We start from the raw sequence: 57,671 nt of genomic DNA on the forward strand, positions 1-57,671 counted from the left end.
GCCCCTGCTCGGTACCCTGGAATACGGCCTTCCCAATGAGGGATTGCAGGAAGGGATTGCGGCGGCGCTGCGTTATCACAATGACGAAGACCCGCAAGCCGTCGAACTGCGGGCCGCCATTATCGCCGATGGCGTTGCCGCCACCCTGGCCAGGGTGGCGGGATTGGACCCGCAGAGCCCATTGATCTCCGCCATCACGGCCCGCTACCAGGCACTCTAACCGGACTCGCAGAGAGGGAATCCTCCCTCTCTGCTCATGACTAGCTGGACCCTATCGATTTATGACCACACACCAGGAAGATGAGGTACTGGAACGACTCAACGAGCAGGATGGCCCACGGGGCTTCTTTCTCGAGGTCGTCACCCTCCTGGAAGAAGCGGTGGACTCTCTGATGCGCCGAGCCTTCCGCCAGGAAGAGTATGCCGTCAAATACGCCATCGAACCCCTGCTCAACCAGAGTGGCCCCCTCGGCCAGATAGAGGTGCGCCTCAAGCTCATTTTTGCCCTCGGTCTGGTCTCCCTCGAACTTTATCAGGACATAGACGTCTACCTGAAGATCCGCGATTTTCTGGTACGCGACCCCAAGGATTACCGTTTTAGCGACAAACCCGTTCGCGATCTGCTCGATAGACTGCACGGCATCAACCGCGCAGGCCTCCACGCGTTGGAGCCGCCCGCCTCGGAAGAGGATTGGAGCTTCTATCAGATGCAACTCGCCCGTCAGGATCAGATGGTGCGATCTTCCCTGGTGCTGGCCGTCGCCCACTGCGTCGGCGAGCTCCACAAGGAGAGTCCGATCTAACCGCGTTGACAGCCACTCCCCATCCCCAGGACTCCCTCCTCTTATCACGGATCTAGTTGTCTCATTCGAGTTAGGGTGTCAGGCTGACATATAGTCATCTTGTTATTCCTTTCTACTCCCTTTTTATGAGGTAACCATGACCGCACTCTCGTTAGCGGGGATCGCGCTGATCTCCCTGCTTGCCCAGTGGCTGGCCTGGGCCCTGCGGGTCCCCGCCATACTGTTTCTGCTGCTGACCGGCCTGGTGCTTGGCCCTGTGAGCGGCGTGCTCAACCCGGACCTGCTGCTCGGCGAGCTGCTATTTCCCCTGGTCTCGCTCTCGGTGGCCATCATTCTGTTCGAGGGAGCCCTGACCCTGCATCTGGCCGAGCTCAAGGGCATAGGCAAGGTGGTGCGCAATCTCTGCTCCATCGGCATGCTGACCAGTTTCGCGGTGATAGGGGCGGCCAGCTACTTCCTGCTTGGTCTGGACTGGCGCGTCGCCATGGTGCTCGGTGCCGTGCTGGTGGTGACGGGACCGACCGTGGTCGCGCCCATGCTGAACGTGATCCGCCCGGTCAAGGAGGTGGACAAGATCTTGCGTTGGGAGGGGATCGTCATCGATCCCATCGGTGCCCTGTTTGCGGTATTGATCTTCGAGGCTGTACTGCTCGGCAGCCAGCAGGAGATGGTGACCCATACCCTCTGGGCCCTGGCCAAGACAGTCGGCATAGGTTCCTTCATCGGGGTGGCGGCAGGCTGGATCACCACTCTCATCATCCGCAAGGACTGGCTGCCGGTCACGCTGCACAAGTTCGGGGTGCTGGCGCTGGTACTCGCCACCTTCACCCTCTCCGACTGGCTCAGTCATGAGTCTGGCCTGCTGGCAGTGACGGTTTTTGGCATCTGGCTCGCCAACCAGGATGGTCTGGATCTGGAAGAGGTGCTGGCCTTCAAGGAGGATCTTGCCGTCATTCTGATCTCTACCCTGTTCATCCTGCTGGCCGCGCGCCTCGACCTGGGCCAGCTCTGGCAGCTCGGCCCCATGGTGCTGGTCTTGCTGTGCGTGGTGCAGTTCGTGGCCCGCCCGCTCTGTATCCTGGTCTCGACCCACGACTCAACCCTGCCCTGGCGAGCCCGCGCCCTGCTCAGCTGGATAGCGCCACGGGGCATAGTCGCCGCTGCGGTCAGCGCCTCTTTTGCCATCAGCCTCAGTGAAGCCGGGATCCCGGATGCGGGTAAGCTGGTACCTCTGGTATTCGCCGTCATCATCTCGACCGTGGTACTGCAGAGCCTCACCTCGGCGCCGCTGGCTGGCCTGCTCGGCATGCGCCAGCCCACTCCCAACACCTGGCTGCTGATCGGCGCCAACTCGGTGGCGCGCGCCATCGGCAAGGCCCTGGCGGATCAGGGGGTGCCCGTCTACCTGTCGGATCCGGCCTGGGAGAACTGCAAGCTGGCCCGCATGAGCAACCTGCCCTGCTACTTCGGGAATCCCCAGTCGGAGCATGCTGAACTGCATCTGCCACTCACCAGCATCAGCACAGTGCTGGCGCTCTCCCCCAGCCGCCACAACAATGCTCTGGGGGTGCTGCATTTTTCCCACCAGTTTGGCGAGGAGACTATCTATTCACTGCGATCGAGCGATCAACATGGCAAAGCCAACCGGGAGAGTGCCACCTTCCGAGCACGCCAGGTGCTGTTTGGCAGCGACGTCAACTTTGCCCGACTGAGCGGCATGTTGGCCCGGGGTGGACAGATCAAGGCGACCCGACTCTCGGAGACCTTCGATTGGAGCGCGTACCAGACGGCCAACCCAGGCGCAGTCCCCATGTTCATTCTGGATGCCAAACAGCATCCGCGAGTGGTCATTGGCAACATAGCGCCCGTACCGGGGGAGTTGGTCATCGCGCTGCAACCCCCCAAGGAAAATGGGGTGAAAAGCGAAGCCAATCCCGGCAGAGACTAGACTTGTCATGGTGGCGCGTCGCTCAGAAGGAGGTCGGTATGACAGTCAGTGAACTACGCCAGCTTTATCGACAACAGGGCATACAGGAGGCAGAAATCGTACACGATGCCATGCTGCCTGGTTGGATTGTCGAGTTTCGCGGGGAGGGGGGACGCCTGTTCGAGTTGACCGACAGCTTCGGCCTGCCGCTCAGTTTCGGCACAGTGGACGAAGCGCGGGATCACATCCACAAGGTCGCCGACTGCCCGATCCAGGTCGAACATCTCTATCACTTCTTTGAGCGCTGAACCAAGGCACTCAGCCCCTCATGACCCAGACCCCGCCACGGCGGGGTCTTTTCGTCAGCCTCAGGGAGAAGACGAGGTTGCAGATAATGGATAAGGGCGCTGCCCCTATTCCGGTTGGTCAGGCACTTGGGGATGAGGGGATGACTCCAGTCTGCGTACCGGTCTTTGCAGGAACAGATTGGCCGGATAGGTGACCAGATCACCCTGATCATCGCGCACCTGCACATAGAAGAGTCCTATCTCCAGGATGACCCCCGTAACGGAATCATCCTTGTCGAGAATGCGGATCCTGTCTCCGATCCGATATGGAAAGGCGAAGAAGATGGTGATGCTGGCGGTGATGTTGGAGAGGATCGACCACTGGGCCACCATGGCGACTCCGAGTACCGCGAAGAAGGAGGAAGCCAGTACCACCAACCGGGAAAAGTCGAGACCCCAGACCCCGGCCAGCACCAGCAGGGTGGCGCTGCCAAGCAGGAAGTGAAACACATGCTCAACGTAGCCGACCCGGCTCTCGCTCACCTGCTTGCTGCGCCCCAATACCAACAGACTGCGCCTGATGATGCGCCGGATCAGGCCATGAGCCAGCAATACCAGCAGGGTCAGCCCAAAAGATTGCCAAAGGGTCATGGTCACCACCAGCGTCGATGTTTGAGCCAGAGGGCGAGCACCACGGCCAGACTGGTCAGAGATGCGCAGAACACCCAGAAGGCGAGCGGACTCTCGGCACCCGGAATGCCCCCCAGGTTAATGCCGAACAGGCCCGTCAGGAAGCTGGCAGGGAGAAACAGCAGTGCCATGACCGACATCTGATAGGCGCGGCGATTTGTCGCCTCCGCCACCATGTTGTTGATCTCGTCTGCCAGCACACCGGTGCGGGCAACCCCTGCATCCAGATCGTCCAACCAGCGCCGCAAGCGGTCGGCAATATCGAGCAGACGGCGCCTGTCGTCCTCCTCGAACCAGCTGATCTTCTCGCTGGCGAGACGCGCGATGAGATCCCGTTGAGGGGAGAGGTAGCGGCGGATCATGATCAACTGTTTGCGAATGCGGGCCAGCTTCCCCGTGGTCGGCAGATCCCGCTCCAGCACCTGCTCCTCAAGCTCCAGGATCTGATCGTGCAGCTCTTCGACGAACTCGCCGGCGCGATCGGTCAGGGCATCGCAGATCTCCACCAACCAGTCAGCCGGGTTATCCGGTCCGCCACCCAGCTGCAACTGTTCGAACACATCCTTTTCAGACAAGAGAGGGCGACGACGGCTGCTGATGATGAGATCCGGGGTAATGAAAATACGCAGGGCTACCATCTCTTCGGGTTTGTGATGCTGGTTGTGGTTGATGCCGCGCAGGATCAGCAGCACCGTTTCCCCCATCCGCACCAGCTTGGGCCTATTGCTCTGGCCAAGCAGCGCCTCGCGGGCCGCATCCCCCAGCAAGGGAGTCTGCAGTAGCCAGCGGGCCGCCTCAGGGTTACCGTAATCCAGGTGCAACCAACTCGGTTGCTGGGCCGGTAACTCGGCGCCCGCCCCCAGCGGATGCTGGCCACCCTTACCGTCCAGGGCCAGACCATAGATAACATCATTGGGTACCAGATCCACGACACCTCCTCTCAATTGCGCCGAATGACATTGTTCGCCTCTGCCGCAGCATGGCGGCAGTCGCCCAGCTTACACCAAAGCGGGCCCCGACTCAGCTTTGCCCCAAGCCATGATAAGATGAGACATCTTCATATTCTGGATACCAAACCATGCCCATCTGGGTCGATGCCGATGCCTGCCCCACTCCGGTCAAGGAGATCCTCTACCGCGCCGCTCATCGCGCCAAGATGCTGACCACCCTGGTCGCCAATCAGGGACTGAGGGTCCCCCCCTCTCCCTACATCAAGACCCAGCAGGTAGAAAAGGGCTTTGATGTGGCGGATCACGTCATCGCCCAGCAAGTCGTGCCGGGGGATCTGGTGATCACCGGGGACATCCCCTTGGCTTCATGGGTAATCGACGCCGGTGGCGAGGCGCTCAATCCACGGGGCGAAATTTATACCAAGGAGACCATCAAGGCCCGGCTCGGCATGCGTAATCTGATGGAGGAGCTGCGATCTGCCGGGGTTCAGACCGGTGGCCCCGCACCTTTCAACCAAGCGGACAAGCAGAACTTCGCCAATGCCCTCGACCGTTGGTTGCAGAAGGGACGCCTCGGCTGACAGGGGCTTAAAGCCGGCAGCCATAAGAGTCATCGCCAGCCACGCTGGATTGATCACCCCATGACTGGCTAGATAGGAGGGCAGAAACCGGTCAGCGATGGTTCATGATTCGAGCACTCGATGATCCGAGCCGCACCTGGTTTCAAATAGTTGCCGACAAACACTGTTGAGCTGCTAATATGCGCCGCCTCTCACCTCGCACCCCGGTTACCATGACAGCCCAAGGGCACCTGATCTTCTCCGTCACCTGCGCCCTGCTCGCTCACAAGCTACCGCTCACCCCAGCCCTGGCCGATGCAAATCTGGCCCAGACGGTGCTTGCCGCACTGGTGAGTTCGCTGCTGCCTGATCTGGATCACCCCAACTCGGTTCTGGGTCAGCGCCTGCGCTGGATCTCTATCCCCCTCTCCCGCCTGACGGGGCATAGGGGCTTCACTCACAGTTTGCTGGCGGTGGCATTATGCATCTGGGGACTAGGCAGCGACCTGATGGCAGGCAAGGTGCCTGTCGCGGTTAAGGATGCGCTCATCATTGGCTATCTGAGCCACTTGCTTGGCGACTGGCTAACCCCTGCCGGTATCCCCCTGTTCTGGCCACTCAAACAGCGCTACCGCCTTCCCGGCTGGTCACTCCAGAGCGGTGGCGCCATTGAAACAAGCTTCTGTACCCTGAGCCTGCTGATCGCTGGTTATTGGGTCTACTGACTCTCATCTCCGTCGTGGCCCTCTGGTTGTTCTGATCGCTACCTCTGCCAGCAACGCTAGCCTTCCTCTGCAGCAAAACCGCACTCCCGTGCTCCCCGGGTAGCCTCACCATAATGCCTAAAAACCAGCACTGTCCCGAAGAGGGCCCTCACCACTGATATAACTAATAACTGCACATTTCTTAAAAAATCACTAGTTTTTATTCTATCAGTAATGCATGGCAATCTTTGAAGACCTCGCCTAAACATATAAAACGAGTTAATGTTTTTAATATCAATAGATGGATGACGAGCACCAAAACAGATTGTTTTATTAATTTACCCTTCGAGTTAAACCCTCCTGACAGATATGTTGGAACATGATGATAAATAACCATTCAAGGCATAAAAACCAATGAAAGCATCATCAAAAACCAAAAATTATCATTGTAAATCATCGCCATAACCATAAAGAGTCATGTGCGACATCACCAACCTTATTATACGGCTATTCACGTGTTACCAAACGCATATTAACCATTTAACCCATGCAAATGCAGGGTGTATAAGGGGAAATTCCATGAGCAGGATGCTTAATATTTTTCTTCCGCTACTGTTTACTCTGGCTTTATTCGCCTGTGGCGGAGGGGGTGGTGGCGGAGACGATAGTAACGCTCCCGATCCAGGCCCTGCCAAGAAATTAACCAGCCTCCAAATCACCACCAATCCCGTTGGCACCCAGGCTCGGGCCGAGATAGATCCCAAGATACCCCTAGGCATCGATACCCAGTATCAGGCGATAGGCGCCTACAGTGATGGCAGCACAGAGGATCTCACGACTAAGGTGAGCTGGAGCAGCTCTGACACCGCCATTGCCACCATAGATGAGAGTGGGCTGGCTAAAGCGATGGGCTTGGGGCAATCCACCATCACCGCCAGCTATCAAGGAGTAACCAGTAACAGCTCCATGTTTGAAGCTACCAGCGCCATCGTGACCAATATCCAGATCACGGCTCCCGCATCCAAGTTGGCCAAAGGGCTCAAACTGCAGCTAAAAGCCATGGCTACCTTCTCTGATGGCAGCAGCAAGGATATCTCTGCTCAAGCCAGCTGGATCAGCAATCAGCCGACCCTGTTGACAGTCGATGCCAAAGGGGAAGTCACTGGCAAGGCAAGCGGCACTGCCATTGTTACCGCCCACTTGCAAGAAGCGACGGGACAGATAAGCCTTTCCATCACCAATGCCACCGTGAGTCAGATCCAGATCACCCCCGCCAGTTTGACCCTGGCCAAAGGGATGGCGAAAAAGCTGACTGCCATTGCCACTCTCAGCGACCAGAGCACCCAAGACGTGTCCAGCCAGGTCGCCTGGTTGAGCAGCAATACCAGCATCGCCACCATCAGCACTCTGGGCCTTGTCAACGCCGTGGCAACTGGCAGTACCACTCTGTCTGCCAGCCTGCTCGGCGTTACAAAGAGCCTCAGTCTCACCGTCACCAACGCCACCCTCAATCAAGGCGGCCTGACCATTGCCACCCCACCTCTGACCCTGATCGCAGGCCTGACAGCTCAACTCGCCGCTACCGGCAGCTATAGCGATGGCACCACTGTGGATGTCACTGCCTCCGTCAGCTGGGTCAGCAGCGATCCCGCTGTCGCCACCGTCAGCCTGACCGGCCTGGTCACTGCCGTCGGCCCTGGCACTGCAACTATCACCGGGACGCTTGACGGGCAAACCGTCACCCTGGTGGTCACAGTCACTAACGCCACCCTCAACCCGAACGGTCTGTCGATCTCGACACCTCCCTTGACCCTGGCCGCCGGCCTGACAGCTCAGCTCGCAGCTAACGGCAGCTACGACGATGGTAGCAGCCTGGATGTGACGGCCAGTGTCAGTTGGACCAGCAGCGACCCGCTGGTTGCCACCGTCAGTCCCTCTGGTCTGGTCACCGCCGTTGCTCCTGGTACCGCCATCATCACGGGCACCCTGAGTGGCGAAACCGCAACCATTTTAGTCACAGTCACCAGCGCAGTCCTCAATCCAGGTGGACTCACCATCACAGTTCCGCCTTTGACGCTGGCCGCCGGTTTGACTGGCCAGCTAACAGCAACTGGCAGTTACAGTGATGGTTCCAGTGTGGATGTGACCGCCGATGTCAGTTGGACCAGCAGTAACCCTGCTGTTGCAACCGTGGGCCTCAACACCGGCCTGGTTACCGCCGTACTGCCGGGCTCTGCCACCATCACAAGTACCCTGGACGGACAGTCTGTTACCCTGCCGGTGACTGTCACCAACGCAGTCCTCAATCCCAATGGTTTGGTGATTACAACCTCCCCCTTGACCCTGGCTGCCGGCCTGACCGGTCAACTCACCGCCAGTGGTACTTATAGCGATGGCAGTGTTGTCGATGTTACAGCCGATGTCAGTTGGACCAGCAGTGACCCTGCTGTTGCAATCGTTGGCCTCAACACCGGCCTGGTTACAGCCGTACTGCCGGGCTCTGCCACCATCACAGGTACCCTGGACGGACAGACGGTTACCCTGCCGGTGACTGTCACCAACGCAGTCCTCAATCCCAATGGTTTGGTGATTACAATCCCCCCATTGACCCTGGCTGCCGGCCTGACCGGTCAACTCACCGCCAGTGGCACTTATAGCGATGGCAGTGTTGCCGATGTTACCGCCGATGTCAGTTGGACCAGCAGTGACCCTGCTGTTGCAACCGTTGGCCTCAACACCGGTCTGGTTACCGCTGTACTGCCGGGCTCTGCCACCATTACAGGTACCCTGGACGGACAGACGGTTACCCTGCCGGTGACTGTCACCAGCGCAGTCCTCAATCCCAATGGTTTGGTGATTACAACCTCCCCATTGACCCTGGCTGCCGGCCTGACCGGTCAACTCACCGCCAGTGGTACTTATAGCGATGGCAGTGTTGTCGATGTGACCGCCGATGTCAGTTGGACCAGCAGTGACCCTGCTGTTGCAACCGTTGGCCTCAACACCGGCCTCGTTAACGCTGTACTGCCTGGCTCTGCCACCATTACAGGTACCCTGGACGGACAGACTGTTACCCTGCCGGTGACTGTCACCAGCGCCGTACTCAACCCGGGTGGACTCGTCATCACAGTACCACCACTGACCCTGGCTGCCGGCCTGACCGGTCAACTCACCGCCAGTGGTACTTATAGCGATGGCAATGTTGTCGATGTGACCGCCGATGTCAATTGGACCAGCAGTGACCCTGCTGTTGCAACCGTTGGCCTCAACACCGGCCTCGTTACCGCTGTACTGCCGGGCACTGCCACCATTACAGGGACCCTGGGCGGACAGACTGTTACCCTGTCGGTGACTGTCACCAGCGCCGTACTCAACCCGGGTGGACTCACCATCACAGTTCCGCCTTTGACGCTGGCCGCCGGTTTGACTGGCCAGCTAGCAGTAACTGGCAGTTACAGCGATGGCTCCAGTGTGGATGTTACCGCCGATGTCAGTTGGACCAGCAGTGACCCTTCCGTTGCCACTGTCGGGCTGACCGGTCTGGTTACCGCTCTACTACCGGGCACTGCCACCATCACCGCAACTCTGGATGGTCAGAGCACGACTCTGCTAGTATCTGTGTCCAACGCAATGGTGATAAGTGTGAGTATTGATCCCGTTAACCCCTTGGCCGCGGGAACCACTGCCCAGCTCAAAGCCACGGCAACCCTCAGCAATCTGACGACGCTGGATGTCACCGCTCAAGCCAACTGGCAGAGCAGCGATCCGAGCGTATTCACAATCACCTCTACCGGGCTTGCCACCGGGGTGGTGCCAGGGAGTGCCACGGTCACTGTCAACGTGCAGGGCATCCCTGCCAGCCAACCGGTGACCGTCAGCAATGCGGTGCTGACCAGCCTAGTTGCCAGCTCAACCAGCAGCATTAACTTGCTGAACACGGTAAGGACTATCACCTTTACGGCGACAGGTCACTACTCGGATGGCAGTACTCAAGATGTCACCAGCAGTGCGGCTTGGCGCATGAATGGCGGTCTGTTGAGTCTGGGATTGGGTAACACTTATGTGTTGGTTATTCCTCTTGGCAGTACCAATTTCCAGGCCGAACTCAATGGAATATCCAGCAACATATTGAGTTTCCCAGGTCTGCTACCTTAACCACCCACAGCAACAAAAAGGGTCCTGCGGGACCCTTTTTCATGCCGAATAACAGCACGTTTTTTCGTTCAAAAATCCGCCACATTTAAGGCCCACTTCTGGTACAATGCGCGCCCTTAGCGCTACGCGCCCCCCATTTTTCCGAAATAGAGTCCTTTTGTGAACAACAGCGAATTTAGCAGCCTCAACCTCTCTCCTGCCCTGCTTGAGAACCTCGCCAGCCTGGGTTATCTGCAGATGACCCCGATCCAGGCGCAGAGCCTGCCCTTGGTGCTCGATGGTAAAGACCTGATCGCCAAGGCCAAAACCGGCAGCGGCAAGACTGCCGCCTTCGCCCTCGGCCTGCTCTCCCGGCTTAACCCAAACCGTCTCGACGTGCAGGGGCTGGTGCTCTGCCCGACCCGCGAGCTGGCGGATCAAGTGGCTCAGGAGATCCGTCGACTGGCCCGCACCCTGCCCAATATCAAGCTGGTAACCCTGTGCGGCGGCACCCCGACTGCACCGCAATCCGCCACCCTGGGTTTTGGTGCCCACATCGCCGTCGGCACCCCTGGTCGTATTCTCAAGCACCTGGAACAAGGCACCCTGGAGCTGTCCAGTCTGGAAACACTGGTGCTGGATGAGGCGGATCGCATGCTGGACATGGGCTTTGGTGAAGACATCAACAAAGTCATCAGCTATGCCCCCGAGCGCCGCCAGACCCTGCTCTTCTCCGCGACCTATCCGGAAGGAATTGCCCAGATGAGCCGTGGCGTGCAGCGCAATCCGGTCGAGGTGAGCGTCGAATCCCTCCACGAAGACAGCGCCATCGAACAGAAGCTCTATGAAGTGCCCGCCGGTCAGCGGCTCGAAGCCCTCAGCTGGCTGCTCAGTCACTATCAGCCGAGTTCCTGCGTGGTGTTCTGCAACACCAAGCGCGCCTGCAACGACGTGGCTGACCATCTGGCCGCCAAGGGGTTCTCGGCACTGGCGCTGAACGGCGATTTGGAGCAGCGCGAACGGGATCAGGTGCTGGTGCGTTTCGCCAGCGGCAGTACCTCCATTCTGGTTGCCACCGACGTGGCCGCCCGTGGCTTGGACATCAAGGAGCTGGGTGCCGTCATCAACTTTGAGCTGACCTATGACCCCGAGATCCACGTGCACCGCATCGGCCGTACTGGTCGCGCCGGTCAACAAGGCCTGGCCCTGAGCCTCTATCAGCCGAACGAAGCCCAGCGTGTCAACTTCATCGAAGAGTACCAGCAGGCCCCTATCCCCCATGGCGATCTGGCCAGCATTGGCCGCGAACTCAAGCCGATCGCCCCGTTGATGGTCACCCTCTCCATCGATGCGGGCCGCAAGAGCAAGGTGCGGGCCGGTGATATCCTGGGCGCCCTGACCGGTGAAGGCGGCATAGCCGGTAGCGACGTCGGCAAGATCCAGGTCTCCGAGCAATATTCCTATGTGGCGGTCAAACGTCAGGTAGCGAGCGTCGCCCTCAAGCGGCTGCAAGAAGGCAAGATTAAAGGCCGCACCTACCGCGCTCGCAAGCTGGGCTAAGGTTCAGGTTGTCGCCAGCTCCATAAACCACAGGCGCCCGTTGCAGGCGCCTGTGTCATCTTCCAACCAAGCCAGACCCCATGAGATGACCCATGTCACAACCCAATCCACCCGAAGTTAGCTGTCAGAACTGCGAGGCCTGCTGCTGTCGCCTCGAAGTGATGCTGTTTACCGACACCGGCGTGCCGGATCGCTATGTGGATGAGATAGAAGGACAGGTGCCCGTGATGCACCGGCTGGAAGATGGCTGGTGTGCGGCGCTGGACCGTAACACCATGATGTGCCGCATCTATGAAGTTCGCCCCCTCATCTGCCGCGAGTTCGAAATGGGCGAGCCCGACTGTATCGACGAACGGGACAAATGGTTTATCAAGCTGGAGTGAGCCCGCCCCGATCGCCGCTGGATCGCCCTCATCAATGAGGTGCCACAGCTACGAAGTACACCCCCCTCATCTGCCGCGAGTTCGAAATGGGGGAGCCCGACTGTGTCGACGAACGGGACAAATGGTTTATCAAGCTGGAGTGAGCCCGCCCCGATCGCCGCTGGATCGCCCTCATCAATGAGGTGCCACAGCTACGAAGTACACCCCCCTCATCTGCCGCGAGTTCGAAATGGGCGAGCCCGACTGCATCGACGAACGAGATAAATGGTTTATCAAGCTGGCCTGATCTGCCAAACCATTGCTCCGCCAGATACCTGTCCCCGAACTCCTTTGAATTTTTCCACTGTTGCCAGGCATCCCCAGCAAATCAGTCCCTCATTCAGAGCCTGAGGTAGAGCCTCGGCTCGCGGCCTGGACCCGGCGGTAATCTGTACAGTTGCGACTGACAAAATATTGCTGTTATCATGCGCGCGCCAAACCTTCCACTAGCAAGAAGGTTTCTATTTTTTTGCCGAGGAGTGTCATGTGAATAATAAGGACGTGAGTCATTACCAAAGGATCTGGCGCTGGCACTTCTACGCAGGTCTGTTTGTTGCCCCCTTTCTGATCCTGCTCTCCCTGACCGGGATCATTTATCTGTTCCAGCCCCAGCTGGATAGACTCATGTATTCCGAGCAACTCGTTGTCGTGCCGGGCGAACCCCGTATGGATGCAGACTTTCTGGTCAACAAGGCCCATGGCTCCTTGCCTGATAGCCAGATAGTGAAGTACATCCCGGCCCCGGCTCCGGATCGCAGCGACCAATTGGTGGTACGCCAACAGGATCGGGAACTGACTGTCTTCATCGATCCCATTCGTGGCACCCTGCTCGGCACCCAAGACAATCACTATAACTTGCAAGCCATTGCCCGTGCTCTCCATGCCGAGCTCATGCTGGGCACCATAGGCGATCGACTGATCGAGCTGGCGGCGGGCTGGGGGCTGGTACTGCTTGGCACAGGTCTCTACCTGTGGTGGCCACGCAAGGGACCCGGCATGCAGGGCTTGCTCTGGCCTAGGCGGGATCAGCAAGGCCGTCTCTGGTGGCGGGATATGCACGCAGTCGTCGGCTTCTGGGGGGCAGGTTTCCTCGTGTTGCTGCTCTTGACCGGCATGACCTGGACAGGTTTTTGGGGAGCTAAGTTCGCCGGGGCATGGAATAGCTTCCCGGCCCAGATGTGGGATCAGGTACCAAGCTCAACCCCGCTGGCTCGCAGCCTGAATCACGCTCACGAACAGACGGTTCCCTGGGCGGTGGAAACCCAGCCGATGCCGACATCGGTTGCTCACGACCAGGATGCAAACCAGGCACAGAACGCCGCCACGCAGGAGTCTCCCGCCCACGATCATAGCGCCATGAGCCATGCGAGCGGCCCGGCCGAGCCCGGTCGCATCAGCTGGCAGCAGGTGCTGGCAACTGCCGAGGGCCGCCAGGTGCAACCCGGCTATAGCATCACGCCGCCTTCAGGTTCCAAGGGTGTCTTCACTCTGGCGCTGTTTGCCGATGATCCCCGTCACGATGCCACCCTCCACCTGGATCAATACAGTGGCAAGGTGCTGGCAGATGTACGCTGGCAGGACTACAACCTGATCGCCAAGACGGTGGAAACTGGCGTCATGCTGCACATGGGCAAGATGTATGGCTGGCCCCACCAGTTGGCCATGCTGCTCATCTGCCTGATGGTCTTGCTGAGCGCGGTCAGCGGCCTCTGGATCTGGTGGCGTCGCCGCCCGGCTGGCCGACTCGGGGTACCTCCCCTGCCGACTCCCCTGCCCTCCCTGCGCGGAGCCCTCCTCTTGCTGGCCTTGCTCGGTCTCGCCTTCCCTCTGGTCGGCGCTTCCATGCTGGTCATCTGGCTACTCGACAGCCTGTTGCTGAGTCGCCTCGGGGCTCCCCTGGCCAAGTTGCGATAACCCCAGGTTGAAATTGGCCCCTTATGGGGCCTTTTTTATCCCTCCAACGCCAGAATTTGTCCGCTTTCACACTGCGCCCGCACGGGCATATGCCGGCAACCGCCCCTGCATCCCGAGGATGCGAACCCGTTCACTCCTCCCGGTCACTTTATCCCCAGCATGAACACTGGGCATGGGGGGGATTTTCCCCTATGGTGGCGAGCACGCAGGGATGTGTAACTGCAAGCCTGACCCGGAGGATGGGGTCGCATGAAAATGCGAATAAACCACTGTTTCGCCTCCTCGATTGCAACCTTTGCCCTTCTGCAGTGTCTTACCGACGACAATAAAATAATGCCTGAGGAAACAGGCATATATAGGCTCATATCAGGAACCCTTAATGAAACAGCTCAAACAGTGGCTAGGCCCTTTCTGGCCTTTTGCCTGCTTCTCTTTACTCGCTCTCGCCATGCTCAGCCTCTCTCGAATGGGACTGGCCCTCTGGCAGGAGGATCGCGTCAATGCCGTCGCTGGCTGGGGTCCCATGCTGCTGCAGGGGATCCGGGTCGACTTCGCCACCCTCTGCTGGCTGTGGGGCGTCCCCGCCATGTTCACCATGCTGCTGGCAGGTCCCCATGGGATAGGTCGCGCCTGGCTCGGGCTGATGCGTGTCTGGCTGACTCTGGGATTGTGGTTGATGGTCTTTCTCGAGATCTCGACGCCCTCCTTCATCACCGAATACGGTGTCAGACCCAACCGTCTCTACATCGAGTACCTCATCTATCCGAAAGAGGTGCTCTCCATGCTGTGGGCCGGTCGCAAGGCCGAGCTGCTGCTTTCTCTGCTGATCAGCCTGTTGACCCTCTGGGGAGGCTGGCGCCTGGCCGGGCATCTGCTCAAGGATCTGGCGCTGCCCCGCTGGTACCTGCGTCCTGCCTTCGCCTTGCTGATCCTGGCCATAGGTTTCCTTGGCGCTCGTTCCAGTCTGGGCCACCGCGCCCTCAATCCGGCCATGGTCGCCTTCGCTGACGACCCCCTGGTCAACGCCCTGACAGTCAACTCCTCCTACTCGCTGTTCTTCGCCATCAAGCAGTTAGGCAACGAGGAAGATGCGGCCAGCATGTATGGCAAGCTGCCGGATGAGCGGGTCATCGAGCTGGTCCGCGCCGAGAGTCGTCGCTCTGCTGCCGCCTTCGACTCGGCCAGTCTGCCGAGTCAGAGCTTCAACCCGGCCAGCCACCAGGGCAAACCGAAGAATCTGGTCATACTGCTGCAAGAGAGTCTGGGTGCCCAGTTCGTGGGTTCCCTCGGTGGTCTGCCGCTCACCCCCAATATCGATGCTCTAAGCAAAGAGGGTTGGGCCTTCAACCAGCTCTACGCCACCGGCACCCGCTCGGTACGCGGCATAGAGGCGGTGGTGACCGGCTTTACCCCTACCCCGGCTCAAGCCGTCGTCAAGCTGGGCAAGAGCCAGACCAACTTCTTCACCCTGGCGGATCTGCTCAAACAGCGTGGTTACAGCACCAGCTTCATCTATGGGGGTGAGAGTCATTTCGACAACATGCGCAGCTTCTTCCTCGGCAATGGCTTTAGTAAAATCGTCGAGCAGAAAGACTTCCTGAACCCCGTCTTTGAAGGTTCATGGGGCGCGTCGGATGAAGATCTGATGGCCAAGGCCAATGACACGTTCGAGGCCCTGCATAAGGAAGGAAAACCTTTCTTCAGCCTGGTATTCAGTTCCAGCAACCATGATCCCTTCGAGTTCCCGGACAACCGCATCGAGCTGTTTGAGCTGCCCAAGGCGACTCGCAACAACGCCGCCAAATATGCCGACTACGCCATCGGTGAGTTTTTCAAGCGAGCCAAGCAATCCGACTACTGGAAGGACACCCTGTTCCTCATCATCGCAGACCATGACAGCCGGGTCGGGGGCGCCAGCCTGGTTCCCATCCCTCGCTTCCATATTCCGGGCGTCATAGTGGGTGGCGGCCTGGCGCCCAAGCAAGATGCACGCATCGTCAGCCAGATAGACATGGCGCCGACCCTGCTCTCCCTGATGGGGGTCAGCGCCAGCTACCCCATGCTGGGGCAGGATCTGACCCGCACGCCAGACGACTGGCCCGGACGAGCCATCATGCAATACGACAAAAACTTCGCCCTGATGCGGGGCAAGGACGTGGTGATTCTGCAACCGGAGCAACCGGCCGAGGGGTTCGTCTATGACGCAACCAGGCAGACCCTGACCCCGACGCCCCAACCCGATGCCCTGAAAGAACAGGCTCTGGGACTGGCGCTGTGGGGCAGCATGGCCTATCAGAAAGGGCTCTATCGCACCGCACCTGAGGCTGAGACGACGCTCAAGGAGTAGCAGTCAGGAGGGCCATGGCCCCCATCAATAAAAAAACCCGCCAACTGGCGGGTTTTTTTATTGATCCGAGCTGGCTCAGGTTGTCAGAAAGCAGGGTAAAGAGCGGCTGAACCTGTGTTCGAATACCAGGGATGTCTCGAGGTGAACCACCTCTTCCCGGGAAGTGAAGTGATCGAACACGAAGTTGCGCAGGTGTTCCGTATCGGCAACGCACAGATGCACCAGGAAATCATCCTTGCCTCCCATGTGAAACAGGCTGATCACCTCGGGCAGCAGCAGGATGGCATCGCGAAACTCATCGATGATCTGGCGGCTGTGACGCGCCAGCTGCAAAGAGACCATGGCCTGGATATGCCCGCCAAGGGCCTGATGATCGACCTCGCAATGGGCCCCCTTGAGCACCCCATCTTGCTGCAATTTACGCACCCGCTCCAGACAGGTGGAGGGAGCCACCCCGACCAGGGCCGCCAAGTCCTTGTTGGTCATGCCAGCATCACGAAACAGGTGTGCCAGGATATCCAGATCCAGCTGATCCAGGTTTCTCATCTCTACTCCTTGAACCGATCAAATTGCTCCAACTCTGCCCGACAACCGAGCTAAACACAACGCAGAAGACGCCTGGTCACCCTTCAGGGTCGTGGCCATATGCAGGCGGTCGGTGTCAGGCCAGATGAAGGTAAATTCAGATTTATTCCTGAACCACCAAATAAATGTTTGCTTTTTGCACAAGTTAGCGACATAGTACGCGCCGGCTAGTTAATCAGCCCTGTTTATGTTTACCCTGCAATGCTTCACCTCACGATGAACCCTGTCAGTATCCGCATAACCTTCTTCTGATTTACTCGCCTTGAGAACCGTCAGGCTGTCTGCCTGCGTTGCCCGGCTCTCACGGTGCAGACCCGATCTGCCCACCCAAATGAACTATGCATCCGCATACTCTTTTGCGCATTCCTTGAAAAGTGCAGACGCCCCTCATCAGGGCTGGGTATTCCTGCGCGCTTGTCGACCACGCTGCCGACCGCGTCCATTAACCTGACATTTGCCAACACAAGGAGCAAACACTTAATTTATATAGAGAAATACCATGATGAAAGCCATACACACACACAAACCCCTGCGTCGTAGCAAGCCCATCAACTTGCCACCCATGGATCCGAGCCCCGGCTACCTGATCCAGTTCAATACCCGTTTCAGCGGTGGCTTTGCCATCCAGTGCGACGGCTTCCCTGCCGAGTTCTCCATCGAAGACCTCGACTAACCGGGTTCATATAGCCGCCAGCCGAAACAGACAGGCCACCCCAAGGGGTGGCCTGTTGCGTATCGAGTCTGCTACTTTCAGCCGGCAGGCTCGAGCAGCAGGCACTCGTCAGCATCCTCGCTCAATCTGATCAGACCACGTTGCACCAATCCCAGCTTGGCCAGCAGTGCCAGTGAGCTCTGGTTGCCCGGCGTGACGATGGCGATGACCCGCACAATCCCCAACCTTTCCCGACCATCCTGCAGGGCCGCCTTCGCCGCTTCTATGCCATACCCCTGACCGCGATAGGCGGGCAGGAAGGCATAACCTATGTCTTCGCAGGGCAGGGTATCGCGTTTGACCAGCCCGCAGATGCCAAGCTTGGCCCCATCACTCTTGCGCGCCACCAGGTAGAGGCCAAAACCATGCTGGCCATAGCTCACCCTGGGACCCTGCTGAATATATTGCTCGGCCCCCGCCAGATCGCGCACACCGCGATCGCCGATGAAATGATGAAAGTCGGGATCATTGAGCAGTTCAAGAATGAAGGGGGCATCACTGGCATCGAGTTCGCGCAGGGACAGGCGATCGGTGTGGATCATGGTTCTCTCGTGGCTTGAAGGCAGAAATTGAGGCCCTCAAGCCTGCACCCGAGGGGGACAGATGACAAGCAGCACACCCTGAAATCCTGGCCTGGATCGGGTTTCCTGCTGGCCCAGTTCGCCCCTTGACCTGGGTTTCACCACGCGGGCCGGACTCGGCATCTCAGGCAGGCTATAATAGCGGCCCTTGTTTTCCACCCTGCCCACGCCGGGCGCCAAGAGCCAGACCATGACCGACCATAACCAAGATGCCACCGAATTTTTCGACGAACAGACCCTGCTGGAAACAGTGGAGAACCAGCTGGCCGAGGGCAATCCGCTCCAGGTCAAGGCGACCCTGATGCGCCTCACCATGAAGGGCATGGCCCGGGAAGAGGCGCTGCAATATATCGCCTGCGCCCTCGGTGCCGAGCTGATGGCGATGGATGCAGATCAGGGACCCTTCAACCTGGTTCGCTATGGCCAGTTCCTGGACAGCCTGCCAGAGATGCCCTGGGCCGAATAATCTCTTGCCTGGGGCAAGGGTCAGCCATGCCTCAGGGGAGCATCCGCTCGGCAACCAGGTAGAATTCCCCCGCAACCATTATCATTACTCCCACCGGATTGAGGAGATGTGAACATGCGCTGGCAAAACCGTCGTGAGAGCAACAATGTCGAGGATCGCCGCCAACAGGGGGGCGGCAACGGAGGGGGGCTGCCCATCGGCGGCAAGGGACGCTTGATCCTGCTGGTGGTGGTCATGGTTGCCGGCTACTACGGGGTGGATCTCAGCCCGCTGCTCAATGGCACTGATCCCAGTCAGTCGGTGGCGCAGCAACCCGCTCCCAACAAGCAGGGCACAGCCCCCGCCAACGACGAGCTGGCGCGTTTCACCTCGGTGATGCTGGCCTCGACCGAAGATACCTGGGAGCAGATCTTCCAGGCATCCGGCAGCCAGTATCAGCCCCCCAAGCTAGTGCTCTATCGCGGCGCGACTCGCACCGGTTGCGGTCAGGGCCAGTCGGTGATGGGGCCCTTCTACTGCCCGGCTGACAAGTCCGTCTATATCGATCTCTCCTTCTATCAGGACATGAAAACCAAGCTGGGGGCCGATGGCGACTTCGCCCAGGGTTATGTGGTCGCTCATGAAGTGGGTCATCACGTCCAGAATCTGCTCGGTATCTCTACCAAGGTACGCAAACAGCAGCAGGGACTGAGCCAGGTTCAACAGAACCAGCTGTCGGTCAGGCTGGAGTTGCAGGCTGACTGCTTCGCCGGGGTCTGGGGACATCAGATGGAACGCGAGCAGATACTCGAGCGCGGTGATCTGGAAGAGGCGCTCAATGCCGCCCAGGCTATTGGGGACGATCGCCTGCAGCAGCAAGGCCAGGGGCGCGTGGTGCCAGACAGCTTCACCCATGGCAGCTCGGCCCAGCGCCTCGAGTGGTTCAAGCGCGGCTTTGACAGCGGCGATCCTGGTCGTTGCAACACCTTCGCCAATCGCTGACCTGATGGAAAAAAGGGCCGGATCCCGCCAGGATCCGGCCCTTTGCCATCTCAAGCCCGCTCGGGCGAACTAGCCAGGCGGAGGGTTGATGGCATCGGCGGGCAGCAGATCGGTGAACACGAAGCCGTCCCGGATCACAGTCTCACCGACCAGGATCTCGAGGGGCCGCAGGAACATGGGGCCATCGACCGCCAGGGTGTGAAACTCCCCCCGCTCGCCGCAAGGATCCACATCCGCAGGCAGTGCCGCCAGCAGCGCCTCATCAAAGCCATGCCCCCCCAGGCTAACAGGCAACTTGCCCGGATCCAGCGTGCTGATATGGGCCCTGAGCCCGGCCGCCATCATCTCCCTTGCCAGCAGACGGGTATCGCTGCCCCAGAGCGGGAACAGCGCCGTGATGCCCGTACTGGCCAGTTGTTGCTCACGATAGGCCCTGACGTCCTCCAAAAAGAGATCGCCAAACGCCATGTGGGTGATGCCCCGAGCCCGCACCCCGGCGACAAATTCCCCCATGATGCGGGCATACTCTTCGTTGCTGCACGGCCAGGGCAGCATGATCTCGGTGAGCGGCAGGCCGACGCACTGCGCCTGGCGCTGCAGCAATTCGCGCCGCACCCCATGCATGGCCACCCGTTCGAATGCCTGATTCAGGGTGCAGAACAGGCCCACCACCTCAAACTCGGGATCCTGACGCAGTCGATGCAGGGCCCAGGCGCTGTCCTTGCCGCTGCTCCAGGAGAGCAGGACCTGCGTAGGGGGCCTATCCATTTCGTTCATTCGCTTCTCTCTTCATGGTCAACACGAGGTTGCAAGACTGTATTGCACATTGTGCGATTTACAGCTGGGGACACAAAAGCATACTCTCGACGCTGAGCGTATCCCCGTGAGCGGGGAACAATAACTAAAAAAATGATGGGGAAACATAAGGATATGACAACAGCCACGCATGCGGATGGCCACACCCGCCCACTGAACCGGCAGGATTACAAGACCCTGAGCCTGGCGGCGCTGGGCGGCGCCCTCGAATTTTACGACTTTATCATCTTCGTCTTCTTCGCCGTGGTGATAGGCGAGCTCTTCTTCCCACCCGATATCCCCGAGTGGCTGCGCCAGTTCCAGACCTTCGGCATCTTCGCCGCTGGCTACCTGGCCCGCCCTCTCGGCGGCATCATCATGGCGCACTTTGGCGATCTCATCGGCCGCAAACGCATGTTCACCCTGAGCATACTGCTGATGGCCTTGCCGACCCTGTTGATCGGCTTGCTGCCTACCTATGCCACCCTCGGCATTGCAGCCCCGCTGCTGTTGCTGCTGCTGCGGATCCTGCAAGGGGCCGCCATCGGCGGCGAAGTGCCGGGGGCCTGGGTCTTCGTGGCCGAGCACGTGCCCGCCCGCCGGGTTGGCCTCGCCTGTGGCACCCTCACCGCCGGCCTGACCGCGGGCATACTGCTCGGTTCTCTGGTGGCCACCGCCATCAACCGCGGTATGAGCCCGAGCGATGTCAGCGACTGGGGTTGGCGCCTGGCCTTCATCCTTGGCGGTCTGTTCGGCATCGTCGCCATGTACCTGCGCCGCTGGCTGCACGAGACCCCGGTATTTGCCGAGATGCAGGCCAACAAGGCCCTGGCCGCCGAACTGCCGCTCAAGACGGTGCTGCGTGAGCACAAAGGCAGCGTGCTGATCTCCATGCTGCTGACCTGGCTGCTCTCCGCCGGCATAGTGGTAGTGATCCTGATGACCCCCTCCTATCTGCAGAAGCTGCATGGGGTCAGTCCGGCCGATGCGCTGTCAGCCAACTCCCTGGCCATCGTCGCCCTGACTCTGGGCTGCATCTGCTATGGCCGTCTCATCGACAGCCTGGGCAGCGGCCCCACCTTCATGCTGGGCTCCCTGCTGCTGGCGGTAGCCAGCTACAGCTTCTATCACGGTCTGCTGGGCGGGACTGAACAGCTGATCCCTCTCTACACCCTGGTCGGTTTCGCGGTTGGCATTGTCGGCGCTGTCCCCTATGTGATGGTGAATGCCTTCCCGGCCGTGGTGCGCTTCTCCGGGCTGTCGTTCTCCTACAACGTGGCCTACGCCATCTTCGGCGGCCTGACCCCCATGCTGGTCACCCTCTGGATGAAGGATGACGTGCTGGCTCCCTCCCACTATGTGGTGGCCCTGTCACTCCTGGGTTTCCTGCTCGGCCTCTTCCTCTGGCTGCGAGATCGTAGCGCGCGTCAGAGTGCGCCCCAGGTCGCATAAAGCCTCCTAGAGAACGGCAGAAGCCCCGCCATGGCGGGGCTTCTTTATACTGTGTCCATCGAGTGAAAGCGGCATAATATAAGCACTTCTGATGCCGGGGCAGGCCATTTCGTCCCGCGCCACCACCATCCTAACGAGGCTACTCATGTTTTTTCAGGTTGTACTGCTGACCCTGCTGGCCCTGTTGCCCATGGTAAACCCGCCGACCACGGCGACCCTGCTGCTGGGTCTGAGCAAGGGCATGTCCCGGGAGCATGTACGCCGCCAGATCAATCTCGCGGCCATCTATCTGTTTGCCACCCTCTGCGTCAGCTTCTTCATCGGCTCTTCCATCCTCGACTTGTTCGGTATCTCCATACCGGGACTGCGCCTGGCCGGCGGCCTCATCATTGGCTTCATCGGTTTTCGCATGCTATTTCCGGCCCCGCCCCAGGCCGGTGAGACGGACACCAATCAGAGCATCGCCTTCGTGCCGCTTACCATGCCCAGCATGTGCGGCCCTGGCACCATGGCGCTGGTGATCAGTGGCGCCGCCCAGATTGCGGATCTCTCCACAGAGACTCCCCGTCTCCCCATCTACGGCGGGGTTGTGGTCGCCTTCGCCCTGATGAGTCTGTTCAGCTGGGCCGTGCTCAAGTTGGCGGATCCCGTCTGCAAGCTGCTGGGTGAAACAGGCATCGATGCCATGACCCGCATCATGGGCTTCTTGCTGGTCTGCATGGGGATGCAATTTTGCATCAACGGCATCAAGGAGGTCGCCCAGGATCCGGTATTCCACTCGGCACCCTCCGCCCAGCAGGCTCCCGCCCCCTTGTCGGAGCGGCTACCCGCCAAACCATGATCGTCAGTGTTACCCAATGCAAAACCCCGGCCTGAGCCGGGGTTTTTTATGGTCATGAGCGCCAGCATCCTGGCTTACTGGGTACCGCCCACAGTGAGCTGATCCAGCTTGAGGGTCGGCTGACCGACCCCAACCGGCACACTCTGCCCCTCCTTGCCACAGACGCCAACCCCGCGATCCAGCGCGAGATCCCGGCCCACCATGGAGACCTGGCTCATGGCTTCCGGGCCATTGCCAATCAGGGTGGCCCCCTTGATGGGGGTGGTTATCCTGCCATCCTCGATGAGATAGGCCTCGGAGGCGGAGAAGACGAACTTGCCGGAGGTGATATCCACCTGGCCGCCGCCAAAGTTGGGGGCATAGATGCCCTTCTTGACCGAGGCGATGATCTCCGCCGGATCATACTGACCCGCCAGCATGTAGGTGTTGGTCATGCGGGGCATCGGCAGGGCGGCATAGGATTCACGACGACCATTGCCCGTCGGCGCGACCCCCATCAGGCGGGCATTCTGCTTGTCTTGCAGATAACCCTTGAGGATCCCGTTCTCGATCAGCATGTTGTAGCCGCCGGGAACCCCTTCATCATCGATGCTGACAGAGCCGCGGCGCCCCTGCAGGGTGCCATCATCGACGATGGTGCAGTGTTTGGAGGCGACCTGCTCACCGATACGACCGGCGAAAGCGGAGGAGCCCTTGCGGTTGAAGTCCCCTTCCAGGCCGTGGCCCACCGCCTCGTGCAGCAGCACGCCGGGCCAACCGGAACCCAACACCACCGGCATGGTACCGGCCGGGGCATCGATGGCCTCCAGATTGACCAGCGCCTGGCGTACCGCTTCGCGCACGAAGCCGAAAGCCCGGCTCTCAAGGCCATCGAGCTCCAGGAACCAGTCATAACCAAAGCGGCCACCACCCCCGGCGCTGCCCCGTTCGCGGCGCTCGCCCCGTTCCGCCAGCACGGTTACCGAGAGGCGCACCAGAGGGCGAATGTCGGCGGCCAGGGTGCCATCGGTGGCCGCCACCAGGATCTCTTCATAGACCCCATTGATGGAGGCCATCACCTGCGTCACCGTCGGATCCAGACTGCGGGCAAACTTGTCCATCTGCTCGAGCAGGGCAATCTTCTGGTGCTTGTCCAGGGTCTGCAAAGGATCCAGGGCGGGATAGAGCAGGTTGGCCGAGGTTCGGGCCCAGGCCTTCACCTTGCCCTGACTGCCTGCGGCGGCGATGCCACGGGCGGCGGTCACGGATTGCTCCAAAGCGCGCAGACTCAGCTCATCGGAGTAGGCGAAGCCGGTCTTCTCACCGCTGACGGCACGTACCCCGACCCCCTGGTCGATGTTGTAACTGCCGTCTTTGACGATGCCATCTTCCAGCATCCAGGACTCATGCCAGCTGCGCTGGAAATAGAGATCGCCAAACTCCACCTGGTGGCTCATCAGGCTGCCGAGCAGCTGTTGCAAGCGGCCTTCATCCAGCCCGTTGGGCGCCAGCAGGGAGGCACTCACCTGATTCAATAGACTCAATCTTTCTCTCCACTCTCGATGCGAGACGTCGTAACGGTGAATTCATCCGGTGTGGCCCGGTGACAAGTTCGTATTCGTAGGGTGCAATGAACAAAGTGAACTGCATCGCCAACCCACACATAGACACAGGTGCAATGCGCTTCGCTTGTTGCACCCTACGTCAATCAAGCAACCGGGCGTGGTGCACTATCGGCAAACGGCTGCGTTTTAGTTCTTCACCTCTTCACCACACCATCAGAGCAAGCGGGCGTGTTGCAGCACGGGCATGGTGCGTTTCAATTCGTCGACAAGCCCGGGATCCATCTTCACCAGCACTGTGGCGGGGCCCGAATCCTGGCAGGCCAACACCCGCCCCCAGGGATCGATGATCATACTGTGGCCCCAGGTCTGGCGGCCCGTCTCGTGGCTGCCACCCTGATTGGCCGCCACCACATAACACTGGTTCTCGATGGCGCGGGCCCGCAGCAGCGGCTCCCAGTGCGCCTCGCCGGTCACGGCGGTAAAGGCGGCAGGCACCAGCAACACCCGGGCCCCCTGGGCACTCAGCCGACGATAGAGCTCGGGAAAGCGCAGATCATAACAGATAGAGAGGCCGAGGGGGCCAAAGGGCGAGTCAGTCAGGCTGACCTCCTGACCCGGGCTGAAGGTCTCGGACTCCCGGTAGCGGCCATGGTTGTCCGCCACATCCACATCGAACAGGTGGATCTTGTGATAGTGACCTCGGCGGGCCCCCGCCGGATCGAACACCAGGGAGCTGGTGTGGATATGCTCCGAGCCGGGAATGGTAGTGGGCATGGCGCCAGCTACCAGCCAGATGCCATGCTCCTGAGCCCAGCTGGCCAGCTGGAACTGAATGGGCCCCTCGCCAAGGCGTTCTGCCCCATCGAGATAACCCTGCCGCTCGCCAAACAGGGCGAAGTTCTCCGGCAGCAGCACCAGCAAGGGGCGCGCCGGGGGGAGCTCGGCCAGCAAGCGGGCAATCTGCGCCCTGTTATCGGCCCAGTGTCGTCCCGAGATCAACTGCATTGCGCATAACCACATGACTCACTCCTTGTTCATCATCCGGATGGGGTCTCAACGCTGGGACGGGCCATCATGCTTGGGGTTGAGCAGGAAGGGGCTCACCTCGTTGGGGGGCAGGGTTGGCGCCACCTGCTCCACCGCCTGCTTCTGATCCTGATTGAGCTTGATCATGGCCCTGTCCCGTCCCGCCTCGATAAGCCTGGGATCGTCGATGGGACCTGAGACCCGAAAATCGATGCGGGTGATGACGTCTACCACGGGCTCGAGCAGCTTGGAGAGCGCCAACACGTAGAGTCCTGTGATGGGAGTCAACGAGAAGGCCGCCACCACCGGCAGGGTGCCCCCCAGGTTGGGGGAAAAACTCAGCTCATAATCGATGTGCCAACGGACCAGATCCAGCACCCCTTCGCCTCTGAGATTACCCGCGGCGCCCTTCATGTAGAAGTCATTGTTTTGCACTATGCCTTTGTCGATCTTGGCGGTGGCGGACATGGACTCAAAATAGAAGCCCTTGTCGAACACGTCGCGAAAATCGAGGCGCAGCTTGCGCAGGATCGAATCCAGACTGAGCAGAGAGAGCAGCCGGGCGCCCTTGTCGTTCACCTCACGCAGGGTGCCGCCTTCCAGCTGGTACTCGGCCGTGCCGTTCAGGCTTGCCAGGTTGAGTCGATAAGGTACATCCTGCCAGCTGAGGCTCGCCTTGGCCTTGGCGGGCGCATCGCCGATGGGGGAGGTGTAACCGAGCCGCTTGAGCAGCAGCTCGCTGTTTTTGCTGTTGATGTCCAGCCGGGCCTGGGTCTGCATGCCGCTGGCACTCGCTATCCAGTCGGCACTGCCGCTGAGCCGGCTGTTCGCCAGTCGCATGTCGAGCCCCTTGAGGCTTACCTTGCCGGGGGCTGGCACCAACTCTCCCTTGACCGCTCCCAGGGGCAAGCTGCCAAAGCGGCAATCCAGGCAGCTGAACCTGAGCCAGGGCATGGCGTCCATGATGGCCCTGTCTTGACTGGCATCGGCACCGGGTCGCAAGTCCTGGCTATTGCCGGACCAGTGAATACGGGCAAACTGGGCATCGACCGGCTGACTGTCCGCCAGGGGGAGTCGCACTACCCCCATCACATCGGGGCTGTCGATCATCACCTCGGTCGCCCCGGCGATGGGGCCGACCGTGAAGTGCACGGCCTTGAGCAGGGCACTACCCAGACTCGCCTGTGCCAGCTGGCCATCCACCCACCAATCTGACGGCAAGAAGGCTGGCCCCACCAGGGCCGGGCCCTGGTCTCCGTGCTCCGGTAACCAGCGATTGAGCTTGGCAAGCCAGCCTGCCACATCGGCATTGGGCTGGTTGATGGCGATCAGCATGGGCTTGTCGCGCAGCGCCCTGCCACCGGCGCCGCCCACGTCCAGCCGCAAGCGGCTCAGATAGGGGCTGGCTTCGCCATAGACCAGGCTACTTTGCAGCGCGACATCTGTGCCCAGGGCGCCATGGATTTCGGCCACCCCGCTCTGCCCTCGTACCGTGACGTTAAGGGGTTGGCGCGCCCCAGCCGCCTTGTTGAGGGGGGCAGGCAACTCCAGGGCCATGCCCTGCAGATCCGAATCGAGTCCGAGCTGGAAGTTAAAGGGTTTACCCCCTGGCAGGTTCAGCGCCAGCTTGCCGCGCCAGTCGCTGCGTCCCCGCAAGATGGCCAGGTCGCCTATCTGCTTTGGCTGGCGGGCGCTGTCCCAATTCCCTTTGAAATCAAGGTCAACCTTATAGACCCCAGGCTGCTGCCTGCCGTGATAATCCAGAGTCAGGGGCTGGTCCCAGAGTCTGGCCTTGAGCCCCTTGAAGCGGGTCTGGGCATTGTCATACTCGAGGCGGCCCTGCACCTGTTCCAGAGGCAGGTTCAGGGAGGCGACCCGCACCTTGTTGCCATCGAAATCTGCGTGGCCCTCGGCCTTGACCTCCCCCTTGCCATCCAGGGGAATGTCGAGCTTGACCGTCCCCTTGAGCGGGCCGCGCACTTCCAGTTCGCCCAGGGCCTGACCGACCGAGTCCTTCAGGGGCGAGGCTTGCAGGTAGTCGCTGATGGCCTTGCCTTCCCCCGCCACCTTGGCGTCTATGTAGAGATGGGCACCGGGGTAGAGATCCGGGATCCAGGCATGGACATCGTCCGATCCCGCCTTGCCGAGCCGGGTAGCGTGGCTGCGCATATCCAGGCTGGCATTCTGGAACAGCAAGTCTATCTGTAAGTCGGTGAGAGGCTGCCAGCCGGGATCGAACTGGAAGCGCGCCCGCTCGAGGGGCACGGCCGCCTGGAAGATGCCCTCTCCCTTGGCATAAGGGAAGCCCTTGAACTCGCCGTACCAGAGCAGGTCGGCCCCCTTGGCCTGACCGCCCTGAATGGCAGCGCTCAGGTAATCGACCAGGCTCTTGCCCATCACGGCGAGGGGGAAGTAGCCATCGGCGTGGGCCGCATTCTTGACGTCAACATGGCCGGTCAGGGCCAGGAAGGGGTGTTCGAACAAATCGAGTCGAAAACGGCTGCTCAGGCTCAAGTCAGGGTTATCGAGGAGAATATCCTGACCGTAGAGCACCCACCCCTCCGGATCGCGCCACCAGTCGAGGCGGGCCGAGAAGTCATCGATTGGGATGACGCGCTTGAAGTGACGGGCCGGGTCCAGCTTGTCCTTGCTCATCCGCAGTCGGGCGCTGCCGCCGGTCGGAGTGAGCCAGAACTCGCCGTTCAGATCCTGCACGCCGGGCACATCCTGCCACGCCTTGAGCTTGAGGTGAGCGAGATCCCCCCGCAGCGAGAGTCCCTGCCAATCTCCGGCGGCCTGCAAAAACAGCTCCTTGATCTCCCCCTCGGGCTGGGTCTGCTTGAGGGTCTCGGTCAACGCGGGGTAGAGGCCAGAGACCAGCTGGCTCAGGCTGGCCGCCTGCTTGAGATCCACGGCGGGCACATAACCCTGGATCCGGTCGCCGATGCGCTCGAGTTGCAACCTGCTGCGCAGCCAAGGTTTGCCGTCGAGCTTGAAGGTCATTTCGTGGCTGGCCAGTTGCCAGTCATCCCCGTCCCGACGCAGCTGCACTTTACCGCCCTGCAGACCCAGATGGTGCGTCTCGCCCTGTTTGGGATCTTTCCAGATGAGGTAGTTGTTACCAAACGCGAGCAGGGAGTTGCCAATCTGGCCACCGGCGAAGCTGCTCCAGAGCTGGAAGTCGAGCTGGCCGTCAACCTTGGGCTCACCGGTATGGATGCGGGCCAGCAGCGGGCCCAGATCGAGCTGCTTGGCGCCAAGGTAGAGCTGCCCCTCCAGCCTGTCGAAGCTGCGTGCCGGGTTGGTGACATCCAGGATCAGATCCAGGGTGCTATCCCCCACCCCGTTGACCAGATACGCCTTGCCCACCCCCTGGTGGCGCTTGCCGCTGTTGCGCCAGCGCAAGTTGGCCACATCCAGCGCCCGCACCGCGCCCAGGGCAGTGGTGATGCTGACGCGGGTGTTGTGCACATCGAAGGTGTCGAGCTGGGTCAGCAAGAAACGCAGCAGGGCCCGCTGCTGGTCATGGGGCTTCTCTTTCTGCTCCACGGCGGGCTGGCTCAGATCAAGGTGGATATCGCCATCGCTCAGTTGCAACTCGCCAAACACGGGCCTCAGCCGCTGCAGAGATTGCCAGAAATCGAGGTGAGCCCAGACTTTGCCGAGGCGAATGGCAAAACGCCCCGAATCCGGGGCTATGGTGAAGTTGGTCAGGGCCAAGGCCGGGCCGCTCTGGGTCCAGTCCAGGCCGACGGCGTCGACGCTGGCCTCCAGCTGGCTGCCCGCGAGCAGATGATCGAGCAGGGCCTGGCGATGCTGGTTGATCAGGGGGCCGCCAAGGCGTACCAGGCTGACCAGCAGCGCCAGCAGCACGAAGCAGACTCCGAGGGCCAGCCAGCCCCGACTCAACCAGCGGTGGATCACTACATCATCACCACATCAAACTGTTCCTGACCACAGAGCGGCTCGCTGATGAGTCGCACCTGCTTGCCGATGAACACCTCCAGCTCGGCCAGGCTGTGGGACTCCTCCCCGCGCAGATAGTCCGCCACGGCAGGGGCCGAATAGACGGTGAACTGATCGGCATCGTAGGCACGGTTGACGCGGATGATCTCCCGCAGGATCTCGAAGCAGACCGACTCCACCGTCTTGACCCGGCCGCGCCCCTTGCACTCGGGGCACTCGGAGCAGAGCACATGCTCCAGGCTCTCCCGGGTGCGCTTGCGGGTCATCTCCACCAGGCCGAGCTGGGAGAAGCCGTTGACGTTGGTCTTGGCCCTGTCCTTGGCCAGGGCCAGCTCCAGGCTGTGCAGCACCCGGCGCCTGTGATCCTCGGACTGCATATCGATGAAGTCGATGATGATGATGCCGCCGAGGTTGCGCAGCCGCAGATGACGGGCGATGGCGGCGGTGGCCTCGACGTTGGTGTTGAAGATGGTCTCTTCCAGATTGCGGTGGCCGACGAAGGCGCCGGTGTTGATGTCCACCGTGGTCATGGCTTCGGTCTGGTCGATGATGAGGTAGCCGCCGGATTTCAGCTCCACCTTGCGCTCCAGGGCGCGCTGGATCTCGTTCTCCACGTCATAGAGATCGAAGATGGGCGACTCCCCCGCATAGGACTCCAGCTTGCTGGCAAGCTCGGGCACATACTCCTCGGTGAAGCGTTTGAGCGCCTCGAAGCTCTGCCTGGAATCGACCCGGATCTTGTCGAGCTCGGCACCGACGAAGTCACGCACCACCCGAAAGGCGAGGCTGGGATCTTCATAGAGGATCTTGCAGGGGGGGTACTTGTGTTTGCGCTCCAGGATCTTGCGCCACAGCCGTTTCAGGAAGGCGGCATCCTGCTCCAGCTCCTGCTCCCCCACCCCTTCGGCGGCGGTGCGGATGATGTAGCCGCCCAGATCGTCCACATAGCCGGCCACGGTGCGCTTGAGGCGCTCACGTTCGGCCTCGGATTCGATCCGCTGGGAGACACCGACGTGGGCGCTGCCCGGCATGAACACCAGATAACGGGACGGCAGGGTGATGTCGGTGGTGAGACGGGCGCCCTTGGTGCCCAGGGGATCTTTGACCACCTGCACCATGATGTCCTGCCCCTGGCGGACCAGCTCGGCGATGTTGCCCGCCTGGAACTGCTCCTTCTCCTTGACCGCCACGCACTCGGTGTGGGGCACTATGTCGGAGGCGTGCAGGAAGGCGGCCTTGTCCATGCCGATGTCGACGAAGGCCGCCTGCATGCCAGGCAGCACCCGGCTGATCTTGCCCTTGTAGATGTTGCCCACTATGCCACGCTTGGCCTGGCGTTCTACGTGCACTTCTTGCAGCAGGCCATTCTCGACCAAGGCGACCCGGGTCTCTGAGGGAGTGACGTTTACCAGCAGTTCTACCGACATAAGTTACCTTGTCTGTTCTAGTTTTGAATTCTGGGCAGCCCATCCGGAACAGGGGCGGAGGTAACAGGGTAAACGCGGAGAGAGACTCAGCCCGCCTGTTCCAGATGTGCCTTGATCAACAGATCCGTCTCCAGCAAGGGCAGGCCGACCACGGCGCTGTAACTGCCCTCGATGCGGCTGACAAACTTGCCAGCTATCCCTTGGATACCATAAGCCCCGGCCTTGTCACAGGGCTCACCGGTGCGCCAGTAGGCCTCAATCTCGCTCTCATCCAGCTTGCGAAAGGCCACATTGGTGGTCACCAGTCGCACGTCACAACGCTCTTTCGTCGCCAGGGCCACCGCCGTCATCACCTGATGCACCCGACCGGAGAGTGCCTCCAGCATGTCTTTGGCATCGAGCAGGTCGGAGGGCTTCTCCAGCACCCGATCCCCCAGCACCACTATGGTGTCGGCACCCAGCACCGGCAATGCGGTCGGGGCCGCCGCCACACCGGCCATCGCCTTGTCACGGGCGAGGCGGCAGACGTAATCCTGGGGCTTCTCACCCTCGAGACGCTGTTCCGGCACATCCAGCCTGAGTACCTCAAAGCGGTAAGCGAGTTGGGTCAGCAGTTCCCTGCGACGGGGAGAGCCAGAGGCGAGATAGAGTTGCAGTTCGTTATGTTTGCTCATAATCACTTGATATTAAAGCGGCGGCGCACTTTGCGCAGCACCAGAAACACCCAAGGCCATATTAACATTGTGGAGAGGGTGGACCAGAAATAGGCCAGATTGAGGCTGGCACGACCAAACAGATGCTCGGACCAGAAGATGGCGACCTTACCCACCAGGGAGAGCAGACCTATGATGAGGGCTTGCTGCCAGAGGGAGAAGTTGCGGATCTTCTGGAACTGGAAGGCAGCCAGATAGGTGGTGATGGCCATGGCCATGGCCCGCACACCCAGGGTACTGCCCAGCAGCACATCCAGCAGCAGACCGGCCACCCAGGCGGTGCCGACATTGGCCCTGTGGGGCAAGGCCAGCGCCCAGTAAATGAGTACCATGGCGAGCCAGTCCGGCCGGAAGGGCTCGAACTGAAAAGGGAGCGGCATGATGGAGAGGCTCAGGGCCAACATGACCGAGACCCAGATCCAGAGTCGCCCGCTAGCGGGTTCCAGCATCAGCGGGTCGCCCCCGCGGCCGAGGTCGCGGGCGCAGCGGCCTCTTCGTCGTGGACTTCGGGCTTCTTGTCAGTCCAGAGCAGCAAGAGGTAACGCAATCTGTCCAGCGCCACCAGCGGCTTGGCCTCTATCTGGGCGAAGGGCTTGCCTTCCACGTAATCGGAACGGGTCACGGTCGCCACCGGATAACCTTCCGGGAAGCGGCCACCCAGACCCGAGGTGACCAGCAGATCACCAACCTGGACGTCGGTGTTGCGCGGCAGGTTGCGCAGCTCCAGCTTGTCCAGCTCGCCGCTGCCGGAGGCGATGGCGCGCAGATCATTGCGCAGCACCCGTACCGGAATGCCGTGGCTGGTATCGGTGATGAGCAGCACCCGACTGGTGGTCGAGCCCACGTGCAGCACCTGACCTATCACCCCCTGATCGTTGATCACCGGCTGGCCGTTATAGACGCCATCCAGTGCCCCCTTGTTGATCAGCACCTGATGGCTGAAGGGGTCGGAATCCACCGACAGCAGCTCGGCCACCATCTTGCGGGACTCGTTATGCACGGGAGAGCCAAGCAATTCCCGCAGCCGCTGATTCTCATGCTCCAGATGATCCAGCTTGAGCAGACGGGAACGCAGGGTGAACAACTGCTGTTCTTGCTGCTTGGTCTGTTCGATGAGACTGGATCGGGTCTGTACCTGGGTCGACATGGTGTCGAGCAGGGAGCTGGGGGCATTGGCGATATATTGCAGCGGGCTGACCAGGGAGCTCAGATAGACGCGGACGTGCGTGAACACACCGAAGCGGGAATCCGCAACGATGGCAGCAACCGAGATGATGACGGCGAGAAACAACCGTAACTGAAGCGAAGGGCCTCTACCAAAAATGGGTTTCATGTGTCGTCAAAAAAGAGCCGGCGCTCGGCCGGCTTTGGGTCTTATTCGTAGTGGAACAGGTCGCCACCGTGCATGTCGATCAGCTCCAGCGCCTTGCCGCCGCCACGGGCGACACAGGTGAGGGGATCTTCAGCCACGACGACCGGAATGCCAGTCTCTTCCATCAGCAGACGGTCGATGTCCTTGAGCAGCGCGCCACCACCGGTCAGCACCATGCCGCGCTCGGAGATGTCGGACGCCAGTTCCGGCGGGGACTGCTCCAGGGCCACCATGACCGCGGAGACGATACCGGACAGTGGCTCTTGCAGCGCTTCCAGGATCTCGTTGGAGTTCAGGGTGAAGCTGCGCGGTACCCCTTCGGCCAGGTTGCGACCGCGGACTTCGATCTCGCGCACCTCTTCGCCCGGGTAGGCGGAGCCTATCTCGTGCTTGATGCGCTCGGCGGTGGCTTCACCGATCAGGCTGCCGTAGTTGCGGCGCACGTAGCTGATGATGGCTTCGTCGAACTTGTCGCCGCCGATCCGCACGGACTGGGAGTAGACCACGCCGTTCAGGGAGATGATGGCCACTTCCGTGGTACCACCACCGATATCGACCACCATGGAGCCGGTCGCTTCGGAGACCGGCAAGCCGGCACCGATGGCGGCAGCCATGGGTTCATCGATCAGGTAAACCTCACGGGCGCCGGCGCCCAGTGCGGATTCCTTGATGGCACGACGCTCTACCTGAGTGGAGCCGCAGGGTACGCACACCAGCACACGGGGGCTGGGGCGGAAATAGTTGTTGTCATGCACTTGTTTGATGAAGTGCTGCAACATCTTCTCGGTCACGTAGAAGTCGGCGATGACGCCGTCTTTCATCGGACGGATGGCGGAGATGTTGCCTGGGGTACGGCCCAGCATCTGCTTGGCGGCATGACCGACGGCAGCGACCGATTTGGCGTTCCCGCGCTCTTGGCGAATGGCGACAACTGAGGGTTCGTTAAGGACGATCCCTTGATCTTTTACGTAGATCAGGGTGTTGGCAGTTCCCAAGTCGATCGACAGATCGTTGGAAAAGACGCCTCTGAGCTTTTTGAACATGGCTACGGGAAATCCTAAGAATTTGGAGGTGCGGAAAACCGGCTAACTTTACCAATGCCCACCCCAATCGGCAAGCGCTCAAACTGTCACCAATCAATCAAGCGCGACAAAAATGCGAGTCATCACTCACTGGCCCAAGCCGACAAACACTAAGAAACAAGGAGATAAGCCGCGCACTCATGCCAAACAGCCCCGATCCTCGCCCGCATATCCATTTCAGGGCATCACTTCCCGGCGATAAATAATTCTGTCATTACCGCGACCAATCCCGAAAATCGCCATGCCATCCAGACTGTCAGGGTCGGAAAGCCAGAGCGGCCGCCGTCCTGGCTGCAGTTCTGACTCGGGCTGCTGGCTCAGATCGATACGGAAAGGAATGCGCACCGCTCTCTCCGGGGCGGCAAACTGGAAACCTATCTCACCCTCGTGGGCCATCGCCGTCATGGCTCCCGGCGCCGTTTCGCCCAGTCCGAGCCGGATCTTGACGTTAGACCCCAGGTCAAGATCCCCGCTCCCTGCATCGAAGTGCTGACTGCTATCGGTAAACACGACCCCTTCATCCAGCAGAGAGAGCCGAGTGCATTGGTCAGCCCACTGCCTGTGCCAGTTGCCCGCTTCATGATATTGCAGCTCCAGCGGCACCGTCAGCGGCGCCGAAGCGACCCCCTGCACCGTACCGGCCTGTATCCGGCCGAAATAGGCCTCCATGGGCCGGTTATCTATCAGCCGGGCATTGCAGCCCGACCCGCTGCAGGGCCCCACCTGCTGGGCATTGAAATCCGGGGCGGCGATCAGGGTCCTTTCGCCATCGCCGTCCTGCATATAGAGACCAAACAGCAGCGCGCGATAGGGGCCATCGGGCTGGGTATCGGACAACCTCACAAACTCGGTCGGCCCGATGAAGTCGGCCTTCCCCGCCTCCCAGGGCAGTGGCCCCAGGCTACGCAGCCGGGCAGAGAGCGAGACCCCATCGCTGTTGTTGGCCGTGGTCAGATAGGCATTCCCCTTGGCGAAGTCCCCCCAATAGTTTTGCGTCACGGCGCCCGCCTGATTGCGGGCCTGAATATGCAACCTGGTATTGAAGGGTTGCCCCATATAGGAGAAATCACCGCAGGCGGGCAGGATGTCGCCGCTGACCAGATTGAAATCCACCGGAATAAAGCGCCCCACCGGCACGCTGCTGGCGGGGGGTATGGTGTAGTTGAAATAACCTGCTGCCGGTGGCGTCGCCGTCATCCGGAACACTCCAACCTCGCTGACCGACTGACTGATGACGTTGAGGTTATTGCTGCCCTTCACATTGGAATGGTCATAGCGGGGCGTACCTATCGCCGCCTCCACCCCGGGTTTGGGGGCCACCAACGTGCTGCCGAGGGCAATATTGGCCAGCACGAAGTTGGGGGTCGCCAGATTGTCGCGGCACAAGTCTTTGTCATCGTCCGCTTGCCAGGCCACCCCTTTGATATCCAGCTGGAACGCCTCACCGGTCTTCTTGAACACCGGGCAACTGGCGTAATCAGCATTGGTCGCATTGGCACTGGGGACGCATTCCCCTTGTGGAGCCTTGATGCAGAGCCCCACCGGACGGCTGACAAAGAGATCTGACCCTGTCATCACCAGTCCCGCAGTATCGCCACTGCCATCGTGGCGGGCATTGAGCTGCATCTTGCCCGCATCCGGATAGTTGACCGTCAGAGTCGTCTCCCCTTGGGCATTGAAGGTCAGCGTCTGCGGGCTAGCCTGTCCGGCCGCCTGGCTAGTGGCGATGGCGCTGCCATTGACCGTCACCCTGCTGCCGAAGGCATTGCTCGCCGGGTTCACATAGTCACTCCAGAAGCTGACCGGCTTGCTCACATTGGCAAAACCGGGCACACACTGCTGGCTCGCATTGTCCTTCTTGACCGCCTTCATCACCACATTCTGCGGCTTGTTAGCCAGGGTGTCCTGCACATCGAACACAAAACCACTGTCGGCAAAATTGAGGGTGCAAGCGGCGGTACTGAGCGCCCCTGCCCCTGCCCGGCAGAGGGTGGTGCTGAGGGGTTTGGTGGATGGAGTCGAGCCGCTGACACCGACGGTCAAAGCCCCCTGGATGTTGTTGCGCAGTTGCATTGAGGTGCTGCCACCGCTGAAGCTCACCATGGCGCTGTTGCCGTTGTAGCTCACCTGGTTGCTGGCCACCCAGCCGTTGCTGCCACTCTTGAGGGGCGTCAGGGTGGCGCTCACCGGATCCGTGAACAACTGGCTACAGCTGGCATTGGCGCAGGCCCGTATGGTCAGGGTCTCCGGGTTGCAGGTCAGGGCATTGCCGCCGTGATCGAACTCGAAGTGATCGATCTGGGTGCCCACCGGGTTGGAGTTGATGGCACAGATCCGGACGTTATCTATCTGGTGAGCATTGGTCAGATCCCCTGTCGAACCTGTCAGTGACAACATCAGATCCTCCGGGATGGCCGCCTGACCACTCTGGGCAGCCGCATTGAAGCTGTCGATCAGGGTGCTGTAACCGCTCCCCGTGTCGCGCTCCACCTTGACCATGGACTGACCGCTGGTACGTGAATCTATGGTGAGTCGGTAACGATGGGAGCGATTGCCATCCGAGCCACTGTCCACGGTCGGCGCGAGGCAGTTGCCGCTGGCGTTGCTGCTGCCATCGTTGCAGGTGCCTTTCAGATAGTTGTAGCCGCTGGTACCTGACCCTGAGCCTCGCACCACCACGGACTGCCTGCGCTGCCCCTTGTTGAGCGTTCCGCCCTCACCCGAGAAGTTGCCATATTCATCTATCCCTACCCCGAGCCAGCCGCCGGCGAAACCGTTCACGCCAGGCTTGAAGCCATAACCGAGGGGCCCACCGAAGGCGCCGGGTTGCGGGGTCACCTTGGCATCGGACAGCACCACGGCCATGCCGTCCGCCCCATTGCCGCCATAGGCATATTGATCGAACTCTATGGTCACTAGGTTGTTGGCCGCCGGGAACAGCCGCTGATAAGTGGCGGAGGTGGATTGCCTGGTACTGGCCTGGGTCATGCCGAGCCGACCATTGACGATGGAGGGGGTAAAGTTGCCACTGCTGCGCGCCACCACCCAGTTGTTGCTGAGGGAGCTGGCGGAGAAGTCATCGCTGAAACAGGCGAGCGGCGGAGTGATGACATTCTCATTGATACTGGACTGCGCATCCATGCTCAGATAGCGGGCTGTGACCCGCCCATAGATGGCTGCGTTGTTATTCATGGTCAGCTTGTTATCCGTATAGAGATAACCGTAAAACTTGGTGCTGTTGTCGAGCACCATGTTGTTGTAGTTAACCCAAATCAAGCGTCCCTGATTGTCGGCATTGACATTTACGGTATTAACGAATTTGACGTCCTGATTGATAAATATCCGGGTCAAGCCAGACCCGGTCAGCTTGATGGTCCCATTATCAATCGTCAGTTGATCAATATAATAATCCCCCTCGCCGAGCTGCAGGGTCGCATTGTTACGCACCGACAGAGTCTTCAGCTGGTACTCACTGCGGCTGGGGAACGTCAGGGCGCAATTCTCGGCAGTGATGGAACCATAGCTCGCGAGGGGCACTGTCTGCTGCCCGGATTGGCAAGTCAGCGAGTTGGTGGCACCGATGGATGGGAAGTCATTGTTACCGGATAACTTGAGCCCACGAATGTCAGCGCCCGTCACTTGGCAAACCTGATATCCGCCGGCGCCATTATCACAGCGAGGGGTATTGTTCTGATCTTTGTTAACCGAGCAGAATTTTAATGCCTTGCCTCCGGTCCCATTAATCTTCGGATTGTTGACCTGATAAAGCTGGTCACCGTTGATCTGATGGCAGCTGTTGTTGTTATTCCCGTGGTGGCCTTGTACAACAGCCGGAAATATTTCACCCGAATTAATTGCATCAAACGATGCCCAAGCGACCGAGGCCGTAACAGACAGGGTCAAAGTAATCACCCAACGGGTAATCATGGCATCACTCCATCAAAGGCTTGCGCCACCAGGGTGCGGCTGACGGCAAAATCCGGATTGGGACTGTTCACATCGCTATGGCCGCAGGCGCCCGTGCTCTGGAAGCTGTAGCCGGTCTGGGTGCCCCCTGCCGCACTGACCTCCACCGGCTTGCAGGTCAGTACCACCTTGCAATCCACCAGCCCCGGGACTGCAAAGGGGATAGCTGTCAGGGCGGCGCACTGTTGCGCGTCCCAGTGATCATTGGGGTAGAGGCGGTAGAGGCCTATCTCCAGGCCACTCTGAGCTGCCATCAAGGCCCTGACACTGCGCACCTCAAGGGTGTTTTTCTCGCTGCTGTCGAGCAAGAAACGGCCCATGGCCGCGGCAAGCAGCCCCATGATGACGATGACAAACAGGGCTATCATGATGGCGCTGCCGCGCTGAGCCGCCATGGCAAGGGGCGGCGGCTTAGGGAACATTGAGCAGCTCCAGCTTGTGGTTGAAGATGACCTGCTCGCCGCTGCGCTCGAACCCCAGTCGCAGCCCCACCTCGCTCTGATTGAAGGCGGCGGGCTCCCGATAGAAGTAATAGGCCGCCGGGCGGATATGCTCGGCCATCAGGACAGTAGGCGCATCTTTTATTGCAGCGTCGATGGCTGTGCTGACCCGGGTCAGGGTGGTGCCTGCCACGCAGTAGCGCACCTGTTGCCTGGCAAAATAGATGCGCTTGCCCGGGGAGTCCTTGGCAAAGCCATCATCGACGGTCAACGACAAGGCCCCCGAGACTGACGTTCCCACCGACGTCACGCTGGCGACACAATTGCCATGGAGACAGCCCTCGTCCAGAGGGATATTCGGGTCGGCAAGGGGATAGACAATGGCGCTGTCAATATCCTGCTCGGGCAGGACGCTCGGAGTGACTATGCTCACCCCGCCACTCCCGCTGAGACTCAGATAGCGACTGGCCGTCACAATGGGCCAGAAGCGCAGGCAACTGCCTTGATCCCCCGCTATGCCCGCTTCATCTTCCACCCGCACCGAACCTGGCACCGCATCGCGCACTTCGCGATTGAGCCGCTCCAGGGCGAAGCGGGCATCGCTCATCAGCTGCTCACGGCGGCTGGCGTCCCCATAGATCTCGGTGCCTATGCCAATAAACTGGCTGGAGAAGGTCGCCATGATGCCGAGCAGCAATATCACCATCACCAGCTCGACCAGGGTGAAGCCCCGTCCCCGCCCAGGCTGGGCGCAGGTTCGATTAGCGAAGCGTAATCGGACCCGGTGACGGGTTATGGTAACAGGTGCGTCATCGGACGCGGCATAACGGGAATGCGGCTTCTCCATCAGTAATTACCCCGGTAGAGCGCAAACTCGACTTCGCTGCTGTCCGGCAGCCGCACCGTCAACTCGATGCGCTTGCCGATGGACGCGGCGCCCTTGCCTGCACTGGCAAGCAGGTCATCCGCCGTGACCCGGATCCTCAGTTGATAGTTGCGATACTCCTCATCGCTGATACCGGCCGCCTGCTGGGTAAACAGGTTAGCGGCCACCCACTGACCCGCCGTATCGAAGTCATCCACATCGTTGAAGCTATAAGGGGCGCTCTCCCCCGCATCCTTGCCATAACTGGCAGCTGGGGTGCAGGCGGCATAGGTCACGGGCGGGGTACCGGCCGTCTCGCCGCAGCGGAAACGGCCGCCGTTATGATCCGAATGCTCATCGAAGGATTTTTGCAGCACTTCATTCAAGACCCGCTGGGCCAGCTGGGCGGCACGCACCTGCTGCACCGGGTCGACGGCTTGGGGTGCCTGATTGACCAGCAAGCCCAGAATGCCGGTCAACGCGACAGAGAGCAGCACTATGCCGACGACCAGCTCTATCAGGGTAAAACCACGGGAAGGGTTAAGGGAGGGCATGAATATAACCCTCGGCCTCGATGCGCAGCCGGACAGACTCCCTGCCCTCAGCCACCATCAGATCGCAACCGGCACTGCAGGCTCCCAGGGGGCGGCCACTGCGTTTATCGAAACTGAGGGATGTCTGGGGGGAGAGGACAATAGTGCCAGAAGCCTGCACCGGGCGGCCCCGAGTCAGTTCGTTCGCACTCCAGTCGGCGATGGGGTGGGCACTGCAGGTGCCCGCCTGGGTGAGGTGAGCGAAGCGGTTTGCCTCCAGCACCAGCTGGCTGCAACGCTCCTCACCTTCGTTCATGTTCAGGGTCTGTACCAGCCGCAGCCGGGTGACCAGTTCGTCGCGCAGGGTATGGATTTCAAAGCCGCCTTTGCCCAGCCATTTAGGCATGGCAAAGGCGGCCAGAATCCCGAGTAGCAGGATCACGATGACCAATTCAATCAGGGTAAAGCCTCTAGTCGAAGCCATTGTCACTCTCGCTTGGGTCATCGAAGAAAAGCGGGGCATTGGGCCCCGCTTTATTGTCAGTCGACTTAGTTACAAGTCGCACCACTCAGCGAGACCGAGAACGTAGCACCGGCCACAGAGGGAGCCTGGTAAATAACTGCACAACTGTTGGCCTGATCTGTGGTGAATACACCATCATCATTTTTCTGCGACCAACCGCCATCGATGGTAACTGCTTCACCAATACCGGCCTTATCCGCAGTCGGATAGCCAAATATAGTGGTGACCGTGCTGGTACCAGCTGAGACAGAAGAGTCGGGAGCTTTTTCAGTACCATCCAAAGCTGAACGGCTATAAACCAGTTGAGCGCCACTTTGCAGTGCTGCAGCAACCCCTTGGGCGGCAGCTTTATTTGCATCATCCTGCAAATTCAGAAACTTGGGTGCGGCGGTGACCGCCAGAATGCCCAGGATGATGATCACGATCACCAGTTCTATCAGGGTAAAGCCTGCTTGCTTTTTCATCTCTTGTCCTCTGTCGATAATGAAATCAGTTGATATTGGTGGTTACCTGGCCGGAGGCCGGTCGGTAACTGAAACTCATGAACGCCTCAGTGCTCCCTTGCGGGTCCTGATACTGCCCATCACTACCCTTACTCAGACTATTGACCAGGTAGTAGCGACAGACGGAGTCGAGGCCATTACTGGATACGGTGGCATAGTATTTCAGGTCATTACCACTACTGTGCACCTCGGAGAAGCTGGCAGTAGCCTTGGGGGGATTTTGCAGTAATCCATCCCAAATTCGCAAACAGCGCTGGGCTGTCAGGTTGGCCGGATCGATGTCAGTCGCCCCGCCCGCCGTATCCATGGGATAGCCGGGAGAGAGCTCGCCATTGTCGATCTGGCTGTCGGTGGGGGTGGTCAGATAGAAGCGGGTGCCATCATAGAGCACGGTATTTTGTGCATCCTGCTTGGCCCGTCCTTCGGCCTCCCACTGGGCCCGCACCAGAGAGACGGCGGTAGCGTAGCCACCAGAGACCCCTTCCACGCTCGCCTTCTTCGCCTCGTCGGTCACATCGAGAAAACGCGGCAAGGCGGTGGCCGCCAGTATTCCCAGGATGACGATGACGATCACCAGCTCGATCAGCGAGAAACCCGCAGCCCCGCGGGGCAGGCTCCTGCCTGTTGTGAACTCTCTGCGCTTGCTATATGCCATGGATCCTCCATCGGACGCGGTATTATTTCATGTAGATATAAAAAAATCATGGGAACGAGGTGAATAATTAGCCTCGCTCAGTCCCATCCTGCGGCATCCGCCAAGGCAGCACGCGGCCATCGGCGAAGCGATAGTGCAGCCAGTGCGACTCGATGCCCATGAGACAGCCCCCCGTCATCCCCCGAAATTGCAGGGGCAGATTGCCCGGCTGCAACGACCCCATGGCGCCTTGCCACAGTTGTTGGCAATCGGCGGAAGGGCTCATCAATGGCGCCATTCCCAGCGGCCAGCCGCGCTCATCGAACTGCCAGATTTGCCCCTCGGCGTGAAGCCGTGCAGGCCTGCGCTCATCGAGCCAGCGACCATGAAGGCGCTGCACTCGCTCGGCAAACTGCTCTCCCAGCAGGGTCAGACTGGTCGCCAGCGCCTGTTCGCGATGGCGTTGATAACCACCGACCAGGGTGGCGCTGATCACCAGCAGCACCAGGATGGCGGCCACCAATCGGTAGCCCGACAGCCAGCGGGCATCTTGTTCACCCTGGCGGCTCATGGCCTGCTCCAACGGCTACTCATCAACCCCTGCCCCTGACCGCGTTCATCATGTCCCACCATCGGATGAGGTGAAGATACCCAAATCCTTTCCCACCCCTGGCCGCGCTCATCATTTCCCACCATCTGATGAGGTGAAGATACCCAAATCATCCCCCACCCCTGACCGCGTTCATCATGTCCCACCATCGGATGAGGTGAAGATACCCAAATCCTTTCCCACCCCTGGCCGCGCTCATCATTTCCCGCCCCTGACCGCACTCATCATGTCCCACATCGGCGTGAAGATACCCAGCGCCAGGATCAGCACCATGATGGCCACCAGGCCGATGAGGATGGGTTCGATGCGGGCGGTGAGGCTCTTGAGGTCGTAGTCCACCTCCCGTTCGTAGTACTCGGCCGCCTCGTGCAGCAACTCGTCGACCTGACCCGTCTCCTCCCCCACGGCGATCATCTGCATCACCAGGGGGGTAAACAGACCGCTGGCACCGGCGGTGCGCAGCAGGCTCTCGCCACGCTCTATGCCACCGCGCATATCCCGGATCCGATCGCGCATGAAGGCGTTATCCACCGCATCGGCCACCAGCGCCAGCGCCTGGTTCAGGGGCACACCGGCCTTGAGCATCATGGAGAAGCTGCGCGCGAAGCGGGCCAACAGGGAGCGCTCGATGATGCTGCCGACTATGGGTAATTTAAGCTGCCATCTGTGCCAGCTCAGCTGGCCTGCCGGGGTGCGCACCCAGTGGCGCCAACCCAGCACGCTCGCAATCAACCCCGCCAGCAGCAACCACCAGTAGTGCACGAAGAAGTGGGAGGTGGCGAGCAGGATCCGGGTCGCCAGGGGCAGCTCGACCCCGAACTTGGCGAACATGTTGGCAAAGACCGGGATCACCATGATGTTGAGGATCACCATGGCGATGCCGATGGCGATCATCACGAAGCTGGGGTAACGCATGGCGGCCTTGATCCGCTTGCGGGTCTCCAGCTCCAGATCGAAATAGTTGGCAAGCTGTTGAAAGGCTTCCTCCAGCTGACCGGTGTTCTCCCCCACGTGGATGATGGCGATGAACAGGCTGCTGAACACCTTGGGATGGCTCTGCATGGCGCTCGACAGCGGGCGACCATTGCCCAGATCTTCCCCGAGCTGATGCAGGGCTCGCTTGAGGGGCTTGCTGTGGGCACTCTCTTCCAGGCCCGCAATGGCACGCAGTATGGGAATGCCGGCCCGGGTCAGGGCGTACATCTGGCGACTGAACACCACCAGCTCTTCCAGTCGCACCTTGGATTCGAACAGCTGGGAGAGATTGATATCACCGCCCCGGGCACGGCGCTCACGCAGTTCGGTCGGCAAGATGCCGCGCCGCATCAGGCTGTCGGCCGCGGCCAGTTCGCTGGCCGCCTCCAGGGTACCGCTGACCGCCTTGCCAAGCTTGTCACGGCCTTTGTAGGCAAAATGTCCCATGGCTTAACCCAGATCCTCGGCCAGACGCAGCACTTCATCCACCGAGGTCACGCCACTGCGGGCATAGTCGAGGGCGGTCAGGGCCAGGGGGCGATAGTGGGGATGCTGGCGGGCAGCCCGGGCAAAGCCCTCGGTATCGTCACGGCGCAGGGCGTCCATCATGGTCTGATCCAGTTCGAGCAGCTCGTAGACGCCGACCCGGCCACGATAGCCGGTGAAGTTGCAACTCTGGCAACCACGGCCCTTGTGATAATCGTGCTGGCCCGGCGTCTCCCCAGACAGGGTGGCAAGCCAGCTCCCTTGCCCCTCATCCGGCGCCTTGGGCTCGCTGCAGTGCTCGCACAGCCGACGCACCAAACGCTGGGCTACCACGGCGCGCAGGGCGCTGGCCACCAGATAGCCGGGGGCACCCATGTCGATGAGGCGCAGGGCACTGCTGATGGCATCGTTGGTGTGCAGCGTGGTCAGTACCAGGTGGCCCGTGATGGCGCCGCGCAGCCCTATCTCCACCGTCTCGTTGTCGCGCATCTCCCCCACCAGCAGGATGTCGGGATCCTGACGCAGGGTGGATCGCAGCACCTGGGAGAACGTCAGCCCTATCTTGGGATTGACCTGCACCTGGTTGACCCGGGGCAATCGGTACTCTACCGGGTCTTCTACCGTGATGATCTTCTGACTCGGCTGGTTGAGCTCGGACAGCGCCCCGTAGAGGGTGGTGGTCTTGCCGCTACCGGTCGGCCCCGTCACCAATATCATGCCGTGGGGGCGCTTGAGCTGACGGCGAAAGCGCGCCAGTATCTCGGGCGGCATACCGGTCTCCTCGAGGGAGAGGATGCCGGCACTCTGATCCAGCAGCCGCATCACCACGGACTCCCCATGCTGCACCGGCATGGTCGACAGTCGCACATCCACGTCCCGGCCCCGCACCTTCATGGCGAAACGGCCATCCTGGGGCAGTCGCTTCTCGGAGATATCGAGCCCCGCCACCAGCTTCAGGCGCAGCACCAGCGCCTGGGCGATACGCACCTCGTTGAGCAGGTTCTCGTGCAGCACGCCATCGATGCGCTGGCGAATGCGCAACACCTTCTCATCGGGCTCGATGTGGATATCCGACGCGCCGACCTGCACCGCATCCTCGAACAGGGAGCGCAGCAGCTTGGCCACCGTCGCCTCCCCCTCGTTGCCCCCTTCCAGATTGCTGGATCCCAGCTCGAAGCCGGCGTCCTGATACTCCTCATGCAACTGCTCGGCGAAGCTCTCTATCTCGCGGGTACGGCGATAGAGGCGATCGAAATAGTCGAGCAGCTGCCCCTCCCGGGCCACGGCGAGTTTCATCTCCCGCGGGCGCAACAGATTGGCAATGGCATCCAGGGCACTCAGGTCGGCGGGATCCGACATGGCCACCGTCACCTCATGCTCGCTCTGATGCACCGCCAGGGCGCGGTAACGACGTGCCTGCACCTCGGGCAAGAGGGTGACCGCCCTGGCATCTATGGTGAGATTATTGAGGTCGAAGAAGGGCACCCCCAGCTGACGGGCCAGGAACTGAAGTAACTGCACCTCGCTGATAAAGCCAAGGTCGATGAGGGTGGTACCCAGCTTGCGGCCGGTCTGACGCTGCTGTTGCAAGGCCAGTTGCAGCTGATCGTCAGAGACAATCTGCTCTTGAACCAGCAGATCGCCGAGGCGCATCTTCAGTCTCGGTTGTGCCATGAAAACTCCGGTGCTGTGGGTGCGCTGTGCGAGCGGCATCCCTGCTAGGTTGCTGGGCACCACCCACCCGTGGGCAGTGCCATCTTACTGTTCATGTATGTCGGGCCAAGGCGGCCCAGGGAGCGCTCAGGGCCCCAGCTGCGCCATGCGCTGACTCAGCCAGACCTGGGAGGCTTCGCCCAGCTCCCCGTGCAGCAGGGCATTGCGATAGGCGTCTTTGGCGCGCTGGCTGTGGCCCTGACCATCTTCGGCTATTCCCAGCCCCAGCCACCAGCGCCCCTGATCCGGCTGGACCCGCAGCAACTGGACATAGAGATCCGCCGCCTCGGCGTTCTGGCCCAGCTCCTGACGTAAACCGGCCCAGGTTGCGTAGTAATCGAGGTTGCTGGCCAGGGGCGGTTTGGCGCCGCCGAGCCAGCCGAGGGCCCGCTGTTTGTCCCCTTCGGCCAACGCCAGACGGGCCAGCAGCAGCCTGAAATCGGCCTGGGCCGGTTGGCGGCGAATGCCGTCCTCGAGCAGGGCACTGGCCTCGGCGAGGCGCCCCTGACCATAGAGCAGGCCCGCCAGCTGCTGACGAGCCTCTTCGTTATCCGGGGTTTGGCGCAACAAGGCGATGAACTGCGCCTCGGCCTCGCGCAGCTGTCCCTTGGCCAGGGCCGCGGTAGCTTTGCGCTCGCTCAGGGCAGCCAGCTCAGCCTGGCTCAGCTCCACCGTCTCTATCTTGAGGGAGGCAGGACGACGCGGCGCGGGAGCGACCGGCTGGGCATCTGCCTCCCGGGCCGCATCCAGCTCGGCATAGAGATCCGGCTGCAACTGTGCATCGCTCGGCTCCTGTTCCGGCTCGGCCTCGGCATAGTCCGGCCCCAGTGTCTCAAGCTGTTGCGCCGGAACCGGATCGCCAAGATCCGCCGCCAGTGTCTCGCGCTGTTGAACCGGGGCTATATCGTCTGGCGATGGCGTCGGCTCGCTGCGGGCGAAACCGGAGGGGCTCTGCTGTTCGGGCAAGGCGTTGGCCACCGCCTGGGCGCTGGGAGTCGGCAGCGCCACCACCAGATCCACGGGCTCATCCTCGGCAACCGTCACCGGGGCGGCGGCCTGAGTGAGCGGTGGCATCTGTTGATGACTCTGCTGCCAATAGGCCCAACTGCGCCAACCCAATATGCCAAGGGCCAGGCCGCAGATCAGGGTGAGCAGCAGCATCCACCAGCCCTGGCCCCGCGCCGGTGCCACATAGATGGCGGCACCGTCACTACCGCCCTGACGGCGTTCGAGATCGGTGAGCATCTTGTTGATCACGCTCACGACCCGACTCCCCCATGCAGGCCAAGGCGCATCCGCTCGGCACTGTCTGTAGCCCGCCCCCGGCCGCCGAGGCCGGGTACGCTGTCGATTCGGTTCATGGCCAGACTCCATAGGTCAGGGCGACGCCCAGCATGAGCAGCAGGCACCACCAGCCACCTCGCCAGGGGCGAGATGCATCTTCGGTATCCTGGATGGCGAGCCGCACCTGGGCAGGCAGAATACGAGAGGTGCCCTTGCCATAGCTGACCATCAGGCTCTTTTGGGCCAACACATTGATGAGGCGGGGAATGCCCCGCGAGGCGCGCCACAGCAGGCGCTGGGCCGCCTTGGAGAAGAGGGGGGCACCGCGATAACCGGAGATGTGCAATCTGTGCTCCAGGTAGGCGCGCGCCTCGTCCAGACGCAAGGGGCGCAGGCCATAGGAGAAACCGATGCGCTGGCGCAGTTGACGCAGATGGGGCATGGCGAGGCGCGCATCCAGCTCGGGCTGGCCGAACAGCACCACTTGCAGCAGCTTGCTCGACTCCGTCTCCAGGTTGCCAAACAGCCGGATCGCCTCCAGGGTTTCATCGGGTAATGCCTGGGCCTCGTCAATCAGCACCACCACCCGACATCCCTGCTGATGCAGGCTGATCAGATGACGATGGAGCCTGTCCGTGATGTCCAGCTCGCTGCCGTCCCGCAGCCCGAGTCCCAGCTCCAGGGCCAGGGCGATGCGCAGCTCGGCCGGATTCAGGTGCGGGTTGGGCAGCCAGGCGAGGCGCACCGGTTTCTGTTCGGAGCCAAGCTCCACCAGCAGCTTGCGGCAGAGCAGCGTCTTGCCGGTGCCCACCTCGCCGGTCACCTTGATGAAGCCCTCCCCCTCGGCCAGGGCCCAGTGCAGCACCTGCAGCGCCTCCTCGTGGGGAGGCAGGCCATAGTAGAAGCCGGTGTTCGGGGTCAGGGCGAAAGGAGGCTCCTGCAGACCGAAATGGTTCAGGTACATGGCACTGCCTTGCCGGATGGCGAGGGGCGCGGGACGCGAGCGCGCATCGCGGCTCACTGATCCCGGGACGGGTACCATTTATCCAGCAGCTCGGAGGAGCGTTGCAGCTCTTTTTGCCAGGTATCCTTGTCCACCACTGTCGGCTTGAGCAGGATGACCAGCTCCACCTTGCGGGTACTCTCGCTGCGGTTGGTGAAGGCTTCCCCCACCCAGGGGATGTCGCCGAGCAGGGGCACCTTGCTCACTATCTCCTGCTTCTTGGTCTCCATCAGGCCGCCGATGACGATGATGTCGCCGTCGTTGGCCTGCACCACGGTATCGGACTCGCGGATCGAACTCTTGGCCAGGGGCAGCACCAGCGGGTTGGTGGTGCCCACGCTGATGGTCTTCTGCTGCTCCTGGGTGTCGATCACCGAGGGGTGAACATGCAACAGCACCCGATTCTGTTCGTCGATCTGCGGGGTCACGTCCAGGGCAATGCCGGAGAAGAAGGGGGTCAGCTCCACGTTGGGATAGACCTGATCCTGATTGTTGCTGCTGGTGACAGTGGTGGAGGCATCGGTGACGAAGTATTCGTCGGTCCCGACCTTGATCACCGCCTTCTGGTTATTGGTGGCCGTCACCCTGGGGCTGGAGAGGGTATTCACATCCCCCTGGGTCTTGAGCAGGCTGACCGCCACATCGAAGTTGCCGTCCGAGATGGTGAAACCGGCGCCGCCCCCCAACGCCTTGAAGATGGGGTTGGTGCTGGCGGCGACCGTATTGCCAACCAGGCTGCCAATGCCGGTGATCCCCTTGTTGCCGTCCCAGGTGGCGGACAGACCATTCCAGTCCACCCCCTGCTCATAGCCTTCGTTCAAGGCTACCTCCAGGATCCGCGCCTCCAGCACCACCTGACGCTTGAGGTGCGACTCGGACTGGTTGAGGAATTCCCGCACCGCCTTGAGCTCATTGGGATAGGCGCGCAGGGTGACCAGTCCCGCCTGGGGGCTGGTGATCACGGCGCGCCCCTCTCCCTTGCCGATCAGGGTCTGCAGGGACTCCTTGAGATCTGTCCAGTAGTCGGTGTTGGTGTCCGTCTCTATCTGGGTGCCATTCTGGTTGTCACTGCTGCGACTCGACCCGGCGTTATTGCTGTTGCCGTTGTTACCGTTGTCGAAGCTGTTGTTGCTACTGCCGCTATTGGGGTCATTGGCGGTCACCCCCCCGGTATTGATGGCGGTGCGGGACATGCCCCGGCGCGCCATCATCAGGTAGTTGACCGGAATGGTTTCGGTGCGCAGTCCGGCCGGGTAGATGTGATAGACATACCCCTTGCGCTGCACGTCATAGCCATACATGTCCGCCGTCACCGCCAGCACCTCGGGCAGGGTCACATCCTTGAGCTCCAGGGAGATGATCCCGGCGACACCGGGGTGTACCGCCACGCTGTAACGAGAGCCCTTGAACAGGGAGCCGAAGAAATCGACCGCCTCCACATCCCGGGCGGCGATCCGCAGCCGCTTCTCGGGCATGGCGGTCGGCATGGCCGGACGACTGAGCGCCAGCAGCTCGCTTTGCACCGCGCTCGGCACTGCCAGCGCCTGAGCCTGGGCATTGCGCTGCTGTTCGAGCTGCGCGTCTCGCAACGCATCCTTGGCGGCGGTGGGCTCTGGGTGACGATAGCTGGTACAGCCTGCGGCCAATACGGCGAGGGAGAGCAGGCAGAGTCGATGTCTTTTCATGAAATGAGGATGCCCTGACATAAAATGCGATTCGGATTGGCGCACGGCGCCGAGAGGATGACGGCCAGGCGAGCGGCGACACAGGACGTCATTGCCCTGCCCCTCGCGGCCCTGGCCCGGCTCACTGCAATACCCCGGCGGCGAACAGGGCCAGCCGCAGTCGCTTGCCGCCCTTGTCGAGGTGCACCGCATTGGCGTCTATGCCGACCAGTCGATAGCCGTTGACCCTGTCACCGATGCGGTAACTCTGCCCATCCAGCACGGCGCGCGCCGGGCCATTGCCCAGCATGATGCTCTGCAGTCTGGGCAGACCGGCGCCCTGAACAGGGCTGGCATTGCCCGCCAGCCCGTCCAGCGGCTGGGTCGGATCCCGCAACACCTCAGCCTGGGCAAGTGGTGCCAACAACAATAAAAACATCAGCCACTTAGCCACGAATGAACTCCTTGCTGGTGCTCAGGGTGTAGATCTCCATCTCCACCACGGCACTGGGATGCTCCTGCACCCGATAATCGAACAGCCGCCAGTAGAAGTGACGGGGCAAGGCTTCCAGTGCATTCAGATATTGATAAACGTCGAAATACCCCCCTTCCAGCTTGAGGCGGATACCGTGCTTGAACAGATTGTCGGCCTGATCCCCCGCCACCAGAGGGGTCGGCGCTATGGTGGTCAGGGCCAGCATGTGCAGACGGGAGGAGCTGGCCAGCAGGCTCTCCAGCACCGCGGCCATCTCGTTGGCCGGGATCAGGTCCACCGTCTGAGCCTTGAGGTCAGCGTCGATGCGCACCAACTCTTGCGTGACGCTCGCCAGCTGACTGCGCACCCCGAGATTGGGATCCCGGTTGAGCTTGGCCTGCTTGCCCTGGTTCTCCAGTCCCATGATCTCGAGATCCCGCTGGGCCGTGACCAGCGCCTGCCTGTCCTGATCCAGCCGGGCAGCGGCCCCTTCCAGCCAGCCGTAATAGAAGAGGGCGAACACCAGGATCAGACCGGTCAGCAGGATCAGTACCCGCTCACGCTGACTCAGCGCCGCCACCCGCTCGCCATATTGTTGCCAATGGGCCTTCATGGGTTCCCCCCGCGTTGCCAGGTCACTTTGAGCGGCATGACACCCGCATCCATTTTCCACTGTGCGATCATCAGGGCTTCTCCCGGGCGATACCGCTCAACTGGAACTGCAGCCGCCCCGCCTTGTCACGGCTCAGGGTCAGCTCACCAAACTCTTTGCCCGCCAGGGTCGGCATCTGCTTGAAGCGATTGACCCAGGCCGGTACGTCCTGGCTGGCGCGCGCCACCCCGGCCAGATTGATGTGGCCCTCGTTGATCTCGATGCGCTCCAGTGCCAGCTTGTCGCTGGAGAGGCGGGCCAGATCCGACAGGATACCGGCATAGCCCTGGGATTTCTGCAAAGAGAGGCTGCCGAGCTGGCGCATCAGCCCCTGCTTGGCACTCAACTCGTCACGCTTGTCGGCCAGGGTGCGCTGCAATGCCTCATCGGCCTGATGACGAGCCAGGGCCGTGTCGAGCCGCTTGGCCTCATTGCGCTGCACATCGAGGGCCAGGCGCACCTGGGCCAGCTCACGGCTCACCCCTTGCTGCTGCCAGCCATGGAGGGCGCCGAGGCCGCTCATCAGCAGGGCCAGCAGGCCCCAGGCCAACAGCATCTGCGGCAAACTGGCCCACTGGCGACGGGGGCGAAATTCGGCGCTGTAGAGGTTGATCTGATGCTTCATTTGCGCGCCCTGACTCATGACAGACCTCCCGGAACCGCAGCAGAGGCCCCACGGCTTATCTGGTCATTTTTCATCGTGGTCTGGCTCATGACCGGCCTCCCGGAACCGCAGCAGAGGCCCAGCGGCTTATCTGGTCATTTTTCATCGTGGTCTGGCTCATGACCGGCCTCCCGGAACCGCAGCAGAGGCCCAGCGGCTTATCTGGCAACTGTTCATCCTGAACGGGTTCATGCGCGGCCTCCTAGGGCGGCGCCATAGGCGGAGAGGTACTCGACCCCTGCCAGCACCGCTTTATTGGCCATGGCCGAGACGGGGAAGCCGAAAGTCTGCTCCATGTGGCGCACCAGGGTGCCAATGAAGGGAGAGGCAATGGCGAGCTGCAGGGCACTGATCTCGGGCAGCTTGAGCTGACCTGCCAGGTAATCGAGGGAACGCTGTATCTCCAGCATCAGGCTGTCGAGCTGCATGCTGTCTGGCTCCTGCTCCGCGGTCAGGGCGGAGAAACCGCGCAGCTGGCGGGAGAAGCAGAGCCCACCCTGACGAAATACCAGCAGTTGCAGATCCTGGCCCCTGGGTTGCCAGAGCAGCATGCGCACCTGAGGGTCGCGCTCATACAGGGCGGTGAGCACCAGTTCGTCGCTCTGTATCGCCTCCAGGTGGGCCACGGCGTTGACCGCATCGGCCACCAGCTGGATCCGGCTCTTGGGCACGCAGATCACATTGATGCGCGGCTGGCCCGCAGGCGGAGTGGGCAGGTCCACATAATCCATCGCCAGTTGCATTACCGGTTCATTGACGTAATCCTTGACGGCCCAGGGCAGGGCGCCGGCCATCTCGGCCTCGGGCACCGCGGGCTTGTCTATTTGCACCTGCTGGCAAAGATTGGCGGCCAGGGCGACCCGCACCCGCGACTTGGCGAGACCGTGACGCTGAAAGAGTTCGGCGATGGCAAGAGGCCACTCCTGCTGACTGTTGACCTTGCGGGTGACGAAGAGAGGGGATGCGCTGAGCGCTGCCAGCATGACCCTGTCCTGGGCCAGCAGCAGCCCCACCGGGCGCCCTTGGGGCTTTGCGGAAAAAAAGGATGTCATGCTCGCCGATACCTGGCCGCGAAAAACGAATCAAACCTTAACATATACAGTGGATTAGCCTCTAGATAAATGACGGATACCCAAGGCAGACTGCCCTCCCCCCTGCAAGCCATCAGCCACCCCTTACTGGACGAGTACGGGGTCACGCTCTGGTGCAAACGCGACGATCTCATCCACCCCCAGCTCTCGGGGAACAAGTGGCGCAAGCTCAAGTACCAGCTGACCCATGCCCGGGAACAGGGCAAGACCCGCTTGCTCTCCTTTGGCGGTGCCTATTCCAACCATATCCATGCCTTGGCGGCGGCTGGGCGTCAATTTGGCCTGAAAACTACCGGCATCATACGTGGTGAGCCGAGTGCCGTCAGCAATCCCACCCTGATAGATGCCAGGGGCTGGGGCATGGATCTCATTTTTGTCGACCGGCAGAGCTATCGACGCCGCCAGGAACCCGGCTGGCTGGCGCAGTTCGAGGCTCCAGATACCCTGATTATTCCGGAGGGTGGCAGCGCCCCCCTGGCCCTGCCCGGGGTCGCGGAACTGGTCGATGAGCTGCCCTTCTCGCCGGATCTCTGGGTGCTGCCCTGCGCCAGCGGCGGTACCCTGGCGGGTCTGGTCTCGGGCAAGCGCACCGGGGAACAGATCCTCGCCATCGCCGTGCTCAAGGGGGGCGACTTCATCCGCGAGGAGGTCTGCCGCCTCTATCCGCCCGCCGAGCAGGATCCGCACTGGCGCATCGCCCTCGACCATCACGATGGGGGTTATGCCAAGTTCAGCCCGGCGCTCTGGCAGTGGCTGCAAGCCTTCAGCGCCGAGACGGGTCTGCCGCTGGAACCCATCTACAGCGGCAAGGCGATGTGGGGGCTGTTTCGCGAGCTGGCGGCCGGACGCATCCCCAGAGGCAGCCGCATCGTCTTCATCCACACCGGCGGCCTGCAGGGACTGGCCGGGTTGCGGGAGCAAGGCCGGATCTGAGTCTGGGCAGCGTCATCACCAATGACACAGGGCCGCCCAGGCCCTGTGTCACTGCTCATCGACCGGGATCCCCTAGGCGGGCTGACCCGGTGACTCAGGCCTGAGGCGAGGGGAGCGGCTCCGGCTCGGAGAACCAGGGCCCCTGACCACCATAGACCCCCAGGTGGCGCAGCATCTTCCACTCCTCCTGGCTCTCCACCCCGACGGCGATGACCCGCGCCTGGGTGTTGGCACAGCCCCCCACCAGGCTGCGTACCGCCATCTGATTGACCTGACGGCTCTGGATCTCCCGCACCAGACTGGGGTGCAGGCGCAGGAAGCTAATCTCGAACTCCTTGATGTACTGGGTGCTCACCACGTCCTGACCCGCATGATCGATGGCCAACTGGCAGCCCAACATGCGCAGAGATCGCAGCGGCCGCTTGAGGGCCTCATAATGGCGGGTCACCTGGGCCTCGGAGAACTGCAACACCAGCCGCTCATTGGTGCTGCGCGGCAATTGGAACAGGGCGAAGAAGAGCCAGCGCTGGAATTCGCGATTGAGCATGCTCTGGGCGCACAGACTGAGGGTCATCGGCGGGCTCGCCTCGCCACCGGCTCGCAGCAGCAGCAAGGTCTGCTCCGCCACCAGCCGATCCAGGGGCAGCAACAACCCGGTCTTCTCGGCCATGGGAATGTAGACACCGGCCTGCAGTGTGCGGCCTTGCTCATCCTGGATCCGGGTCAGTATCTCTTGTTGCAGCACCAGGGCGCCACGATCCTGCTGCACCGACTGGCGATAGAAGTCGATGCCCCCCTCTTCCAGTCTGCGGCTGAGCAGGGTACGCCAGCGTACCGTGCCCTTGCTGCTCGGCTCGAGATCCAGCTGTTTCTCGTAGAGGAACCAGCCGCTGTGATCCTGGAGTCTGGCGCTCTTGAGGGCCAGCTCGGCCTCTTCCTGAACCTTGAGCAGGGAGTCGCTGGCCTGATAGCAGACCGCACCGATGAAGACGGCCGTTTCCGGGTTGACTTGCGCGGGCCAGTGCAACCGTTGCAGGCTCTTGAGCAACTGACTGGCCCCGTCCACCATCTCGTTTTCGGCCATGTTGGGCAGCAGCACCGCAAAGACCTGACCGGCGTAGCGGGCCTGCAAGGCACCATTGTGCTTGCGCACGAAGGTGGCGATGGAGCCGCTCGTCTCCTGCAGCAACTCCCGCACCTGATGAGCCTGCTCCTCGATGTCCAGCTCTTCCAGGCAGGCCAGTTCGATGAGCAGCATGCCGCCGCTCATCACGTTCGCCTCCATGATGGCGCTCTCCAACCTGTTGTCGAAGAAGAGTCGGTTACCGATGCCGATGTCCTTGTCGACAAAGGCATTGCTGCGAATGAAATTATCGAAGCGGCTGCGCTCCTTGCGGGCATCGGTCAGCTCGGCGATCAGCTTGTCGAGGGCATTGCTGGCCGAAATGGGCCACTCCTCGGCCGGATCATGGGCCAGCTTGGCCAGCTTGCCATCGAGGATCAGCTGACCCCGCAGGGCCAGCAGCTCGGCGCCCCGCAGTTGCAGACGCAGCCAGCGGATCGAGTACCAGAGCCCGAACACCACTATCAATATGCCAAGGGAGATGCCGGACATGGCCTGCATCGAGTACTCGAACTCTTTGAAGGGGCGTTCCAGTTTAAAGTCGGCGACCAGACCCGGCTGGCGGTCAAGCTGCCGGCGGTAGGGGATCAACAGACTCTCGTCTTCCTGAAACTGCACGTCGCGAAACCAGTAGATACGCTGCTTTCCCTGGCGTACCTCCAGCTCGACCACCCGTGCCGAGCGCAGCAGGGTCGGCAGCCAGCGGGTGAGATCCTGATGGTCGTCGGCCACCTCCAGCTGCTTGTCGATCACCTCGACCAGGGCATTGATCTTGTTCTCCTGCATCTCAAACCCGAGCTGGCGAAAGCTGAATACCCCGCCCAGCAGCACCATGGTCATGGCCGCTATTACGCACAAGGTGATGAAGGAGACGAGTTGTGTCGTGAGTTTCATGGGCCTTCCGTTGCACCAACGTCCGTGTGGACTCATGGTAACAGCCGGATCCGAGCCCGCCTATGGACGAGGATCCCACTGCTGAGATTAAGGGCGCGAGCATAATCAATAGCGTCGCCAATACCAAGGTGATTCGGGAAGGTAAAAATGAGGGGGAGCAGAAAGAAAAGTGGTCCCGCAGAGGGGACCAAAACACTCATATCAAAACTAACACTCTGTGCTACTGACAAAACATACAGATACAGGAGTATTGAACACACGGTGAGTCAAACCGCAGGGCTACTCTACCGAGTTCGGATAAGCTGGACAATTGTCATTTCTGACAGGTCATCGATTGAATCTTGTGCTAGCGTAGATAAAAACTCAACTATTATCAGCAAGTTACTTTCTTAGTTTGAAAACGCAAACTGCGTCACTCAAATTGATACAGCTAATCGCTATGCTGTTCAAAACTCAATCGAGCCTGACGGTTCGACAATGGCAAGGGTTACTCATGTCTCGACTCACCTCTTTGTGGATTAGCCTGGGGTTGTTGTGTGCCCCTGCTCTGCTGCTATTGCTGCTCAGTCCGCTACTGACCGGCCCGATCACCCATCAGCTGCTCAAGGCCAAGGAGCGAGAGCTGCTCGCCTATCAGGAGGAGCTGAATAAAGTACTCGAACACGGCATAGAGAGCCAATTGGCCCACTTCAAGTTCGACTGTGGCGCAGAAGACATGGCGCTGCTGCGCGCCCCAAACTATTACAGTCGCCTTATCCGCCTCGCGGGGCTTCAGTCCGCAGATGGCAAGAGCTGTTCGACTCTTGGTGCGGGACTCCCCCAGCTGACAGGCATCGAAGGCAAGCCACTGCCCTCAGGCTTCGGGCTCACCGCCACCGAAAGTGTATTTGGCACAGAGCAAGAGTTGATGGTCTACATCAAACGCTCAGGCAACCTGGCCTATTGGGTGCTCAGCAACAGCTGGACCCATGAACTGCTACGCACCCCTTGCGAGGCGTGTTTCTATCTGGAATTAACCCATCATGACCCGGCCCTGGCTCACCTCTATTTCCCGCGAGGCAACGCCGACATCATGAGTCAGCCCCATGCAATAAAGCTCAGCCACCTGTATGAACGCCAACAGGTGCAACAGACCCTGTGGGCTGGCACGGCCCTGCGTCAGCATGCAGCCGAGCGAATCCGTCATATCGGACTGCTCATTACCCTTCCCCTGGGTCTGCTGCTGGCCGCGGGTTACTGGTTGCTGCGCAACTACCGCAACTCCCTGGACGGCCTGCTCAAGCTGGGTCTGCAACGGGGGGAGTTTCTGCCCTTCTACCAACCCATTGTCGACAGCCGTACCCATGAAGTCGTCGGCCATGAGGCTCTGATCCGCTGGCGACGGGGCGGAGATTTCATCTCCCCTGGTGCCTTCATCGATTATGCGGAGCGTCAGGGGCTGATCATCCCCATGACGGAGCAGCTGGTCCGCCAGGTGGTGGCAGATCTCAAGCAACTGGCCGCCCCCCAATGGGTCAGTGTCAATCTGGTCGCAGATCATGTCGAGCGCCCCTATCTGCAAGAGCTGCTGACCCGCTTGCACTGGCCGGATCCCGACCGGCTCACCTTCGAGTTGACCGAGCGTATCCCCATCTCGGACATGAAGACGGCGGCCCGCGAGATGGCCAATCTTGGCCTGCGAGGCTACCACTTCAAGATCGATGATTTTGGTACCGGCTACGGCGGCTTCTCCTATCTGCAGCGGCTCGGCATCAGCCGCATAAAAATAGACAAGATGTTTATCGACACCATAGGCACCCAGGATCTGAAACGTAACGTGCTCGATGCCATCATCGCCTTCGGCCATAAATCCCGAATGGAGATGATAGCGGAAGGGGTCGAGAGCCAGGCCCAGCTGGACTATCTCGCCGAACGGGGCGTCTACCTGATCCAGGGCTATGTGTTCGCCAGGCCCATGGCCTTGATGGATGTCATCCATTGGCGCCCGCCGGTCAAAGTATCCCGCCCCGCAGAGTAGAAGAGGTTAAACGCGAGACCACAGGCTTTAACCTGTCGCCAAAGAACGCCCCCTGGCGCACGCTTTCACAGCAGAGCGGGCGGCATGGCTGCCGCGGTCAGATATGGGCATGAGAGTCTGGGAGCACTACTCGCTGATCAGGTTCTTGCCGAGCCGCTTGGCCCGATAGAGGGCGCCATCAGCCCGATTGAGCAACTGATGGGAACCCTCTCCCGGCAAGTATTCCGCCAGGCCGAAACTGAGGGTGATGGACAGCGGCGTCTGTAGCCCCACCTCGGCAATGTGAGCCCGGATCTTCTCGGCAACCCGATGCGCATCCTGTAATGAGGTGCTCGGCAAGATCAGGATGAACTCATCCCCTCCCCAGCGCGCCAGGGTGTCTATCTCCCGCAACTGGTGTTTTACCTGATTCGCCAGCTCGACCAGGGTCTGATCTCCGGCGCAATGGCCATACAAGTCATTGATCTGTTTGAACTCATCGATATCGAGCGTCACTATGCTCAGGGCATGGTTGAAGCGTTTGGCCCGTTCACATTCGTGGCGCAGGGTCTGCTCCAGTCGATAGCGATTGGCGACCTGGGTCAGGGAGTCCGTCTCGGCCAGGCGCCGATTCTCCTCCACCTGGCGGTGCAACTCCTCGTTGGCGTGGCGCAGCTCCTGAGTACACTCGTCCACCAGCAGCGCGAGGGACTTGTTGGTCGATACCAGGGTCTCAAAATAGAGTTTTTTGTCATGAATATCGCGGTGCGCCCCTATCATGCGGGCCGGGGCGCCATCAGGCA

General features: G+C 60.9%; 50 protein-coding genes and 1 pseudogene (2 of these 51 only partly in view). 19 read left to right on the top strand and 32 right to left on the bottom strand.

What is annotated here, in order from left to right; all coding sequences use genetic code 11:
• From KYK33_RS17950 to KYK33_RS17965, 4 genes are all read left to right on the top strand, one after another.
• On the top strand, nucleotides 1-220 hold the end of the coding sequence (locus KYK33_RS17950; RefSeq protein WP_224431392.1) for a mannitol-1-phosphate 5-dehydrogenase. 923 nt of this gene lie to the left of the window's left edge; 220 of the gene's 1,143 nt are visible here — the last part of the coding sequence; its start codon lies off the left edge, out of view; it ends in the stop codon at nucleotides 218-220.
• Between the two features lie 61 nt (nucleotides 221-281).
• Entirely contained in the window at nucleotides 282-803 is a 522-nt protein-coding gene (locus KYK33_RS17955) for an MltR family transcriptional regulator (RefSeq protein WP_224431393.1), read from the top strand.
• Nucleotides 804-939: 136 nt separating this feature from the next.
• Complete coding sequence (locus KYK33_RS17960) at nucleotides 940-2,751, top strand: cation:proton antiporter (RefSeq protein ID WP_224431394.1); 1,812 nt, start codon at nucleotides 940-942, stop codon at nucleotides 2,749-2,751.
• A 38-nt stretch (nucleotides 2,752-2,789) separates the two neighbouring features.
• Nucleotides 2,790-3,038 (top strand): hypothetical protein, encoded by a 249-nt coding sequence (locus tag KYK33_RS17965; protein ID WP_042044327.1) that lies wholly within the window; start codon nucleotides 2,790-2,792, stop codon nucleotides 3,036-3,038.
• A gap of 105 nt (nucleotides 3,039-3,143) precedes the next feature.
• Here the strand turns inward: KYK33_RS17965 and KYK33_RS17970 are convergent, their stop codons facing one another.
• Both KYK33_RS17970 and zntB read right to left on the bottom strand, forming a co-directional pair.
• Nucleotides 3,144-3,668, bottom strand: coding sequence for a mechanosensitive ion channel domain-containing protein (locus tag KYK33_RS17970; RefSeq protein ID WP_042044328.1), 525 nt, complete (start codon nucleotides 3,666-3,668; stop codon nucleotides 3,144-3,146).
• Nucleotides 3,669-3,670: 2 nt separating this feature from the next.
• Nucleotides 3,671-4,636 carry a zinc transporter ZntB gene (gene zntB, locus KYK33_RS17975; RefSeq protein ID WP_224431395.1) on the bottom strand — a complete coding sequence of 322 codons (966 nt, stop codon included), beginning with the start codon at nucleotides 4,634-4,636 and terminating at the stop codon, nucleotides 3,671-3,673.
• A gap of 149 nt (nucleotides 4,637-4,785) precedes the next feature.
• Here zntB and KYK33_RS17980 point away from each other — a divergent pair, with 149 nt between their 5' ends.
• The 8 genes and pseudogenes from KYK33_RS17980 (at nucleotide 4,786) to KYK33_RS18020 (ending at nucleotide 16,298) form a co-directional block, all read left to right on the top strand.
• Entirely contained in the window at nucleotides 4,786-5,238 is a 453-nt protein-coding gene (locus KYK33_RS17980; protein ID WP_042044330.1) for a YaiI/YqxD family protein, read from the top strand.
• Between the two features lie 212 nt (nucleotides 5,239-5,450).
• A complete protein-coding gene (locus tag KYK33_RS17985; protein ID WP_224431396.1) occupies nucleotides 5,451-5,942 on the top strand; it encodes a metal-dependent hydrolase in 492 nt (163 codons plus the stop codon).
• 558 nt (nucleotides 5,943-6,500) lie between these two features.
• Entirely contained in the window at nucleotides 6,501-10,076 is a 3,576-nt protein-coding gene (locus tag KYK33_RS17990; protein ID WP_224431397.1) for a beta strand repeat-containing protein, read from the top strand.
• Between the two features lie 159 nt (nucleotides 10,077-10,235).
• A complete protein-coding gene (dbpA, locus tag KYK33_RS17995) occupies nucleotides 10,236-11,615 on the top strand; it encodes an ATP-dependent RNA helicase DbpA (protein ID WP_224431398.1) in 1,380 nt (459 codons plus the stop codon).
• A 92-nt stretch (nucleotides 11,616-11,707) separates the two neighbouring features.
• Nucleotides 11,708-11,998, top strand: a complete 291-nt coding sequence (locus KYK33_RS18000; protein ID WP_224431399.1) for a YkgJ family cysteine cluster protein — start codon at nucleotides 11,708-11,710, stop codon at nucleotides 11,996-11,998.
• A 40-nt stretch (nucleotides 11,999-12,038) separates the two neighbouring features.
• Nucleotides 12,039-12,141, top strand: a pseudogene (locus KYK33_RS18005) (YkgJ family cysteine cluster protein); the annotation flags it as partial.
• Nucleotides 12,142-12,523: 382 nt separating this feature from the next.
• A complete protein-coding gene (locus tag KYK33_RS18015) occupies nucleotides 12,524-13,951 on the top strand; it encodes a PepSY-associated TM helix domain-containing protein (protein ID WP_224431400.1) in 1,428 nt (475 codons plus the stop codon).
• Between the two features lie 379 nt (nucleotides 13,952-14,330).
• Nucleotides 14,331-16,298 carry an LTA synthase family protein gene (locus tag KYK33_RS18020; protein WP_224431401.1) on the top strand — a complete coding sequence of 656 codons (1,968 nt, stop codon included), beginning with the start codon at nucleotides 14,331-14,333 and terminating at the stop codon, nucleotides 16,296-16,298.
• A 75-nt stretch (nucleotides 16,299-16,373) separates the two neighbouring features.
• Here the strand turns inward: KYK33_RS18020 and KYK33_RS18025 are convergent, their stop codons facing one another.
• The gene (locus KYK33_RS18025; RefSeq protein ID WP_042001133.1) at nucleotides 16,374-16,844 is read right to left on the bottom strand and encodes an Lrp/AsnC family transcriptional regulator; all 471 of its coding nucleotides are present in this window, start codon (nucleotides 16,842-16,844) and stop codon (nucleotides 16,374-16,376) included.
• A gap of 538 nt (nucleotides 16,845-17,382) precedes the next feature.
• On the opposite strand from KYK33_RS18025, the gene KYK33_RS18030 reads away from it, so the two are divergent.
• Complete coding sequence (locus KYK33_RS18030; protein ID WP_198135319.1) at nucleotides 17,383-17,556, top strand: hypothetical protein; 174 nt, start codon at nucleotides 17,383-17,385, stop codon at nucleotides 17,554-17,556.
• A 77-nt stretch (nucleotides 17,557-17,633) separates the two neighbouring features.
• Here KYK33_RS18030 and KYK33_RS18035 read toward each other — a convergent pair whose 3' ends face one another.
• Nucleotides 17,634-18,137, bottom strand: a complete 504-nt coding sequence (locus tag KYK33_RS18035; RefSeq protein ID WP_224431402.1) for a GNAT family N-acetyltransferase — start codon at nucleotides 18,135-18,137, stop codon at nucleotides 17,634-17,636.
• Between the two features lie 229 nt (nucleotides 18,138-18,366).
• On the opposite strand from KYK33_RS18035, the gene KYK33_RS18040 reads away from it, so the two are divergent.
• Together KYK33_RS18040 and ypfJ are read left to right on the top strand one after the other, a co-directional pair.
• Nucleotides 18,367-18,642 carry a hypothetical protein gene (locus KYK33_RS18040; protein WP_042044336.1) on the top strand — a complete coding sequence of 92 codons (276 nt, stop codon included), beginning with the start codon at nucleotides 18,367-18,369 and terminating at the stop codon, nucleotides 18,640-18,642.
• A 114-nt stretch (nucleotides 18,643-18,756) separates the two neighbouring features.
• Nucleotides 18,757-19,623, top strand: coding sequence for a KPN_02809 family neutral zinc metallopeptidase (ypfJ, locus tag KYK33_RS18045; protein WP_042044337.1), 867 nt, complete (start codon nucleotides 18,757-18,759; stop codon nucleotides 19,621-19,623).
• A gap of 69 nt (nucleotides 19,624-19,692) precedes the next feature.
• On the opposite strand, the gene KYK33_RS18050 is transcribed toward ypfJ, so the two are convergent.
• Nucleotides 19,693-20,400: an adenine nucleotide alpha hydrolase gene (locus tag KYK33_RS18050; RefSeq protein WP_224431403.1), complete on the bottom strand. Its 708-nt coding sequence runs from the start codon at nucleotides 20,398-20,400 to the stop codon at nucleotides 19,693-19,695.
• 153 nt (nucleotides 20,401-20,553) lie between these two features.
• On the opposite strand from KYK33_RS18050, the gene KYK33_RS18055 reads away from it, so the two are divergent.
• On the top strand, nucleotides 20,554-21,870 hold the full coding sequence (locus KYK33_RS18055; protein ID WP_042044339.1) for an MFS transporter: 1,317 nt from the start codon (nucleotides 20,554-20,556) through the stop codon (nucleotides 21,868-21,870).
• A gap of 145 nt (nucleotides 21,871-22,015) precedes the next feature.
• On the top strand, nucleotides 22,016-22,711 hold the full coding sequence (locus tag KYK33_RS18060; RefSeq protein ID WP_042044340.1) for a MarC family NAAT transporter: 696 nt from the start codon (nucleotides 22,016-22,018) through the stop codon (nucleotides 22,709-22,711).
• A 74-nt stretch (nucleotides 22,712-22,785) separates the two neighbouring features.
• On the opposite strand, the gene tldD is transcribed toward KYK33_RS18060, so the two are convergent.
• From tldD to KYK33_RS18185, 25 genes are all read right to left on the bottom strand, one after another.
• On the bottom strand, nucleotides 22,786-24,234 hold the full coding sequence (tldD, locus tag KYK33_RS18065) for a metalloprotease TldD (RefSeq protein ID WP_224431404.1): 1,449 nt from the start codon (nucleotides 24,232-24,234) through the stop codon (nucleotides 22,786-22,788).
• A gap of 234 nt (nucleotides 24,235-24,468) precedes the next feature.
• Nucleotides 24,469-25,275 (bottom strand): carbon-nitrogen hydrolase family protein, encoded by an 807-nt coding sequence (locus KYK33_RS18070; protein ID WP_224431405.1) that lies wholly within the window; start codon nucleotides 25,273-25,275, stop codon nucleotides 24,469-24,471.
• Nucleotides 25,276-25,308: 33 nt separating this feature from the next.
• Complete coding sequence (locus KYK33_RS18075) at nucleotides 25,309-29,205, bottom strand: YhdP family protein (RefSeq protein ID WP_224431406.1); 3,897 nt, start codon at nucleotides 29,203-29,205, stop codon at nucleotides 25,309-25,311.
• A complete protein-coding gene (gene rng / locus KYK33_RS18080) occupies nucleotides 29,205-30,674 on the bottom strand; it encodes a ribonuclease G (protein WP_042044344.1) in 1,470 nt (489 codons plus the stop codon). Before rng ends, KYK33_RS18075 begins: the two co-directional genes overlap by 1 nt.
• 86 nt (nucleotides 30,675-30,760) lie before the next feature.
• Nucleotides 30,761-31,348 carry a Maf family protein gene (locus KYK33_RS18085; RefSeq protein WP_042044345.1) on the bottom strand — a complete coding sequence of 196 codons (588 nt, stop codon included), beginning with the start codon at nucleotides 31,346-31,348 and terminating at the stop codon, nucleotides 30,761-30,763.
• A gap of 2 nt (nucleotides 31,349-31,350) precedes the next feature.
• The gene (mreD, locus tag KYK33_RS18090) at nucleotides 31,351-31,836 is read right to left on the bottom strand and encodes a rod shape-determining protein MreD (RefSeq protein ID WP_042044346.1); all 486 of its coding nucleotides are present in this window, start codon (nucleotides 31,834-31,836) and stop codon (nucleotides 31,351-31,353) included.
• Entirely contained in the window at nucleotides 31,836-32,720 is an 885-nt protein-coding gene (mreC, locus tag KYK33_RS18095; RefSeq protein WP_042044347.1) for a rod shape-determining protein MreC, read from the bottom strand. The genes mreD and mreC overlap by 1 nt, the downstream gene beginning before the upstream one ends.
• Nucleotides 32,721-32,761: 41 nt before the next feature.
• Nucleotides 32,762-33,802 carry a rod shape-determining protein gene (locus KYK33_RS18100; RefSeq protein ID WP_005308111.1) on the bottom strand — a complete coding sequence of 347 codons (1,041 nt, stop codon included), beginning with the start codon at nucleotides 33,800-33,802 and terminating at the stop codon, nucleotides 32,762-32,764.
• Between the two features lie 216 nt (nucleotides 33,803-34,018).
• On the bottom strand, nucleotides 34,019-37,768 hold the full coding sequence (locus KYK33_RS18105; RefSeq protein WP_224431407.1) for a DUF6701 domain-containing protein: 3,750 nt from the start codon (nucleotides 37,766-37,768) through the stop codon (nucleotides 34,019-34,021).
• Nucleotides 37,765-38,175: an MSHA biogenesis protein MshP gene (locus tag KYK33_RS18110; RefSeq protein ID WP_396021403.1), complete on the bottom strand. Its 411-nt coding sequence runs from the start codon at nucleotides 38,173-38,175 to the stop codon at nucleotides 37,765-37,767. The genes KYK33_RS18105 and KYK33_RS18110 overlap by 4 nt, the downstream gene beginning before the upstream one ends.
• A 43-nt stretch (nucleotides 38,176-38,218) precedes the next feature.
• The gene (locus KYK33_RS18115) at nucleotides 38,219-39,094 is read right to left on the bottom strand and encodes a PilW family protein (RefSeq protein ID WP_224431409.1); all 876 of its coding nucleotides are present in this window, start codon (nucleotides 39,092-39,094) and stop codon (nucleotides 38,219-38,221) included.
• The gene (locus tag KYK33_RS18120) at nucleotides 39,094-39,666 is read right to left on the bottom strand and encodes a type II secretion system protein (protein ID WP_224431410.1); all 573 of its coding nucleotides are present in this window, start codon (nucleotides 39,664-39,666) and stop codon (nucleotides 39,094-39,096) included. Before KYK33_RS18120 ends, KYK33_RS18115 begins: the two co-directional genes overlap by 1 nt.
• Nucleotides 39,653-40,129, bottom strand: coding sequence for a prepilin-type N-terminal cleavage/methylation domain-containing protein (locus KYK33_RS18125; protein ID WP_224431411.1), 477 nt, complete (start codon nucleotides 40,127-40,129; stop codon nucleotides 39,653-39,655). Before KYK33_RS18125 ends, KYK33_RS18120 begins: the two co-directional genes overlap by 14 nt.
• Before the next feature lie 65 nt (nucleotides 40,130-40,194).
• On the bottom strand, nucleotides 40,195-40,632 hold the full coding sequence (locus KYK33_RS18130; RefSeq protein WP_224431412.1) for a prepilin-type N-terminal cleavage/methylation domain-containing protein: 438 nt from the start codon (nucleotides 40,630-40,632) through the stop codon (nucleotides 40,195-40,197).
• Between the two features lie 25 nt (nucleotides 40,633-40,657).
• The gene (locus tag KYK33_RS18135) at nucleotides 40,658-41,326 is read right to left on the bottom strand and encodes a type II secretion system protein (protein ID WP_224431413.1); all 669 of its coding nucleotides are present in this window, start codon (nucleotides 41,324-41,326) and stop codon (nucleotides 40,658-40,660) included.
• A gap of 67 nt (nucleotides 41,327-41,393) precedes the next feature.
• On the bottom strand, nucleotides 41,394-41,876 hold the full coding sequence (locus KYK33_RS18140; protein WP_224431414.1) for a hypothetical protein: 483 nt from the start codon (nucleotides 41,874-41,876) through the stop codon (nucleotides 41,394-41,396).
• Between the two features lie 237 nt (nucleotides 41,877-42,113).
• Nucleotides 42,114-43,337 carry a type II secretion system F family protein gene (locus KYK33_RS18145; RefSeq protein ID WP_042044355.1) on the bottom strand — a complete coding sequence of 408 codons (1,224 nt, stop codon included), beginning with the start codon at nucleotides 43,335-43,337 and terminating at the stop codon, nucleotides 42,114-42,116.
• A 3-nt stretch (nucleotides 43,338-43,340) separates the two neighbouring features.
• Nucleotides 43,341-45,050 carry an MSHA fimbrial ATPase MshE gene (gene mshE / locus KYK33_RS18150; protein ID WP_042044356.1) on the bottom strand — a complete coding sequence of 570 codons (1,710 nt, stop codon included), beginning with the start codon at nucleotides 45,048-45,050 and terminating at the stop codon, nucleotides 43,341-43,343.
• A 126-nt stretch (nucleotides 45,051-45,176) separates the two neighbouring features.
• Nucleotides 45,177-46,352, bottom strand: a complete 1,176-nt coding sequence (locus tag KYK33_RS18155; RefSeq protein ID WP_224431415.1) for a tetratricopeptide repeat protein — start codon at nucleotides 46,350-46,352, stop codon at nucleotides 45,177-45,179.
• 94 nt (nucleotides 46,353-46,446) lie between these two features.
• Nucleotides 46,447-47,337, bottom strand: a complete 891-nt coding sequence (locus tag KYK33_RS18160; protein ID WP_224431416.1) for an ExeA family protein — start codon at nucleotides 47,335-47,337, stop codon at nucleotides 46,447-46,449.
• Nucleotides 47,338-47,390: 53 nt separating this feature from the next.
• On the bottom strand, nucleotides 47,391-49,061 hold the full coding sequence (mshL, locus tag KYK33_RS18165; protein WP_224431417.1) for a pilus (MSHA type) biogenesis protein MshL: 1,671 nt from the start codon (nucleotides 49,059-49,061) through the stop codon (nucleotides 47,391-47,393).
• 121 nt (nucleotides 49,062-49,182) lie between these two features.
• Nucleotides 49,183-49,479: a SctD/MshK family protein gene (locus tag KYK33_RS18170; RefSeq protein ID WP_318010427.1), complete on the bottom strand. Its 297-nt coding sequence runs from the start codon at nucleotides 49,477-49,479 to the stop codon at nucleotides 49,183-49,185.
• 7 nt (nucleotides 49,480-49,486) lie between these two features.
• On the bottom strand, nucleotides 49,487-50,128 hold the full coding sequence (gspM, locus tag KYK33_RS18175; RefSeq protein WP_224431419.1) for a type II secretion system protein GspM: 642 nt from the start codon (nucleotides 50,126-50,128) through the stop codon (nucleotides 49,487-49,489).
• Between the two features lie 70 nt (nucleotides 50,129-50,198).
• Nucleotides 50,199-50,792, bottom strand: coding sequence for a PilN domain-containing protein (locus tag KYK33_RS18180; protein WP_042044431.1), 594 nt, complete (start codon nucleotides 50,790-50,792; stop codon nucleotides 50,199-50,201).
• A gap of 227 nt (nucleotides 50,793-51,019) precedes the next feature.
• Nucleotides 51,020-51,883: an MSHA biogenesis protein MshI gene (locus KYK33_RS18185; RefSeq protein ID WP_224431420.1), complete on the bottom strand. Its 864-nt coding sequence runs from the start codon at nucleotides 51,881-51,883 to the stop codon at nucleotides 51,020-51,022.
• A 69-nt stretch (nucleotides 51,884-51,952) separates the two neighbouring features.
• Here KYK33_RS18185 and KYK33_RS18190 point away from each other — a divergent pair, with 69 nt between their 5' ends.
• The gene (locus KYK33_RS18190) at nucleotides 51,953-52,855 is read left to right on the top strand and encodes a 1-aminocyclopropane-1-carboxylate deaminase/D-cysteine desulfhydrase (RefSeq protein WP_224431421.1); all 903 of its coding nucleotides are present in this window, start codon (nucleotides 51,953-51,955) and stop codon (nucleotides 52,853-52,855) included.
• Between the two features lie 94 nt (nucleotides 52,856-52,949).
• Here the strand turns inward: KYK33_RS18190 and KYK33_RS18195 are convergent, their stop codons facing one another.
• On the bottom strand, nucleotides 52,950-54,872 hold the full coding sequence (locus KYK33_RS18195; protein ID WP_224431422.1) for an EAL domain-containing protein: 1,923 nt from the start codon (nucleotides 54,870-54,872) through the stop codon (nucleotides 52,950-52,952).
• A gap of 493 nt (nucleotides 54,873-55,365) precedes the next feature.
• On the opposite strand from KYK33_RS18195, the gene KYK33_RS18200 reads away from it, so the two are divergent.
• On the top strand, nucleotides 55,366-56,889 hold the full coding sequence (locus KYK33_RS18200) for an EAL domain-containing protein (RefSeq protein WP_224431423.1): 1,524 nt from the start codon (nucleotides 55,366-55,368) through the stop codon (nucleotides 56,887-56,889).
• A gap of 126 nt (nucleotides 56,890-57,015) precedes the next feature.
• On the opposite strand, the gene KYK33_RS18205 is transcribed toward KYK33_RS18200, so the two are convergent.
• A protein-coding gene (locus KYK33_RS18205) for a sensor domain-containing diguanylate cyclase (protein ID WP_224431424.1) crosses the window boundary here: on the bottom strand, nucleotides 57,016-57,671 show its 3' portion. The gene runs 355 nt beyond the window's last position; 656 of the gene's 1,011 nt are visible here — the last part of the coding sequence; its start codon lies off the right edge, out of view — the gene reads right to left on this strand; its stop codon occupies nucleotides 57,016-57,018.

The sequence above is a fragment of the Aeromonas rivuli genome (assembly GCF_020149575.1).
GTDB classification, from domain to species: domain Bacteria; phylum Pseudomonadota; class Gammaproteobacteria; order Enterobacterales; family Aeromonadaceae; genus Aeromonas; species Aeromonas rivuli.

Bases quoted from the DNA above. Each gene is read 5' to 3' on its own strand.
- KYK33_RS17955 (WP_224431393.1), top strand. From the start codon at position 282: ATGACCACACACCAGGAAGATGAGGTACTGGAACGACTCAACGAGCAG.
- KYK33_RS17960 (WP_224431394.1), top strand. From the start codon at position 940: ATGACCGCACTCTCGTTAGCGGGGATCGCGCTGATCTCCCTGCTTGCC.
- KYK33_RS17965 (WP_042044327.1), top strand. From the start codon at position 2,790: ATGACAGTCAGTGAACTACGCCAGCTTTATCGACAACAGGGCATACAG.
- KYK33_RS17970 (WP_042044328.1), bottom strand. From the start codon at position 3,668: ATGACCCTTTGGCAATCTTTTGGGCTGACCCTGCTGGTATTGCTGGCT.
- KYK33_RS17980 (WP_042044330.1), top strand. From the start codon at position 4,786: ATGCCCATCTGGGTCGATGCCGATGCCTGCCCCACTCCGGTCAAGGAG.
- KYK33_RS17985 (WP_224431396.1), top strand. From the start codon at position 5,451: ATGACAGCCCAAGGGCACCTGATCTTCTCCGTCACCTGCGCCCTGCTC.
- KYK33_RS17990 (WP_224431397.1), top strand. From the start codon at position 6,501: ATGAGCAGGATGCTTAATATTTTTCTTCCGCTACTGTTTACTCTGGCT.
- KYK33_RS18000 (WP_224431399.1), top strand. From the start codon at position 11,708: ATGTCACAACCCAATCCACCCGAAGTTAGCTGTCAGAACTGCGAGGCC.
- KYK33_RS18020 (WP_224431401.1), top strand. From the start codon at position 14,331: ATGAAACAGCTCAAACAGTGGCTAGGCCCTTTCTGGCCTTTTGCCTGC.
- KYK33_RS18025 (WP_042001133.1), bottom strand. From the start codon at position 16,844: ATGAGAAACCTGGATCAGCTGGATCTGGATATCCTGGCACACCTGTTT.
- KYK33_RS18030 (WP_198135319.1), top strand. From the start codon at position 17,383: ATGATGAAAGCCATACACACACACAAACCCCTGCGTCGTAGCAAGCCC.
- KYK33_RS18035 (WP_224431402.1), bottom strand. From the start codon at position 18,137: ATGATCCACACCGATCGCCTGTCCCTGCGCGAACTCGATGCCAGTGAT.
- KYK33_RS18040 (WP_042044336.1), top strand. From the start codon at position 18,367: ATGACCGACCATAACCAAGATGCCACCGAATTTTTCGACGAACAGACC.
- ypfJ (WP_042044337.1), top strand. From the start codon at position 18,757: ATGCGCTGGCAAAACCGTCGTGAGAGCAACAATGTCGAGGATCGCCGC.
- KYK33_RS18050 (WP_224431403.1), bottom strand. From the start codon at position 20,400: ATGAACGAAATGGATAGGCCCCCTACGCAGGTCCTGCTCTCCTGGAGC.
- KYK33_RS18055 (WP_042044339.1), top strand. From the start codon at position 20,554: ATGACAACAGCCACGCATGCGGATGGCCACACCCGCCCACTGAACCGG.
- KYK33_RS18060 (WP_042044340.1), top strand. From the start codon at position 22,016: ATGTTTTTTCAGGTTGTACTGCTGACCCTGCTGGCCCTGTTGCCCATG.
- KYK33_RS18070 (WP_224431405.1), bottom strand. From the start codon at position 25,275: ATGTGGTTATGCGCAATGCAGTTGATCTCGGGACGACACTGGGCCGAT.
- rng (WP_042044344.1), bottom strand. From the start codon at position 30,674: ATGTCGGTAGAACTGCTGGTAAACGTCACTCCCTCAGAGACCCGGGTC.
- KYK33_RS18085 (WP_042044345.1), bottom strand. From the start codon at position 31,348: ATGAGCAAACATAACGAACTGCAACTCTATCTCGCCTCTGGCTCTCCC.
- mreD (WP_042044346.1), bottom strand. From the start codon at position 31,836: ATGCTGGAACCCGCTAGCGGGCGACTCTGGATCTGGGTCTCGGTCATG.
- mreC (WP_042044347.1), bottom strand. From the start codon at position 32,720: ATGAAACCCATTTTTGGTAGAGGCCCTTCGCTTCAGTTACGGTTGTTT.
- KYK33_RS18100 (WP_005308111.1), bottom strand. From the start codon at position 33,802: ATGTTCAAAAAGCTCAGAGGCGTCTTTTCCAACGATCTGTCGATCGAC.
- KYK33_RS18105 (WP_224431407.1), bottom strand. From the start codon at position 37,768: ATGATTACCCGTTGGGTGATTACTTTGACCCTGTCTGTTACGGCCTCG.
- KYK33_RS18110 (WP_396021403.1), bottom strand. From the start codon at position 38,175: ATGATAGCCCTGTTTGTCATCGTCATCATGGGGCTGCTTGCCGCGGCC.
- KYK33_RS18115 (WP_224431409.1), bottom strand. From the start codon at position 39,094: ATGGAGAAGCCGCATTCCCGTTATGCCGCGTCCGATGACGCACCTGTT.
- KYK33_RS18120 (WP_224431410.1), bottom strand. From the start codon at position 39,666: ATGCCCTCCCTTAACCCTTCCCGTGGTTTTACCCTGATAGAGCTGGTC.
- KYK33_RS18125 (WP_224431411.1), bottom strand. From the start codon at position 40,129: ATGGCTTCGACTAGAGGCTTTACCCTGATTGAATTGGTCATCGTGATC.
- KYK33_RS18130 (WP_224431412.1), bottom strand. From the start codon at position 40,632: ATGAAAAAGCAAGCAGGCTTTACCCTGATAGAACTGGTGATCGTGATC.
- KYK33_RS18135 (WP_224431413.1), bottom strand. From the start codon at position 41,326: ATGGCATATAGCAAGCGCAGAGAGTTCACAACAGGCAGGAGCCTGCCC.
- KYK33_RS18140 (WP_224431414.1), bottom strand. From the start codon at position 41,876: ATGAGCCGCCAGGGTGAACAAGATGCCCGCTGGCTGTCGGGCTACCGA.
- KYK33_RS18145 (WP_042044355.1), bottom strand. From the start codon at position 43,337: ATGGGACATTTTGCCTACAAAGGCCGTGACAAGCTTGGCAAGGCGGTC.
- mshE (WP_042044356.1), bottom strand. From the start codon at position 45,050: ATGGCACAACCGAGACTGAAGATGCGCCTCGGCGATCTGCTGGTTCAA.
- KYK33_RS18160 (WP_224431416.1), bottom strand. From the start codon at position 47,337: ATGTACCTGAACCATTTCGGTCTGCAGGAGCCTCCTTTCGCCCTGACC.
- mshL (WP_224431417.1), bottom strand. From the start codon at position 49,061: ATGAAAAGACATCGACTCTGCCTGCTCTCCCTCGCCGTATTGGCCGCA.
- KYK33_RS18170 (WP_318010427.1), bottom strand. From the start codon at position 49,479: ATGTTTTTATTGTTGTTGGCACCACTTGCCCAGGCTGAGGTGTTGCGG.
- gspM (WP_224431419.1), bottom strand. From the start codon at position 50,128: ATGAAGGCCCATTGGCAACAATATGGCGAGCGGGTGGCGGCGCTGAGT.
- KYK33_RS18180 (WP_042044431.1), bottom strand. From the start codon at position 50,792: ATGAAGCATCAGATCAACCTCTACAGCGCCGAATTTCGCCCCCGTCGC.
- KYK33_RS18185 (WP_224431420.1), bottom strand. From the start codon at position 51,883: ATGACATCCTTTTTTTCCGCAAAGCCCCAAGGGCGCCCGGTGGGGCTG.
- KYK33_RS18190 (WP_224431421.1), top strand. From the start codon at position 51,953: ATGACGGATACCCAAGGCAGACTGCCCTCCCCCCTGCAAGCCATCAGC.
- KYK33_RS18195 (WP_224431422.1), bottom strand. From the start codon at position 54,872: ATGAAACTCACGACACAACTCGTCTCCTTCATCACCTTGTGCGTAATA.
- KYK33_RS18200 (WP_224431423.1), top strand. From the start codon at position 55,366: ATGTCTCGACTCACCTCTTTGTGGATTAGCCTGGGGTTGTTGTGTGCC.